The following is a 54,551-nucleotide window of genomic DNA, read 5'->3' as shown; positions in this document are numbered from 1 at the left end:
CCCTTGTTGTACGCCAGCGACGTTCGCCCAGACTACCTCAGACCAACAGCTTGATGCGGCGGCCCTGGGAACGCTGCCCAGTTGTTTCTGGGCAGCGTTTCTCGCAATTAAACTTATTTAAATAATCGTCACGCTGGGGTGCTATACGGTTTTTTCAACTTGGAAGTCGTCGATATGAACGCTCCCTGCGTATCGGGCGATTCGCCCGATGCCGACCGCCCCGGATCTCTGCAACGCCTCGTCCGTGAGGGCAATTGCCCATCGTGGATCACTCCGGAACGACCGGTCGCCATCGAGGTATGCGTTCGTGTCCAGTCGCTGGACCTGAACTCGCACCGTCGAACCTAAGACTTCCAGGGTAACGCGGACCCATTTCGAACTCAACCAGCTCTGGCTAGTGACGGTCCCTAGCGTTGTCGTGAGCCCGTTCTCGACCCGGATCAGTTCAATCTTCAATCCTCGCGTGATCACGGCCGCGTAATAAGATGGCGTTGCCGTTTCCAGGTCTATTCCGCGAGCCATGATGGTGACAGGAACGAGCGAGTCCACAAAGACACTGGCGCTGACGCGGACGTCCGGGCCGAAGTCCTGGTCCACCCATGCCCGAGCGGCTGTATTGCTCTCACCATCCGACTGGAGGGAATAACGCGGACTGAAAGCCCGCGCGTCAGAAACGGTCATGAGATCGTCAGCATGATTGGACCACTGCCGCCATCCTACCGGGAAGATGCCGGTGTCGAAGCCCTCGGTATAGACCGTCTCGAACTCGGAATCTTCGAAGATCGGCGGTTCCACCGTGATGGAGACGATCACCGGGTCGCCGGCGGTGACGGTATCGGTCGGGCGGTAGGTGAACTGGTCGATGCCGCTGAAGTTCGTGTTGGCGACGTAGGTGAAGGAGCCATCGGGATTGAAGTTCAACGTGCCGTTGGTGGGACCTTCGACCAGTTCCGCGACGATCACGACGCCGTCCGGGCCGTGGTCGTTGGCCAACACGCCAGGAGCATCGACGACGAGTGGAGTCCTCCCGCTCGCCGTGTAGAAGTCGGGCAACCCCTGAGGACGGTTGTCGAAGGTGATGCGCACGGTGTTCGTCGTGATCTCGAGCGTCCGAAGGTAGGTCTGATCTCCACGTGTTACTTCGAGAGTGAACGGCCCGCGCGGGTCAATGGTGATGTCTCGCGGGTCCGAGGTCGTCTGTCGTTGAATTTCGTTCACCACCGGGACCGACGCGAGGCGACCTTCCGTGTCCGTGGTTCCTTCAAAGATGAGATTCTGTTCCCGATCGTAGAGCCGGACTTGTCCGTCGGCCACGGCGTCGCCCTCGGGGCCGATCAACTCGAAGTCGACACTGAGTCCGAAGTGGAGATCTTTGGTCTTGATCCCCACATAACGGACGGTATCGGGAGCGCCATCGGCATAGAGGTTGTCCAGGAATCGGAGGTTTCGGGCGGATGTCTTCATCTCGCCCACGTTCAGGCTCGCGAAGGGCATCGACGCACCTTCGGTCAATGTGCGGAATGTGTTGGCGAAGAACGTGATATCCTCATTCACGCCGTCGTAGCTGTCGTTGTCACCGATGTTCAACGCAATGTGGTTGCTCTCGAACGTGTTCCCGGAGAACGTGATGCCCGTACCTGCATCAATCCCGGAGAGCGTCAGACCCCAGGCCTGGCGACTCAGTGAGGGATCCGCCTCGGTGACAATTGCCTTGAAAGTGTTGTTGTTGAAGTGAATGTTCGCGTCAGTCATCTGCCCGTTGCCATTGCTGGCACTGATTCGAGCACCCGTCGCAGCCCAGCTCAAGCCCGGACCGGCCTCGCCGACGAACATGTTGTCGTGGATCGAAATATTGCGGAATTGCGAGGAGTAGTTCCTCATTCGGAAGGCAGTCGCTTCCATGCTGCTCGCGCTGTATTCGAGATTCGGGCGTTCGCGGGCCTCAAGGTGATTATTATAAATCGATCCATTTTGGATCACCCCCGTTCCCCCGGCGCCGTCGAGCAGAATTCCTCGGCCGTTGATCGGAATCACGGTATTCCCGGAGATCTCGAAGTTGCGCAGGCCATTATAGAGCACAATGCCGTAACTGTTCGTTGCAACAGCGTCGTGGCGAATGTCATTGTCGTGGACTATGACTTCCGTGAGCGATCCGCCGGAGATCAGGATTCCCATTTGGAGGGATCCGGTAACCTCATTGTTCTCCACTCGGAGAATGCCACTTGCGGCGGAGAGATTGACCGCAGCATAAGCAGCCTGGCGGTTCGAGACCCGACTCATTGACCCGACAATCGTGGTGTTGCGGACCGTAGTGTTAGTGGACCACTGGCCGTGGATCATGTGGGTATCCAGGCCGCCCGCTCGGAGTTCCACATTGTCCACTGTTGCTCCCGTGGAGCTTCGGAGGTAGAGCGGGATCCCCTGATAGCCAAGCGCTGGGCCCTGTACGATTCGGCCGTTCGTTACCGTGAAGTCGCGAACCTTGGTTCGATTGTTGTTTACATGCGAGGTTTGGAGGTATGACGGAAGGTAATACGTTGAGGGTGTTGCGACGATGCCGGATTCGCGGGCGCGAGAAACCTCCACGAAATCGAGGTCGATCGTGTCCGACTCCCCCTCGGGAGGTTCGGCGGTGATGGCCAGTCGGACGGACATGGCGGTCGGGGGAACGAGGGTGGCCAGCGCGGTGCGTCCTCCATCGGCTCGGGTCCGAGAGCTGGCGAGGACTGACCCCGTCTTCGCGTCGAGGATGGACAAGGTGACGTAAGAACCCCAGCGTCCCTTGATCGAAACCGCGGCGGTATACTCGACTCCGGCCGAGGGTAGATCAAGCACCTCGGAGACGATGGTCTCCGGCGCCTGGATTGCCTCGAACCGGAGCATCGACGTGCCCCACATCCCCTCGCGAGCAGGGGCACGAAGTACTGACGGGGCCTGCGACAGATCCCAGCCGGGGGCGTCAGTCGGCGAACTGCCGTCCTCGAAGCCGGCATTGGGCACATGGATCGGGGCGCTGTTGCCGTAGGTAATCGTGTGGCCGTTGAGATCAAAGGTGATGTTACTGTTCAATACGATGAACGCGGTCCCCTCGACGGTCACGTCGGTTTGCAGTACGTAGGTGGTGTCGGCCTGGTCCAGGTAGTAGGGGCCGTCACCGCGGGCGGCTAGCCAGGCCTGGTCGATGAGGATGGTGTTGGCAGGCAGCGGAGCGTGGACGGTGACGGTGAAGGACTGGCTAGCGGTGGCCTGACCGTCGCTCACGAGGACGGTCATGGAGTGCGTCGCGATCTGGCTGGTGGTGGGGATCCAGGAGAACTGGCCCGTGGCGGGATCGATGGAAGCGCCGTCGGGGGCGTTCTGGAGGCTGTAAGTCAGAATCTGGGCCGGGAGATCGGGGTCGGTGGCAACCGCCTGGAAGCGGAGTTCGGTGTCGGTGGTGGCGCTCTGATTGCTGATCGGGGTGAGGACGGGAGCGGCGTTGACTTCGTTGACGCGAACCGTGATCGTTTCCTGATCGGTGAGCTGGCCATCACTGACCTGGAGGATGACGCTGTAGGACGCGGGGCCCTGGGCTTCGGTCGGGGTCCAGGAGAAGACACCGGTTGAGGGGTCGATGGATGCGCCCTGGGGGGCGTCGCGGAGGCTGAAGGTTAAGCCGTGGGCGGGAACGTCCTGGTCGCTGGCGGTGACGACGAAGGTCAGCTCGGTCAGCTCATCGATCTCCTGGTCACCGACGGGATCCAGGAGCGGTGCCGTGTTCGCGGAAGCAGCGATCGTGGTCGTCGTGGAGACGGTGGTGGATCCCCCGTCCTTGTCGGTCGCCGTCATCGTGATCGTAAAGGTCCCGGCCTCGGCAAAGGTGTGGGAGACGTTCTGGCCGATCGCTTGGGTCCCGTCGCCGAAGAGCCAGCGATAGTCGAAGCCTGCGGACTGATCGATGGGACTGGAATCGGTGGCCGAGGCAGCGAATTGCAGCGGGACAAAGGCTTGGCCTGAGGAGGGACCGGAAAGCGATGCCGCGGGTGCCACGTTATCGACTGTGACCTTCAACGAGTCGGTTGACGTGATGCCGTAGGCGTCAGTCACCCGTACGGTCGCGGTGTAGGTTCCATTGTCCAGGTAAGTATGGGTCGGCGTCAGCGAGCCGGTCTGCGTCGAACCGTCACCGAACTCCCAGACAATCTCGAAAGGACCTGCGCCGGATGCGGTTGCCTCGAAACTGATTGGTTTGCCTTCCATCCCCGTTCTGTCTGCTCCGGCATCGATCAGCAGTGGGGTGACTTCGACCACACTCAGCGCATTGAGTGCGAACGTCGAGTTGACCCCTCCCTGATCAGCCAACCGCATGTTCAACTGGCCGTCTGCGACAATGACGCGAAACGTTGGACTCGCGTATTCACCTTTTGAGGTACGAACGTTGGAGGCGACCTGGTCTCCCTCGATCCAGAGTGAAATCTGGTCACGAGCAGCTTGAGCATCTCCCAGCGTCGGTGTCACATCGTAAACACCAACTGGTACATCAACCATGAAGGTGTGATCGCGGCCCTGGTGGAAATCCCGAAGTAAGTCGTTCGGTTCACCCCGATCAATCGAACCGAGGCCACGCGTTGACTGCCATCCAAATCCGCGTTCTTGATTGTAGGTGTACTTTGGGGTCTTGATGAAGTTTTCGTCGGCGGGAGACGACTCGAGCCCGAAGTCAAAATGCGCCGCGAAGCCCGAACTGCTCAGTAAGGTTTTCGGCTCAAGAGGTTCCAGGTTCAGCATCTTGGCACGACGAACACGAAGGCGGTTAGGGCGGCTCATCGGATGACCTCGCAAGTGGGCGCGGACCGGGATCGGCACTGATCCCAGGTTTGGCTCAGTGTTAGTGGACAGACGTCATAAAGTCGTGTGGTGGGTCGTGTCGGAAAGGCTCGGTCGTCTTCGTGCCGAGTCCCAACGTCTCTCCGGGCCGGTCCACAGCAACGGAACCAGCACAACACGAACGCAACTCACTTCTGGGAGAACCATAGAGCGCGAGGATGGTTAACAAGGTGTTGGAAACGAAAATTCGAGGAAGTTCCAGAAGTGGCTGGCGAACTTCTCGGTCGACGAGGCAAGCGAGGCAAGGTCGTGCGATTCATGAGATGGTCGAATAAAGTCTGTGGTGCAATTCCCTGCAGCCAAACCCCTGCGTGTCGCATAGATAAATGCATTTGAAATGCATTGGATTGGTGTTGCAATCGCAGCTTGATTGGGTGGCGGATTCGCTGAGTGGAGAGCAGGGGTGGTCGAAGAAAAGTCGTCTTTCCAGCGGTGTGGCCGGGGATGTGTGTCCTTCACAAAAAGCGTTGGGACACATTCGCTCACACGAACACTGGGGCGAATGATTACACGATCTGGGGAACGGTTATACGTTGCTCGCTCATTCATGGCAATCGGTCGTAAACCGTGAAACGACCGATGTTGAAAAAAAGAAACGCGATTCATCAGATGATTGCACGTTTGTCGCCTCGCGGTCATTGGTTCATGGGTCAAGCGAGTTCTTAGTGCCGTTCCGGCAAGCACTTCCGTTGCCGGTGTGATCGATGTCGAGCTCGCATCCACTCCGTCTGGCCGATGTAATTCCTTGGGTTAGGAAGGATGTTGGGATTGTAGCCTCAGGAGATTGGTCTGCCGTTTGCGTGGGACTGTGGTGCAGGCCGGGTTAAATTGGATTTAATGCAAATGTTTGCTAATAAATAATTATAATAACCATTTGATTGTTGACTTTAAATTCAGAAGCTTGGCCTTATCTTCATTATTCGTGTCCGCTTGCGGCGCGTCACGGAAGCCGGTACAGGTTCGAAATCGTGTTGTTCCCAGAGGTCGCGTTGGTGCGGACTCGAGGGGATCGGTTCGCCTCCGGTGTCTTCCTCCGTCCCAGATGGGCGTTCAGCTGAAGTGTGAACCCACCGGCTTCGGATCGGTAAAGCTTCCGTGAGAAGGAGTTCTGCCTGGTGCTGCCGCAACCGTCTCGATTGAACTTCACAACGTCCGAGACAGCCATTGTCGAGTCTGCCGAGTACCGTTCGGTATCGACCATTTCAGGCCCCTTCATTGTCAGCTTCGACATCGAGGAGCACGACCGGATTGAGGCCGCTGTTGGGCTGACCCTCGATCCCACGCTCCGGTCCCTCTATGCGCAACGCATGGTCGCAACCACTGAGTGGATTCTGGCAGAGTTGGACCGCCAGGAGATCCGTGCGACCTTCTTCATTCTCGGCACGATTGCCCGATCGAAACCGGACCTCGTTCGGGCCATTCACCGGGCAGGACACGAGGTTGCCAGTCACGGGTGGAACCATCAGCGCCTCCATTCCATGACTCCCGAGACCTTCCAGGACGATCTCCGGATGAGTCTCGATGCGCTCCAAGACGTGACCGGGGAACCCGTGCTTGGCTACCGAGCTCCCACGTTCAGTGTGGTTCGGAAGACGGCCTGGGCGATCGACATCCTGGCGAGTTCCGGACTGCGCTACGATTCGTCGATTTATCCCATTCACCATGATCGGTACGGAGTCCCGAGCGCTCCCCGAACCCCGTTTTTGGCACGTGGTGAACACCACGAGATCCTCGAACTCCCCCCGGCCACCCTGCAAGTCGGTCGCCTCACTCTGCCAATTGGGGGGGGAGGATACTTCCGACTCCTCCCTGGGTCCTGGATGCGTCATGCGATTGATCAGGCGCGTTGCTCGGCGCAAAACCAAGCAGTCATGCTTTATTTTCACCCCTGGGAATTCGATCCGGATCAGCCCCGACTTCCCTTGAAACAGCCCAGCCGGCTGAGAACGTATGTGGGCATCGCCCGAAGCCGCTCCCGGCTGACCGCTTTGCTAAGCGGAAGACGGTTCGAGCGTGCGATCGATATAGCACAAGATGTGTTGACTCGTCGCAACGCACTCGCCTCGTTTTCGCTCGTGGACTGAGATTTTCTTCAGTTCCTGCTTGTCATGACGGACCGGCTCGCAGTAGTTTGAAACCGCAATGACGCTCGAATGCACTCGATGATGGTAGTTGCGGTGGCCTAGGTGTTTGGTGTGGTCGGCTTTACCGCTCCGAATTCTGCATTGCAAAGACGAATCTTCATATGAGACGATTCAACTGGATCTTCTTCCTCGTTCTGCTGACGATTGCCGTCGTTACAGGGCTGGGCGTGTACCTCATCCACGGCCGCCAGGTGCAAAGCCAGGCGAGCGGGCTGCTCGACTATGCCCGGAACGCGGAGTCCGCAGGGGATCTGGACCTCGCCGTCGAACACCTCGAGCGCTTCCTTCAATTCGAGCGCGACGATCCTGAGGCCTGGGCGCTCTATGCCCGGATCGTCGACCGCCGCGATGCCGAGCAGACCAACTCGCGACAGGTCTTCCAGGTCCTGGAACAGGCCCTGCGATTCGTACCCGACGACGAGGAACTCCGCCGCCGATGCGTCGACCTCGCCCTGGAGATGGGCAACTTCGAGGAGGCCCGGCGCCATCTCAATCTGCTGTACGAGGCGGTGAATCCCGACGATCCCGATCAGCAGAGCACCGCCGCGGAACTGGAAGCCCAGCTCGGTCGTTGCGAGGTTGGCCTCGCCCGCTTCCGTGAGGCGGAAACCTGGTTCCGCAAGGCATTAGAACATGATCCGGGTACCGTTGACGCGAGTCTGGAACTGGCAAGAGTCCTGCGGGATCGCCTGGAGCGACCGGCCGATGCCGACGCGGTGATCGCGCAGATGGTCGAGGCGAACCCCGAGTCGGCCCGTGCTCGCCTGCTCCGCTGGCAATATCAGGAGCAGTATGAGCTGGATTCGGACCCTGAGGATGTCACCTTTGCCCTCCAGGCCGCACCCGACGACGACGAGGTTCTGCTCGCCGCAGCCCTGCTGGCCGAACGCAATGAGGACCGCAACACCGCTCGGTCTCACCTGCGGCATGCGATCGAGACCAACCCGGATCAACCGGACCTCTACCTCGCCGCTGCGTCACTGGAAACCCAGGACCAGAAGCCCGAACAGGCCGTGGCAATTCTGGAACAAGGGGTCGAGTCCCTCCCCGACGATCTCGAAATCCGCTTCTTCCTCGTCGATGCCCTGATCAGCCAGCGCGTCCAGGATCAGGATCCTGCTGGGGCGGAATCCCCCTCCGACGACGAACTCAATGCCATGATCCTCGATCTCAAAAAACGAGGCATGGCCGAGGGATTCACCCGCTATCTCGAAGCGCGTGTGCTGTTCCATGACCAGCAGTGGGCCAGGGCGATCCGGCAGATCAATACCGCCCGGCGGCTCCTCGCAGGACTCCCGGACCTGGTCGGGCGACTCGACCTGATGCTGGCCGAGTGTCACGGCCGCCTCGGGGCCGACGACCAGCAGGTCGCTGCCCTCCGGCAGGCCGCCGAACGGGGCACAACGGCCCCGGTCGCTCGTCTGGAACTGGCCCGTCGGCTCGAGAACGACGGCAATCCCGAAGCGGCCTTCCTGCTCCACCTCATGCTCCTGGAGGAACGGCCCGAATCGCAGCTCGACCTCGTCCGCCTCTTGATCCAGCAGAACCTGCAAAAGGCTCCGGCCGAGCGGAACTGGCGCGAAGCCGAAGAACGGCTCGCGCTGGCTGAACGCGTCCTTCCCGAGTCGAAGACCGATGTCGACCTTCTGCGCGTCGACCTGCTGCTCGCTCAGGATCAGGTGACCAGGGCTCAGGAGGTCCTGGCCAGCCTCGTCCGGCGCGATCCCGACGACTGGCGCGTTCCCATCGCTCAGGCTCGGATGGCGGAACGCCAGGGGAACTCTGGCACTGCCCTCAAGCTGCTCGACCAGGCCGAAGCGCAGCACGGCGCCGCCCGCTCGATCGACCTCGAACGGATTGCCAACTGGACTCGCCAGGGCGGTGACGAGGCCAAGGCCTTCCTGACGCAATTCGCCGCACGGGTTCCCGATCGTCCCGCCGAGGATCAACCCGCCTTGCTCGAAGCCCTCGCCGTGGCGTTCCTGCGATTGGGCGAGGTCGAACAATCGCGGTCCCTCTGGAAACAGCTTGCCGAGGCCCAGCCCGACAACATCCGCCTCCGGATGGTCCTGATCGACCTCGCCCTGGCCGCCGCCGAGCCGGACGAGGTCCGCGATCACGTCGACGCCATGCGTCGGATCGAAGGTCCCGACGGCCTCCTCTGGCGCTACGCCGAGGCGATCCTGATGCTCGACCTCGCCTCCCGGGGCGATGCCAACGCCCTCCGGACCGCCCGCGACCGGGCCCGCGAGATCAACGTCCGGTCTCCCGAGTGGTGGGGCAGCTACGCCATCACCGCCCAGATCGCCGAACGCGAAGGCCAGATCGACGCGGCCACCCAGAACTACCTGCTCGCCATCGAGCGCGGCGCCAATCAGCCGACCCTGGCCCGCCGGCTCGTCGGCCTGCTCTACCAGCAGCAGCAGTTCGACACGATCGATCGCGTTGCCGGGATCCTCGAACGCCGCAACGCCGGCCTGGCCGACCTGACGCTCATCGAGGCCATGAACGCCCTGCGGCGCGGCGAGGTGGACCGGGGAATCGCCCTGGCCCGTCGCATCCTCCCGGAGGATTCCACCAACGCCGCCGATCACCTGTTCGTCGGCCGCATGATGGTCTATTCCGGTCGCTACGACGACGCCGAGCCGGTCCTCCGCCGGGCCCTCGAACTCAGCCCGGCCGATCCGACCGCATGGCTCTCGTACGCCGAATGCCAGTTGCGGCGCGGTCAGGACGACCGCGTCCGGGCGATGCTCACCGAGGCCCCTCAGGCCGTCGCGGCCGACCAGCGCGAGCTGACCCTCGCCCGGCTCCAGGATCTCCTGGGCGAGACCGACGAGGCGCGTAAGACCTTCGAGGAGGCGCTCCGCAAGCGGCCCGACGACCTCGGCACCTTGCGGTCGGTCATCGAGTTCACCGTGCGGAATGGCGATTCCGAACGGGCCAACGCCCTGCTGGAACGCGTCCGAGATCCCGGGCTGAAGGCCACCGAGGCCGACCTCGCCTGGGCCAACCGCATGCGGAGCATGATGCTCCTGCAATCCGGCGACCTGGCCCAGGTCGACGAGGCCCTCGAAATCGTCCGGACCAACCTCGAAGAGAACCCCTACAGCTTCGACGACCAGAAGATGCGGGCCATCCTCCTCTCGATGCGGCCCAGCCGCCGGCAGGAATCGATCGACGCCCTCAAGCAGCTCGACCAGAACCGGGCGCTCGAACCCAACGAGCAGTTCCTCCTGGCCATGCTCCACGGCGCCGGGGGAGACTGGCAGGCCAGCCGCTCGGTCCTGACCCGAATTGTCGACAACCCCGTCTCCCGCGACCCTCGGCCCCTCATCTTCTTCATCAGCCTTCTGCTCGATCAGGGAGACCTGGACGAGGCCGGCCGCCGCATCCCGCAGCTCCACACCCTGCTGGGGGAAACGCTCCAGGTCGTCGCCCTCGACGCCCGCCTGCTCAAGGAACGCGGCAACGATCCGGACGCGGCCGCCCTGATCGAACGCTACGCCGAAAGCCACCCCGACGAGATCGGGTCGATCGCCAACCTCTTCGACCAGCTCGACTTCCCCGAGCAGGCCGAGGCCGCCTATCAGGCCTTCATCGACCAGGACCCCGAGGAAAAGACGCGCCGGCTGGCCCTGGTCGCCTTCCTGGCTCAGCAGGGCCGCACCAACGAGGCCCTCTCCCTCTGCGACACCCTGCGGGCCGACGTGCCTCCCGAGGCGCTGGCCGAACTCGCCGTCAGCGCCCTGGCCCTGAACCCCGAGGCCGCCGACGCCCACTACGAACAGGTCGAGCGCTGGCTGCTCGACGCCTTGACCGTTGACCCGGACTCCGGTCCTCTCCTGGTCCAGCTTGCGGTCCTTCGCACGCTCCAGGAGAACTACCCCGAGGCCGAGTCACGCTACCGGGACGCGCTCCGGCGCGATCCCAACAACCTCCAGGCTCTCAACAACCTGGCCTGGTTGATCGGCTTCCGCGATCCCTCCGGATCCGAAGCCCTGGCACTGATCGAGCAGGCGATCGAGCGGGCCGGCTCCGTCCCGGCTTTGCTCGACACCCGCGCCGTCCTGAGGCTCCTCAAAGGTCAGGTCGAGCTGGCCCTGGAGGACCTCCGCATCGCCCTGGCCAACGCTCCGGACATTCCGCAGCTTTCCTTCCATCTGGCCTGGGCCCAGCAGACCGCCGGCAACCTTGAGGAAGCCCGTGAGGCCTTCGAAATGGCCAAACAACAAGGCTTGAAGCAGGAGACCGTCGATTCCCTTGAGCGCGGCGCCTACCACAGACTTGAGAATGATTTAAGCAAATGATGGCATGAGCGGAAGATGTCTGTGGTTTGCTTGAATCGATTTCGGCATTTTCTCGTTGAGAGATGCTCTTTATTGTGGTGCGTCACGCTTCAAATGAGGTCGATATCACTGACCGAGTCTCCCAGGGATCCCTTGAGAGGCTGATTTCCACCTTAGGTTAAGGATCAATAAGATGTCGCGAATGTTCTTGCGCGGCGCGGCCGCGTTGACCTTTCTCTTTCTCGGAAGCTCATTCGCTTCCGCCTTCCCCGTCGTCAATCAAGTGCGAACCACTGCCACTCTGAGCGGCGCGCTGACCGGAACTGTTCAGTATCGACTGACCGACGGAGGGTCTCTGACGACCCGGAACAATACTTACGCGCTGGCGCTTTCTACAAGGACGACCAGTGGCGGTACCAATCAAGATGGGTCGATCAGCTACGGCCAAATCACGCCGTCGACGATCTACCGAACGTACTGCATGGAGATTACGGAGAATCTCAATCAGAACGCGATCACGACCGTCATCGACCGCATTCCACCCGGGACCGCCGATCCGCGTCAGAGTCCGCTTAGTGTGAAAACTCCTAGTGTCGCTGCGATGGAGCGAGCAGCTTGGCTGGTTCGTTACGGTGAGCAATTGGTCGGCGGTACGACGCACGAGAAGCAGGCAGCGGTTCAGCTCGCGATCTGGGAAATCGTTTATGATGCTGGAGCTACTGCCGAGGGAAATATCAACACGATTAACGGCACGAACGCCGGATTCCGTGTCGACTCGGGGTTCACTGCCACGACGCTCAGCAATGTCGAAACACTGCTGAAATTGTCGTGGAATGAAGGTACTGTGCGACGACATGACGGTCTAGGCTTCTACCAAAACGTCACGCTCAACAGTAGTGGTACCGAGACCGTTAGACTCGCCAATGGCCAGAATGTTCTTGCCGCCGTCCCCGAGCCCTCGACCTTCGCCATCGCCGGCCTGAGCGGCCTGGCGATGCTGGGCCTGGGGCTGCGTCGCCGTAAGATGGCCCGAGCCTGAGTGACGTCGAGGCTACGTCGGCGGGAGACTGTTCGGCATGGCCTGTCCACGAGATTCGTGGGGTATCACACGTCAGGCGTTTTTCCCCGGACGAACGCCACCCGGTTGACGCACGATCGTCCGGTTCGTGTCCTCTCGTCCAGGAGGGCAGGAGCCGAGGCGATCGTTGTATTGAGGGAGGTCCTCCGGCGCCGCACTTGGGGATGGAACAGGTTCAAGGGAGCGTCAGGTCCACGGACGAGCTGGATCGGCTGATGGCCAAACTTATCAGGAATCGGCGGCTTGTGTCAGAAAAATGCAAATAATCACGCCATGTTAAAGTTGAGGAAATATCAAAATTTTTTGTTGAATTGGGATGCGATTGGTGATATCACGGAACACGGAATGATCACCAGCTACGGTTCTGAGAGGCTTTGCGAAACAGTCTCCGCATCGGCTGGTCGTTCAGTAGAGTAGCGTGGCGATCCGGCCCTGCTGTTCTGGTGGTCTCCCTCTCCGGTGCGGAACGTCCGGAGGGTGTGCAAGCATCCGGTTGAGAGCCGAATGCACTGGATCATTACGATGTGCCGGCGTTCCGGTAATCGCCTGTTCGCGTGCGAGTGTTCAATTCAAGGAGTCATAGCGATGAGTGCCTTGGTCCAGCAACGACTTCAATCATTCGGAACCCTGCGGCTTGTCGCCGCCATGGGTGTTTTGCTGCTTGCGCCGGGGGTAGCGTCGGCGTATCCGCTTTCCGTGACCCGAACGACGACCGGAACCACTGGAAGTAACACTGAACTGGTGTGGAATCCCGCCGCTGGAGTCTGGAGTGACGGCGGTTTCTCGATCACCACCATGGTCGAGAAGGACGGCACGCAGCTCGTAGGTTCTGACCTGTTCCAAGTCTTCAAGTACACCTACTCGATCACCACCCCCTTGGTGGGCGGCAACCTCAGCCACGTGGTCGTTCAGCTGAGCCAGAACATCTTGGACGATCAGTGGGGGATTTTCGGTGTCAATTTGAATAACTTCACCTTCGATGGTGACTCCCTGAACAACTCGATCAAGACCCATACCGAAGCTCAAGGCAATCCCGGAATGCCCGCAGACCTTTTCGGGATCAAGCTGAACATTGCGGACACCAACCCGGCGTCGTTCAGTTTCCGGAGCCTTCAAACGCCGGTTTGGGGTAATTTCTATGCGAAAGACGGTGGAGGCACGGGAGATGGTGCGGTCTGGGCGCACAATAAAGACTTCCTCTCCACTCCTTCGCCGCTGGACGTCACGGCAGCCAACGTCGATTCGGGCGATTTCGCTGGTTATGTCATCACGGCGGACACTGCCCGAGTTATCGTCCCCGAGCCCTCGACCTTCGCCATCGCTGGCCTGAGCGGCCTGGCCATGCTGGGCTATAGCCTGCGTCGCCGCAAGCTGGCCCGGGCCTGACACCCACCCGTTGGCCGCAGTTGCCCAACCCTGATCCCCTAACGACACGACCCCCGGCGCACCCCACGCCGGGGGTCGTGTTCGTTCGGGCCTCGATCCATCACCGGGGGGCGGAATTCCGACCCGAACGATGAGCCATCTCCCAGCATCTCTTGTCCGAGAGCGAGTTCGGACTCAGGTGGTCGACTGGAAACCTTGCACGACCGAAGACCCGGGAGCGGATGACCATACCGTACCAAGTTGACCCGAGCCCCGCGCGTTTCGGCACTCGACGGATTTCGAGTGACTGCCGATGGGACAATTCCCGATGATCTCGTCGTGGTCTCGTCCAATCGCTCAGGCGAACGCCTGGGACGACGGACACGTGGCCCTCCTCTTTGGCAATCCGACCCGATGTCCTTACGGCCTTTCCCTGAGAAATAGTCAGCGCGAAACGAACCCAAGTCCACGCGCCCTCTGGCATCGTGGGCCTCCCGACCGCGCGGGCCTTATCAGGAATGGCTCTCTTCACCCTCCATTGCCGCCGCGAAACGAACCCAACAGGCGCCGAGACACCGCCGCGAATCGAACCCAAACCCCGGGAACCGAATTCCCCCAATCGAACCCGGTCGATTCGTTGTAACGCGTTGTGACACCAGGAAAATCGCCTGATCGATCCCAGCGCACCGCGGCGCACCCGATGGGCGCACCGCGGCGCACCGAGCCCGCTTTCGCGACTCGACGAACCCCCAGGAGCAACAACCTCATGGCCCGTCCCGCTCGACGCCGTCCTGTCTCGGGGAAGCGCCCCCGAGGGCCCGCCGCCGATCGGCCCGGACCTCCGCAGGCCGGTTCGCCGCCCCCAGCGAACGCCCCCCGATCTCAGCCGACCGGATTGCCACTCCGCAAGAAGCTCCTCTTTTCGGCGATCGTGACCGTCGGCCTCCTGGCTGTTCTGGAACTGGCCCTGGCCGTCCTCGGCATCCGCACGGCGGCCAGCGGGCGTGATCCCTATGCCGGCTTCACGCCCCGGATCCCTCACTTCGAGACGGTGACCGAACCCGATGGCACCCGGATGGTCCGGGTCGCGGAGAATCGGGCCGAGGTGCTCAACCCGGTGAGCTTCCCCGAGACGAAACCGGCGGGCTCGTACCGGATCGTTTGCCTCGGGGGCTCGACGACCTACGGCCGGCCCTTCTTCGATCACACGGCCTTTCCCGGTTGGCTCCGCGCCTTCCTGCCGGCGGCCGATCCGTCCCGCGACTGGGAGGTGATCAACGCCGGCGCCATCAGTTACGCGAGCTACCGCGTCCGGGGCCTGATGGAGGAACTCAGCCGCTTCGAGCCGGACCTGTTCGTCGTCTACATGGGGCACAACGAGTTTCTCGAACGCCGGACCTATGCCGACGTGCTCGCGACGCCCGGCTGGCTCCGCGGGGCAGGGGGGCTCATCCATCAGACCCGCACGGCGACGGTGATCCAGCAAGGGCTTGACCGCGTGGGACTGCTCGGCCCCCCCGATCCGACCCACCGCGCCGCCGGCCTGCAGGACGAGGTGACCCGTATTCCGATCAACGCGGTAGGCCCCGAGGCCTACACCCGTGACCCGGCCTTCCATGCCGAGGTCCTGGCCCACTTCGAGGCCACCTTGCAGGCGATGGTTGACCTGGCCGAATCCCGGGGGGCGGGGCTCATCCTGGTCACCACTCCATCGAACCTCCGCGACTTCGCCCCGATCAAGAGCGAGCACCGCGCCGGGCTCGGCCCCGAGCAGCTCCGCGACTGGCAGACGCACTTCGACGCCGGCACCGCCGCCCTGGCGGCCGGCGATTCCGAGGCGGCGCGCGAGGCCTTTGCCCGGGCCGAGGCGATCGACGACCAGCACGCGGAACTGCTCTACCGATCCGGCCAGGCACTCGATGCGCTGGGCCAGACCGAGGCGGCCCGGGACCGTTTCCTCCGGGCCAGGGAGGAGGACATCTGTTCGCTCCGAGCCCTTTCGGCCACCAACGAGGCGATCCGCCGCGTCGCCGCAGCGCGGGGCGTTCCCCTGGTCGATGCCGAGGCGCTGCTGACCGCGCGATCCCCGGATCAGATTCCCGGCGAGGAGGCGTTCTTCGACCACGTCCACCTGAAGGTTGAGCCCCACCGGCGGCTCGCCCTCGACCTGCTTGAGGCGATGGCGACCGCAGGGGTTGTGCAACCGGTCGAGGACTGGGGCGAGGCGACGATCGCCGCGGTCACCGCCACGGTCGAAGCCGGAATCGACGGCCCACGCTACGCCCGGGAGCTGTACGCCCTCTCGGGGCTCCTCGAGTACCTCGGCCAGCCCGAGCAGGCGCTGAAGCGCGTGCTGGAGGGACTCGACCTCTCGGGCGATGACCCGGAGGGCTGGTCCCTGGCCGGTCGCTACCGGGCCGCGATGGGTCGGCCGGAGGAGGCGGCGGCCTCGTTCCGCCGGGCGCTGGCCCTCGATCCGGCGTCGATTCCCGCGCACGAAGGGCTCGGTGCCTTGCTCCTCGACACCGGGAACCCCGAGGCGGCCCTGGTCCACCTGGAGGCCGTCTGGAAAAGGGCGCCCAATGCCGTGGCCAACCTCAACCGGATCGGGGTGGCGTATTCCCGGCTCGGTCGACTGGTGGAGGCGACCGATTGGTTCGCCCGGGCGATCCAGCTCAACGGGAACGATCCGGCGATCCTGAGCAATCTGGGCCGGGCCGAGGAACTCCTCGGGCGCCGCGAGGCCGCCCGGGAGCATTACCGGACGGCCTTGCGGATCGATCCCAACCATCCCGAAGCCCAGGCCGGGCGGAGGCGGCTCGCCTCCTCCCCCTGACCGGGCGACCCCGCGCGATCGGGTTCAGAACAGGGTGTAGATAAACGGCGCGGCGGCCGAGCCCGAAAGGGCGACCAGTAGCCCGATTGCTGCCAGAACCACCAGGATCGGCAGAAGCCACCACTTCTTGTTGTACCGCAAGAAGGCCAGGAACTCGCCGGTCAGCGTGCCGTGGCCGGCCTCGGCACTCAGGTGTTCAAAGGAGGTCGGGCCGGTCGGCTTCGACGCGTCGCGCGGGGTGCTCATCATCAAGGGTCCATTTTCGAACAGAGGGGATTTCATTCCATCACATCAGAACTGATCGAAATAACGCCGGGGGTCGTCCGTGGCGGGGATCGCGATCCAGTTGGTGTCTCGATCGCCTGGCGGGCGCAGCAACAAGGGATCCCGGCCCAGGAGCCGAAGCCCGAGGCCCACGGGCGTGAAGACGCCGTAGTAGACCACCGCCAGGATCAGTCGGGAAACCGTCCAGCCGATCGGGAACGCCAGGACGCTCCAGGCCACATAGATCGGCCGGACCGATCCCGGCCGGACCAGGCCAGCCAATCCGACCGTGACCGCCAGGCCGGCGAGGACCAGGCCCCTCGTTTGGTGCTCGAGAACCAGCCCATGCCAGGCCGCGAGCCCCCCGAAGACCAGCAACCAGAGTCCGGCAAACTGGCGGAGCATGCGGTCGGCCGGCCGGAACGAAAGGTCGGACCACTGCATGGGCGATCGTCTCGAACAGAGGAACCCGGGCGGGTGGGTTAGTCCAGAGGATACTGGGAAACCAGCGTCGAACGAAAGGCTTCAGGATTCGCATCCTTCAGCTCCGATCGATCGATCACATGATCGCCGAGCACAAGCAGGTCCATCTCGGTGGCCAGGAAGCAGCGGTAGGCGTCCTCCGGGGTGCAGACGATGGGCTCGCCCCGGACGTTGAAGCTGGTGTTGACCAGGATCGGGCAGCCGGTGAGTTGCTCAAAGGCCCGCAGCAGGGCGTGGAAGCGCGGCGCACGCTCGTGGTCGACCGTCTGGACCCGAGCACTGCAATCAACGTGGGTGATCGCTGGCACCTGGGAACGCACCACCCGGACCCGGGCGCGCAGGTCGGGGTCGTGCTCCATGAGGTGCGATTCGTCCGGAGTGAGCGGCACCAGGCGGTCCTTCCGAACCGGGGCGACGACGAGCATGTACGGGCTCTCGCGTCCTCGGGGCAGGTCAAACCACTCCTGCGCGCGCTCTCGGAGGACGGCCGGAGCGAAGGGCCGGAAGCTCTCGCGGTACTTGATCTTCAGGTTCAGGGTCGTCTGCATCTCGGCCGATCGCGGATCGGCCAGAATGCTCCGGGCCCCCAGGGCCCGGGGGCCGAACTCCATGCGGCCCTGAAACCAGCCGACGACCTGGCCCGTGGCCAGGGCCCGTGCGACGGACTCGCAGAGCGACGCCTCGTCCTCGAAGCGGCGGGCCGGGATCTGCTCCCGGGCGATCCACGAGGCAATCTGCTCGGGGGCAAACGACGGACCGAGCAGGCTGCCGTGCTGGGAGTCCGTCGGGTCGGCATCCCGCGGGTTGCCGAGCAGTTGATGCCAGACGAACAGGGCGGCCCCGAGGGCCCCGCCCGCGTCACCGGCGGCCGGCTGGACCCAGAGGTCCTCGAACGGGCCTTCCCGGAGCAACCGGCCGTTGGCAACACAGTTCAGGGCCACCCCGCCGGCCATCACCAGGCGGGTCATCCCGGTCTGGCGCTGCAACCGATCGGCGATCCGGAGCAACACCTCCTCGGTCACGGCCTGGATGCTCGCCGCCAGGTCCATGTGCCTTGGCTCAATCTGGGACTCCGGCCGGCGGGGAGGCCCCCCGAAGCGGCGGTGGAAGCGCCGGCCGGTCATCGTCAGGCCGTGCGGATAGGTGAAATAGTCCATGTTCAGCCGGAAGCTGCCGTCGGGCTTCAGGTCGATCAGCTCCCGGAGGATCAATTCCCGGTAGATCGGCCGGCCGTAGGGGGCCAGGCCCATCAGCTTGTACTCGCCGCTGTTGACCCGGAAGCCGCAGTAGGCGGTGAAGGCCGAGTAGAGCAGGCCCAGCGAGTGCGGAAACCGCAGCTCCTCGGTCAGCGCGATCTGGTGGCCTCGACCGACGCCGAGCGTCGTCGTGCTCCACTCGCCGACGCCGTCAACCGTCAGGATCGCCGCCTCGGCAAAGGGGCTCGGGAAGAAGGCGCTGGCGGCGTGCGACTCGTGGTGCGTGGCGAAGACGAGCCGAGCGCGGGGCATCCCCCCCAGCCCGCGGCGGATCGTCGGGCGCAGGTGCAGCTTCTGCTTGAGCCAGATCGGCATGGCTTGGGAGAAGCTCGCCAGTCCCCTCGGCGCAGTGGCGAGGTAGGTCTCCAGCAGTCGGTCGAACTTCAGCAGCGGCTTCTCGTAGAAGGCCACATAGTCGAGGTCCTCCGCCGCGATCCCCGCCGCGTCAAGACACGACTGAATCGCCTGCGCGGGAAACTGCGCATCGTGCTTGACCCGGGAAAAGCGCTCCTCCTGGGCCGCGGCGACAATGGTCCCATCGACCACCAGTGCCGCGGCGCTATCGTGATAGAAGGCGGAGATGCCCAGAATCCGAGCCATCAGATGCCCAAACCAACACCGTGACGCGCGGGCGGATCACACCACAACCGACCGCCAGCCGGGTCTGATCGTACCGCCCCGTTGTTTCCGATCGCCAGCACAATTCTCAACTTCCCAGGTGATGCGTTGGCCAGAGCCGGCTCACGACACGCGCTCGCCACCTTCGGTCGCGGCGATGTCGCGGCACGCAGATCCCTCGAACGGCCGTCGGCGACCGCTGGAGGAGACGACCGCAGCGGATCGAGACGCTCCCGCCCGCGGTGAACGGTCTGTGTGTGCGGAAGGAGGGCTCCGGCGCGTCCCCGCCTGACGCTGGGGAATTGCCCCCGCGTCCCCCTGGTGAGCCTCAGGAGGTGTGATCCGCGGCGGTCGCGCACAGGCTGGCCGCCCCCTGGCGCCATGAGACGAACAGCCCCGACACAGGCACCGCTCGCTGATGGCGAAAAAAAACGCGGAACTCCGGCCACGGCAGCCGCCGTGGCCGGAGTGCATCAGGTTCTGAGACAAAATTGGACCGGGCTGCGGACCCCTGTTCAGACGATCGCGTCGGTCTTGAGCTCGTCGATCAGCCGCGAGGCCTGGGCCACGCTGAGCTCCTCAACCCGGTCGACCTGGAACTCCTGGCGGAGGATCGTGCCCAGGTCGGCCCCGTGGCGGCGGGCGATCGCGCGGATCGCCTTGACCTGCCGCTCCGAGGCCGGGCGATCGGGGCGAGACGCCGTGGTGGGCCGGACGGGGGCGGCAGCGGTGACCATCCCGTTTTGCGTCGAACCGTGATCCGCGAGAACGACGTCCGGGCGATCGGGCGCGGGCGTCCGCAGCGGCGCCGCCGATTCCTCCGGACCGGCCTGGCGGGCCAGCTCCTCGGCCACCGCCGCGCGGCAGGCGGCGAAGGCCACACGGATCTGGTCCCGGAGGGCCTCGGGATCCCGCTCGATGAGGGCGGCGTCGAGCTCGACGTCGAGGGCACAGCTCGCGCCGAGCGAACTGTAGCCCGGCTGCCCCAACTTGCGGGCGCAGCCGACACGCAGGGTCAGCGGCATGACCAGTCCTCCGGGGCCAGGGGCCGCAGGACCGGGGTCGTGACGCCGCTCGCGGCGTCACGGTGGGCGGGCCGTGCGGGCCGACCGCGCGGCGATCGGGGGTTGCCCGGGCCCGCGTGCCGGCGGCCGCAACGGTGCCCCTGGCGGGCCAGGCTCCCGGCCAGGCGGGCGCAGGCCTGCCAAAGCAGGGTGCGACCGCATCGCAAGAGAAGTTGAAGCAATGTCATGGCAAAAATCCTTTCACACAATGCGAGTGGCGGCTGAACCCCAGGGGCGGCAACGGACCTTGGGGGGCCGCATGCGGAGCACGCGGGAACGCTCCCGCGCGCCGGACAGAAACGCCGCGACGGCGGGTCCCGTCCGTGCCGAGAAGAAAACACACCAGGAAACCTTCATAAGGTTGCGTGCGTGTTCCTCCGCAGTCACGACGCCCCGCCGGCCTCCGGGAGAGGATCGGGGGCCGCGTCCAGGCCGCCGCCGCGATCGCCCAGGAGCACCCGGGCGAGCCAGGCCTCCTCGGCCGCCAGGGCGGCGCTGCGGGTGGCGAAGGGCCCGAGCACGGGGCCACCGACGAGGGACAGGTCGGCGAACCAGCGGCCGGCCAGGTCCGGGTCGACCACGCCGGCCCGGACGATCCGCGGCGCACCGAGGGCCGCCAGGTCGATCGCCTCGGCGTAGCGGCCACGGACCCGACCGCCAGGGGCGATGAAGAGATCCATCGCGTTAGCCCTCCGAGGACGAGGACGGGGACGGGGATGGGGACGGCCCCCGCAGCACCCTGCGGCGGGGCCGCTCGACGACGAGCGTCTGCAGTTCATCCCGGACCCGGCCGAGCCGCTCGGCCACGTGCTGACGCAGCGCGCCCTGGTCGCGCAGATCCTGAGGGCCGATGCCCCGGACGATCCGCTGGGCCTCGGTCACGAGCGCGTCGAGTTGCTCATGCGAGCGCACGTCGAGCTGACGGAAGCGCTCGAAGAACTCCGAGAGATTCCCCACGGTACTGTCGCGGAAGACCCGCGGCGTGCCGTCGGCCTCGGTGCCGAGCCGCTCGGTGAGGTGGCCGACCAGCCGCGCGAACTCGGCGAGAAACGCCTCCTCGGCCAGCCGGACCGCCTCGTCGAACCGCCGGCGGACGCGCCGCTGCTCCTCGCGGTAGAGTCCGGGGCTGAGCGCGAGCAGGTAGCCGGGCGGCTCGACGTTGGGAAAATCGACGGTGAAGTCGAACAACCCGATGAGCCGCTCGGGATAGTCGTTCGGGTCGAACAGATCGCCCAGCCGTCGCGCCGCTCCCTCGCGCAGCTCGGCGTAGTGCCGATCCAACTCGGTCACGGCGTCGGCCAGCTCGACGCGGAAATCGGTCATCAACGCCAGGAACGCCTCGACCTGGTCGCGACGGAGCAATCGGACGCCGGGCTCGGGGAAGGGCAGGCTCATGCCCCGCCAGGACTCGACGATCTTGGTGCGCACGGCCGAGACGGCGCGGAAGGATTGGTCCTTCGTGTCGAAGAGCTTCTTGCCGGCCGAGACGAAGGGGGCATCGGCCTCGAAGGTGGCCGCGGCCCGGGCCTTCTGATCGGCATTGAGGCTCTTGTTAACACCGAACCAGGTGAACGACAGGCGGACCGGGGCCATCTCGCTCCGCAGGCGACGGACGGCCTCGTCATGGTTCCCCGAGGGCCCGACGACGGTCGGGGAGGCCGGGGCGTGAGATTCAATCAGTGCAGACATCGCGATTCCTCTCCAAACGAGAACGAAAACGGAAACAAAAACGGGGCGGCCGACCCGGACCTCCCGGATCGCCGCCCCGCAGGAATGGGGTGAAATCCCTGCGCACACGCGCAGGGACATGATCTCCGGAGGGATCCCCCGGTCGATCGTGTGAATCGGCCGATCAGTTGGCCGAGGGGCCGTCGCGGCCCACCCGCCGGCCGGTACGGCCGGACGTCATGCCGGGCTCCTCCCCCCCGGGCCGGTGGTACAGCCCGGGGGCCTCGCCGCTCAGGCAGCGGCCCGAGGCCCAGGTGCGTAGGCGTTCGACCGCCTCGGCAGCCGTGGCCGCCACCGGCACGATCTGACGCGCCGCCTCGACGAGCGAGAGGTCTAGGAGACGGGCCAGCCGGCAGCAGGCCCGGATCTCGGTCCCCGTCCAGGAACGATCCATCGGCCGCCGCTGAGCGGGGTCCAGCCCGTACTGGCTAATGTACAAGTCCCAGATCGCCGATTTCTCCCGAGTGGATGGTAAATCCAGGAAAAATACGGCATCCCACCGCTCAGCCCGCGCGAACTCGGGCGGGAGAGATGAGATGTCATTACACGTTGCGATCACGAACACGTCGCTCGTGCGGTCGCTCAGCCAGCTGAGCAGGCTGCCGAAGAGCCGGCTCGACACACCGCCGTCACTCCGACCGCCCGACTGCACGCCGGAGAGGGCCTTGTCGATCTCGTCCACAAAGACCAGCGAGGGGGCCATCGCATCGGCGATCGCCAGCGCCTGGCGCGTCCGGGTCTCAGTCTCGCCCACCAGCGAACCCATGAGCGCCCCGACCTCCATCACGAGCGTCGGCCGGCCCACTTCCTGTCCCAGCGGTGAGGTAGGCCGCCGGCGAGGTATCCTTGCGGACCCTTTTCCGACGGCCCCCTCCCGAACCCAACGTGCGGCTTTCACCGCATTGGGCTCTCCGGTATCTACTGGAGCCCCGATCCGTCGATCCTGCCGCGGTGGATGTTCACGTGGCAGGCCCGGCAGAGGACCAGGGTCTTTCGGGATCGGGTGATCATCAATCGCACCCAGGGGACCTGGTTTGCCTTGGACTTCTTCGCGAGGTCGGCGATCTTGCGGACGTGGTGGACTTCGCAGTCCCTCCCCGACCCGCAGAGTTCGCAAACGTCCCTCAGGAGCCGTTCGAGCAACTCAGTCCGAGTGTTGTACACCCTGACCGGGGTGTCATCGAGGATCACCGATTCCCTCCGACGCAAGGAGAGCCCGCCGAAGGTCGCGACGAGATCGTCGCGTCCGGGGCGGGGCACCCTCACCTGGTAGGCCCTGACAGGCCCGTCGGGGGTCATGACGTCCCGCTTGATTTCCCTCGCGACCTTGCGGCAGGAGGACCTGCGCTTGGCCGCGAGCGTCTTGAGCAGGGATGTCGTCATGACCCACTTGAGCTTCGAGACCTTCCAGGAGACGTCGTGAGCCATGAGGTAGTAGTTCGCGAAGCCCCTGTACACCGACTGGTACCAGCTGACGATCGAGTACTCGCTGTTACCCATCTGGTCCAGGCGCTTGCGGATCTTGCCACCGATCATGAACTCCCGGCACTTGGCGTCGACCTTCGACGCAGGGACCCCCAGCCAGACCTGCCCGTTGATGCAGCGCCTGGTGAAGTCGGTCGCCCCTCCCCGCGCACGGGTCGGTGTGACCTTGTCATCGTCGTGCATGATCCCGATCTCGTACCCCAGGAACAGGGCCTTCTCGGTGCGGGCATGCGTGATGAGGGTCTTCTCGGGAGACAGTTCCAGCCCGAGGGCGTCCCGAAGGAACTCCCCGAGCCGGTCCTTGATCTCCGTCGCCTCCGCCTTTGGTCCGGTGAAACCGAGGATGAAGTCGTCGGCGTAGCGGACGTAATGGAGCCTGCGAAAGTGCGGGTCGTCCGGCATCAGGGAGGGCAGCGATCTCTGGCGAGATCTCAGCCGAGCCCATGATTCCGCGTCGCCCGCGGCCTTCGCCTTCGCCATCTGCCTGACCACGGCCTTGTATTCCGGGTTGCCCCGGCGACCCGTCCCGCGGTTGTACCGGGGATAGAGGGTCTCCTCCACGAAGGCGTCGAGCTTGTCGAGGTAGATGTTCGCGAGGAGCGGGCTGAGGATCCCCCCCTGGGGCGTCCCCGAGAGGGTCTCGTTCAGGCGCCAATCCTCGAGGTATCCGGCCTTGAGCATGCGCGACACCAGCTGAATGAACCGTTCGTCGTCGATGGACTCTCGCAGGATGCCCAACAGGACATCGTGGTCGATGTTGTCGAAGCAGCCCTTGATGTCCCCCTCGATGAACCACGAGCAGCCCCGGAAGCGTTTGGCGCACGCCGTCAGGGCCGTGTGGCATCCCCGATCGGGGCGGAAGCCGTGCGAGCTGTCCCGGAATCTCGCCTCGAAGTACGGCTCCAAGATGGAGCGCATGACCTCCTGGACGATCTTGTCGGTCCAGCCCGGCAGGCCGAGCGGTCGGAGCTTGCCATTCCGCTTGGGAATGTAGATCCGCTTCGCCGGTCTCCAGTCGAAGCTCCCGTCCTTGAGGGACGTGATGATCGCCCGGAAGAGTTCCAGCGAAGTGCCGTCGGCGGTCCCGCCATCGACGCCCGGAGTCATGGCCCCCCGGTTACGGTAGATCTTGCCGTAGGCCTGGAGGTAGTACTCCGGTTCATACAGCTCGCGGTAGACCCGCTCCAGCTTGAGACCGCGCGACGCGCGGTCCGCGAGGATCGCTCGCTTCTTCAGGATCCTGTGCATCTCGCACCTCCCGGTGGTTCGCGGTCCTCAGTTGATACCTGCCTCCCTTCGCCATGGAGTGCCCATTACGGCACCGCCGACTACTACGGAGGCTCCGTCTCCCTAGGGCTCTCGCCCCGTAGGAGATCCCGAATTCCGGTCAGATAGCACGTCATAGCCCCCGTTAGGTCCCCCACTCATCCCGTCCCCGCTCATTGCGGTCTCCAGACACCGTGACTTCACCCCCGACCGCGAGCACATCGGGGGTGCGGCGTCTGCTCCCGGTATCAGTTGCATTTCCGGGCGTCCGTTCTCAGACGATGGGGATTGGGGTTCAAGCAATCCAGCCTTGACCATGGGGGGCGGGTCTCGCGGCGCGGCGTCCCCTCGCAACTGGGTCCGGCCGCCGCTTTAATGCCATGCTGCTTTAGCTTCTCCCTTTCGGGTTCGGCTGACGGGCCGCCGTTGGTCTCGGCGGTGCACCTTGAAGGCATTGACCCCAGGACGTCAGTCAAGTCCTGATCTCCTATGGAGATGATGCTATCAGCCGTTAGACGGCGCACACCGCGCAAACGCGCTCTTACCCGTGCCGGGCACCCCGAGGAGGAGCACCCCCCGGGGACGGACTCCGGCCGGGCGATCGGGCCGCAGGGCGCGAGCGCAGAAGGACTTCAGGGCGTCGAGGCCGCCGAGGCCGGCGAACCCCTCGCCGCCCCGATGCAAACGCATCAGGCCCGATCGGGTGAGGGCTTGCGCTTTCAGCTCCCAGAGCGTTTCGGGCCGCACCCGGCCGTGGCGCACAAGCGACAAGGCGACCGCCCCCTCGGCCTCCAGCCGGGTCAGCCCGGCGGCGGCGTCGAGCACGGCGTCCCGCTCGGGGCCCTCGGGCGGCAGCTCGCCCGGCTCGGTGGCGATCGAGCGGGCGATCCCCTCCAGCTGGTCGCGGTCCGGCAGGGCGTGCTCAAGAACCACGAATCCCCGTTCCAGCTCCGGCGGTAATGCCACCGATGGTGCCAGGATGACGATCGTGGTGCGATCGCGCTTGCCCCGCGCCAGCGCCGCATCGAGCGCCTGGATCAGCTCGGCCGAGCCGAGCAGGCGGTGCAAATTGCGCAGGACGAGGAGGGCCGCCCCGTCTCCCTCGCCGGGCGCAAGTCGGGAGAGGGCCCGCAGGGCGGCCATCGGGTCGGCCCCGTCGGTGATCGCCGCCTCGGGGGCATTGGAATCGGCCCCGGTGCCGTGGACGACCAGGCCACGTTCGAGGTCCCATTCGGCCAGGCACCAGATGCGGTCGCGGCAAAGTTCCTGCAACTCGGCCACAGCATCGTCGTGCTCGTGCGAGACGATCCAGAGGCCGGGAAAGGCGGCGCGGACCAGCTCCGCGACGCGTTCGGAAAGCGTCATAACGTCACTCCTAAGGATGTGGAAGGTGGAGATTTCAGATCGGAGGAAACGACGGGTCGGATCGAGCCCGACCGGGGGACGGACGGCGAACGCCGCCATGCCCTCGACGGGCACGGTGTACGGTCCCCTCGGGATCACGTCCCGGCGATCATTGCAAGTGGCGCAACTGCTGCTCGGTCGTCGCCTGGTGATAGAACTCCGCTGTCAACCGCTCGCCGGTCGAGCGGCCCAGGGCCTCCTCCAGAAACCGGCTCGCCGCGCGGCAGGAGGCGCCGGTGAAGCCCTTCGTTGCGACCCGGGTGTTGCCCTGCGGGTCGACCGTGATCTCGATCACGGGACCGCCCGAAGCACTGGGGAGGCTCATGCACGCCTCCCGACCGCGACGGTCAGTTTGATCGTCCCATCGGCCAGGGTCTGTTCCCGCACCGGATGCCCACGGCGATGGGCCTCGATCCGGGCCTTCTCGACGGCATAGCTCTGCTGGAAGCGGCCCAGCTCGGCCGGGTCGCCCCAACGACCTTCATAATGATCGTAGCGGAGCGTACCCCGCGCGGTGTCCAGCACCAGCGGGTAACGCCAGCCGGGCAGGCGGACGAGCAGCCCCTCGGCCTCGCCGGCGAAGAGGCGGGCGATGCCCCGTTCGGGCGCAGGCAGGCCCAGCCGGCGGCAGGCGGCGGCGACGGCCTGCGTGTCGCGAATCTGGGTTTCAAGGGTCACGATGTGGCTCATGAGACGTTCTTACTCCCGAAGGGATATGGAATCGAGCAACGTCGCCGGAGAGAGCGCGTTGCCGGGCGGGCGAAATGCCGTCGACCAAGCGGTTATGGCACGTGTTGTAACTCCGTTTATCCATGAATGTTCGATGAACGATTTCAAGTAATTAAACCAATAAAATAATAGGAATATTGATCCGTTTTTCGTCGGCGTCGAAGAGGACTCCGGCCGGGGCCGCCGTGACCATGCCTCGGCAAACCTGAGGGTCATCCGACGATGCACGCGGGGCCCACGGAACCGTGAGACACATCTCCGCTGGGGCATCGAAACCCAGCGCCTGAACGGTGCCGCCAGCGATGAGGATCGAGCAAAAGCCTTCGTGGAACCATGAGATCCGATGCGGTTTCCCTGGCCTGGACGCGGCCCCAGAAATGGCGAGAACCACGCGGATGGGCGGAGACTCAGATCTTCACGAGGCACCAGGGTCGTCCGCGAGACAGTCCCCTCCGCTTCCGCTGCACCCTCGTGGAGACCGGACGGGAGCCGCTCGCCGTCCATCGACGAGGGCTCGACCAAAGGGTAATTTGAGAACACCAGGCGTCACGTCTCTCGATCGCCCGGCGCGACGTTCTTCCACCGACCAGCACAGGCACATGATCAATGTTCGTAGATGCACGTTCGGTGCCGAATGGGACCATCATCGAGACCGAGGTTTGCATCGTGGGCGGGGGCGCCGCGGGCATCACGCTGGCGCGCGAGTTTGCCAACTGCAGCTTCCGCGTGGTCCTGCTGGAAAGCGGTGGAACCGAGCGGGAGCAGGCCACGCAGGCGCTCTATGCCGGCAGCGATGTCGGGCGGCCTTACGAACTCTTCCGGGAGTCGCGGCTTCGTTATTTTGGCGGTACCACCAACCATTGGGGACGCGTGTGGTGCGACTTGCCGAGCCCGCTTGATTTCGAGACGCGAGAGGGCGTTCCGTATTCCGGTTGGCCATTCGCGCTATCCCACCTCAAACCGTGGTATCAGCGTGCACAAGCGGTCTTCAAGCTTGGTCCTTCTGGTTATGAACTGTCCGAATGGGGCATTGCACCGGGCGAGATTCCCGAGCCGTTCCGCGGCCCGCATTTCGTTTGCCGAGTCCTGCAGCAGGCCCCGGCGACCCGATTTGGCCGTGAATATACGCCCGAATTGCAGAAGGCGGAGAATCTGAGCGTTTACCTGCACGCCAATGGGCTGCGTTTTGACAGTAGCGAGAACGGCGGAGCCGTGCGACAGGTCAACGTCGGTGTCCTTCCCGAGGGACGCTTTACCGTTCGGGCACGCATCTACGTCCTGGCATCCGGCGGAATTGAAAATGCGCGTTTGCTTTTGCTCTCAGAACGTCCATCCGGGATTGGCCTGGGAAACGAACACGATCTCGTCGGTCGGTTCTTCCAGCTCCACCTGGAATATTCGGGCGGGTTTCTCGACCTCAAGGATCCCTCGACGGATTTGACGTTCCAGACGGGCGAACAGGGCGCCAAGTACACGTGGCTCGATCGCACGCGACGCTTCGTCTCCTATCTCAGCCTTTCCGACGAAACGAAGCGCCAACTCAACTTGCCGGCGTTTCGGGTGCGGTTTCAGTACCCCAGGCCCCCCGAGGTCGATGCCCTGGTGCGGCTCACCGGATTGCTCCCGGAGCTGCATCTTCGACCCGATCAACGGACCGCAATCCTGCAAGATCTGGGTTCCGTGATCAGGAAATTTCCCGGCATCGCGTCATATGTCGCTCGCCGGATGTTCTATGGTCGCAATAAGCCCCCCGTGCCTCTGGCATCGATTCCGCTGAATTGCACGTCCGAGCAGTTGCCGAATCCGGAGAGCCGCATTCGACTGGGCAGCGACCTCGACGCGTTTGGCTTGCGGAAGGTCGTCGTCGATTGGCAACTGACGGCAGAAGACAAACGCGGGATGGCCACGGGGCACCGGTTGTTGGGAGCGGAGCTTGTCCGTACCGGATTCGGCCGACTCCGATCGACCGTTCCCGAAGGTGATCACGAATGGCCCAGGGACATGCGCGGCGACCAGCACCACATGGGGACGACCCGCATGCATCGGGACCCGAGGCGGGGCGTCGTCGACGCGCATTGCCGTGTCCACGGGGTCGCGAACCTCTTCGTGGCGGGTAGCTCCGTCTTCCCCACCGGGGGGACCTTCAATCCGACCCTGACGATCGTTGCACTCGCGTTGCGTTTGGCGGATGATATCAAGGAGCACTTCCGGTGAACCACGTGGGGAAGGCGCCTCTCGCGGTTCTCGGTTCGCCCGGGAAGGCACGCCCCTCCCTGCGGGCCGGGAAGTCACTCCGACGCGACCTCGAACTGCTCTGAGAGGTGCGCCATGTTCCCTACCGCCGCCCTCGATCCTGTTCCCGCTGTCCGATCGACCGAGCAGTTCCGGGTGTTGATCGTCGCCGAGCACGCCTCGATGTCCCAGGGAGGCGAGTCCTGCCTGCCCATCCACTGGTTCCGGGGGTTGTTGAGGGAAGACGTCGACGTTCGTCTCCTGGTGCACGCCCGCAATCAGCCCGAGCTCGATGCCTTGCTCGGTGCGCATGCGTCGCGCCTTTCCTACGTGCGGGACACCCTGCCGCAGAAGATCCTCTGGAGGCTGGGCGCGTTCCTGCCCGAGCAGATCAGGAACTTCACGATCGAATGGTTCTTGCACCTGTTCACTCAGTTCGCGCAGCGGCGCGCGGCGCGGCGAATGATCGAGCAATTCGGCATCAACATCGTTCATGAGCCGACCCCCGTGTCGCCGCGATTGCCCAGCATGATCCATGGCCTGGGCATCCCGGTGGTGATCGGACCCATGAACGGCAACATGACCTACCCACCGGGATTGGCCTCCCCATCGTTCCTGGAACGGGTCTTCGTGCCGTTGGCTCGCGGTGTGTCAGACCTGGCCAACACCCTCATCCCAGGCAAGCGCCGGGCCGCGCTCCTGCTGGTTGCCAACGAGCGGTCCCGCCGGGCCTTGCCCCGCGGTTGCAGCGGTCGGGTCGCGATCCTCTGCGAGAACGGCGTGGATCCGGATGTCTGGCGGCGGCCCGACGATCTCCCGGCCCGATCGGGCGAGGTGCTCCGCCTGGGATTCCTGGGACGGCTGGTGCACTGGAAAGGGGCGGACGTGGTGCTGGACGTCTTCGACGAGGTCCGCGCGCGAACGCCGTCGGCGGAACTCTGGATCATCGGCGATGGGCCGGAGCGCGGGCGGCTGCAACGGCAGGTGGAGGCGCTCGGCCTGTCGCATGCCGTGACGTTCCATGGATGGGTCGATCCCAAGGAATCGTCCCGGCTGCTGTCGCAGTGTGATGTCTTCCTGTATCCCAGCATGCGGGATTGCGGCGGGGCGGTCGTGCTCGAGGCGATGGCGCTCGGGTTGCCGGTCGTGGCCCTGAACTGGGGAGGGGTCGGCGAATACCTCGCGCCCGGGTGCGGCGTCGCGGTCGAGCCGGCACCGCGTCCGCAGTTGATCGCCGAGCTGGTTCAGGCAGTCCAGGGCCTGACTCCCGAAACGCGGCGCCGGCTGGGAGCCGCCGCGCAGCGCGAGATTGCCGAGAAGTACACGTGGCCGGCGAAGGTCCGCCAGGTCCTGAAACTGTATGCGACGGCCTGTGATGATGCCAGCAGCCTGGCGCGGAAGGTCGAAGCGAAAGCATGAGGATCCATGCCCAGAATCATTGCAATCAACCTCGCTGCCTCCTCCCTGCCCTACGCATCGCTTTGCATCGGCAGCCTAGCCGAGAACCTCGGTGGAGATGAGTCCATCCACCTGCTCACCGACACCCCGCGCGATGTGCAGCAGCTCTGCCAGGCGTTTGCCGCTCGGCGGAGGATCAAGGTCCTGCTTGCGGATCCCCTCTGGGAGGATCCCAGCAATCCGATGCGCCGGTACGCGGGGTTGGAACAACTCCGCCGGGGTCATCCGTGCTGGCGCAAGCTGACGGACCCGATGTTGCTGGCCGGGGATGGCGATGAGGTCGTGGTGGTCGATCCCGACGTGTATTTCCCGCGGTCGTTCGAGTTCGAGACCGTCGGGGATGGGACGCTCCGGCTGATGTGGCAGAAGCCCAACTGCCTCCTGCCGTTCTCGGTGGTGCAGAGCGCATTCGACCACGGCGTCGCGCTGGCCGACCACACGGACATCGGCATCGCACAGTACCGATCGCCGCTGGATCTGGACTGGCTCGACCGGCTTGTGAGGTCGCTGGGCGATTTGCCTCGGGTCATGCACGTGGAGTCGATCGTGTGGGCGGCCCTGGCCATGCGCATGGGGGGCGGCTATCTGAATCCCCGGCGGTGGTCCTGCTGGGCCAACACCCAGTGGAAACGCGTGCTTCAGAAAGCCGGCACCTCGCCGCGAGGGATGCTCAACGCCGAGGACCTTCGCACGTGCCTGGCGTTTCATGCCGGGGGGACTGCCAAGCGATGGCTGGCCGACCCAGGCGCCGGGGCGCTGCTCGAGCAACTGGCCGGCGCTCCGGGCGGCAAACCCGCTGAGGATGCGCCAGTCCTCCCGTTCGTGCCGTTCACGCCGCGAAAGTTCCGGTGGCTGCGCACGCGTGCCAAGATCCTTCAATCGATGGGATACTACAAGATCATGGGAGGCCGGCCGCCAGGATGATCGTCGGAACGGGGCCGTGCAGGTCGCTCGGACATTGGTGTGGTGTATTCGCGGGCCCATGCCGGGATTCCAGATCGCGCGTCCCCGGCACGCCAGGGGGCCCCAAGACGCGGCGCATCGGAGTGATCGGCGAGTGAATTGGGCGAGCTCGGCGGAAACACGACGGAATCAATGGGAAAAAGCATGTTAAATCAGCGATTTTGGGCGACGGGCCCCTTCAATCGGCTCTGCAAGGCCGTGGCGCTCGTCTTGCTGATGGCCGGTGCGATCCGGGGCGTGTCCACCAAGCCCGTCACCGTCGATTTCACCCAGTATTACATGGCGGGCTTGATCGCTCGTCATGGGCACTGGGATGCGCTCTACCCGATCCCCAAGCCCGGGGCCGAGAAACATCCCGGTTACTCGGACTCCTCGATCATGCGTCCCAGGTACAGAGAGCTTCTGCAAGCGGAGGGCGTCCACGATTACAATCGCTTCGTCCAGGCCCCCCCCGTGGCGCTCCTCTTGCTCCCCCTCGGCTTCTTCGATTACCAGACGGCCAATGACCTGTGGGTCTTCCTGAATGCGATTTGCCTCTGGCTGGTCGCACTCCAGGCTGCCCGCATCCTTCGCCTCCTGGGCGGCCGGTCGCGTCTCGAGGGGCTACTCGTTGTGCTCATCGCCTGCTCCCCGATGTGCCAATTTGCCATACGCATCGGCAATATCTCGCCCATCGTCGGCTTGTGTGTCGGGTCGGCGGCGATGGGCCTGGTGACCGAGGATCGCCTCCGGAGTTCCCTGGGCATGGTCGTGGGCGCGTTCGCCAAGTTCGTCACCCTCGTCTTCGTGCCCCTCTATGTGCTGGCACGAAGGTGGCGGGTGCTGATCACGTCATCGCTGTTGTCCCTCCTGCTCTGCCTCGCGACGCTCGCGGTTGCCGGGGAAGGGCCCTTCGTGACCTTCGCCCGGGAGATGATGCCGACCTTCGGTCGGCCGAATGACGGGTGGGGTAGCATCACGGCAAGCAGTTTCCTCTCCAGGCTGTACGGCTCCGCTCCGATCCCGAAGCAGGCCGAGCGGGTTGTCCGGGCGGTGGAACTGGTCTTGATCATCCTCGGGGCGATCGGCTTGCTGCGGAGCCGCAGGGAATTGCCCGAGGACCCGGTCAAGCTCCTGGCGGCCTCGCTGGCGATGGTCGGCGGCTTCTTGATCTTCAGCCCCCTGGCCTGGGGCCACCACCTCGTCTACCTCGTCCCCTTCTGGGGCTACCTCGTCTGGGAGGCCAAACAGTCGCCATGGTCGCGGTGGGCCATCGTCATGGCCCTGTCCCTCCAATGGGCCACGCGCGAGGCCATCGAGCGCAAGGATGTCTTCAACTTGACGGAAAAGCTTGAGAGGAACGCCTTCCTGGGTACTTATGAGCTTTGGGGCACGCTCTTCGTCGTGACGTTCGCGATGGCACGTCTCTATGGGCCCAGCCGCCCCAAGTACATGCCCCAGGCGGTGAACGCGGCTCCTCAAGGCCGGCTCCCTGACGGGCCGTCACCCCGGAGCGTTGACGCGAAGGAACCTGGTGCACCGCCGATGTCGCGGCCGCAAGAATTGTAATATCTTAATAATAAAATTTCGTGAAAATCCGCAACTTGTGATCTTGATTATCTTGAAGATTAAAATGTGAGTGTTCGGCGATGAATAGAGTTGCCGTCCCGCCATCGGGCTCGTCGGACCTCCGACGCATTGTTCGACTCGGCCAGTGGGATTGCGGCGCGATCCACGCCACGCCGGCGTTGTCGTTACGCGAGGCATCGAGCCGAGCCCGGCGGTCGGGCAGGTCGACACGATGGCCGTGTTGGGACATTGGTGGATTGGTGGAGGCCCCGGGGCGAGGGCACCGAGGAACCCCGGGCGGCAACGCTCCTGTCACAACCCTTGGGAACCCGCCGTTGAAGACGAACAGGGTGAGAACCGATCCGGATTTCCGGTCCGAGGGATTGGGTCCTCGGTGGCGGGGAGGCGGGGCCGCCTTCTATACTCCAATCGTGTGTGCGGACATCTCCCGGTTGTGGAACTGTGATCCATGTCGAACGTTCATCGTGACGCCTTGCTTGAGCAGATCCGGCAAGGCTCGGCCCGGGTGGGGATCATTGGTCTGGGATATGTGGGCCTGCCGCTGGCGCAGGCCTGCGCGACCCGGGGCTTTCCGGTGCTGGGGTTTGATACCGACCCGCGCAAGGTGCAGCTCCTGCGCGATGGGCAGAGCTACATCGGCCACATCGGCCCCGAGGCGGTCCGGGCGATGAGCGCGGCGGGCTTCGAGCCCACGAGCGACCTGGGCCGGCTGGGCGAGGCTGACATCGTGCTCATCTGCGTGCCCACCCCCCTGGGCGAGACCCGGGAGCCGGACCTTTCGTTTGTCACGAACACCGCGCGGGCCATTGCCAGGACCTTGCGGCCGGGGCAGCTCGTCGTGCTCGAGAGCACGACCTATCCCGGCACAACCCGCGACGAGGTCCAGCCGATCCTGGAGTCCGGCGGCCTTCGGGCCGGCGCGGACTTCTTCCTGGCCTTCAGCCCCGAGCGCGAAGACCCGGGCAACCCGGATTTCTCCGCCCCGACCATCCCCAAGGTCGTCGGCGGGCTCGACCCGATCAGCACCGAGCTGGCCGCGGCCTTCTACGCGCAGATCGTCGTCAAGGTCGTCGCGGTCTCCTCGGCCGAGGTGGCCGAGGCGTGCAAGATCCTCGAGAACACCTATCGTGCCGTCAACATCGCCCTGGTCAACGAGCTGAAGATCCTCTACGACCGCATGGGCATTGACGTCTGGGAGGTGATCGACGCGGCGAAGACCAAGCCGTTCGGCTTCCAGGCCTTCTATCCTGGGCCCGGGCTGGGGGGACACTGCATCCCCATCGACCCGTTTTACCTCAGCTGGGTGGCCCGCCGCTTTGGGATGAGCACGCGGTTCATCGAACTGGCGGGTGAGATCAACACGTCGATGCCCGAGTTCGTCGTGCACAAGGTGGCCGACGCCCTGAACGACCGGGGCAAGCCGGTCAAGGGGAGCCGGATCGCCCTGCTCGGGATGGCCTACAAGAAGGACGTCGACGACCCGCGCGAGTCGCCGGGCTTTGAGCTGATGGAACTCCTGCTCGCGCGCGGAGCCGACGTGAGCTATCACGATCCCCACATTCCCGTCCTGCCCTCGATGCGGAAGTACCCCAACCTGCGCATGGAGAGCCAGCCCTTAACCCCCGAGTACCTCGCGTCCCGCGACTGCGTCCTGATCGTCACCGATCACTCGGCCTTCGACTGGCCCTGGATCGTCGCCCATGCCCCCCTGGTGATCGATACGCGGAACGCCACCCGAGGCGTCACCGAACATCGGGACCGAATTGTCAAGGCGTGAGAACATTTTCGGCGGCCGAGGCCGTCGGAGTCGTTCCGGGCCGCTCACCCAGGCCCCCCGACGGTCGGATGACGCCGCCAGGCGCCTTCGGGTAGGATGGAGGCACGATGGTCAACGCGCCGCCCTTGCCTTCGCGGTCCTCGGAGGCGGATTCATGTCCGTGCGATCGCTTGTTCCCGCGGGATGCGTGCTGCTGCTAGTTTGCCTTCTGAGGCCGGGCGTGCCCGCGTGGGGGGACGAGGCGGAGGGAGACCGGCTGTTCGCGCTGCACGTTCGGCCGCTGCTGGCCGCGAAGTGCTTCGCCTGCCACGGCGACGACCCGGAGACGATTCAGGGAGGCCTGGACCTGACCCGCCGGCAGGGAATGCTCGACGGCGGTGACCTTCACGGGCCGGCGATCGAGCCGGGCGACGCGGAGGCCAGCCCGCTCTTCTGGGCCGTCACCCGCGCCGAGCCCGGCCTGGAGATGCCCCCCAAGGAGACCGACGCCCTGACCGAGTCGCAAATCGGGTTCATCCGGGCCTGGATCGACGCCGGGGCCCCCTGGCCGGACGACCCCCGGATCGCCGCGATCGTCGCCGCCGAGGCCGAGGGGGTGGTGGTCCCGACCCGCGGCGGGCTCTCCGAGGACTGGACCGCTCGCCGCTACGCCCCCGAGGATCTCTGGGCCTATCGCCCCGTGAGGCGCCCCGAGGTCCCCGAGTCCCGTACGGCGGCGACCCCGATCGACGCTTTTCTCGACGCCAGGCTCGACGCCGCCGGGCTCGCGCCCGCCCCCCGGGCCAGTCGCCGCGCATTGATCCGGCGGGCGTCGTTCGATTTGCTTGGTCTGCCCCCGGCCCCGGAACGGATCGACGCCTTCGTGAACGATCCCCGGGGGGACCGGGAGGCGTTTGCGGCCCTGGTCGACGAACTGCTCGCCTCTCCGCACTACGGCGAGCGCTGGGGCCGCCACTGGCTCGACGTGGCCCGCTACGCCGACACCGCCGGGTTCGCCAACGACTACGAGCGGCCGAACGCCTGGCGCTACCGGGACTACGTCGTCCGGGCATTCAACGACGACAAACCCTTCGATCAGTTCGTCCGGGAGCAAGTCGCCGGTGATGAGCTGGATGAGGACGATCCCGAGGCCCTCATCGCCACCGGCTTCCTGAGGATGGGCCCCTGGGAACAGACGGGGATGAGCGTGGCGAAGGTCACGCGCCAGCAGTTCCTCGACGACGTGACCGACCTCGTCGGGCAGGCCTTCCTCGCCCACCCGCTCCAGTGCGCCCGCTGCCACGACCACAAGTTCGACCCGATCCCGACCCGCGACTACTACGCCATCCAGGCCGTCTTCGCCACCACCCAGTTCGCCGACCGGGAGGCCCCGTTTCTCCCCGAGGAGAACACCCAGGCCGGCGTCGACGGCCGACGCTACCTCGACGAACGCATCGCCCGGTACGAGGCGATCCTCCGCGATTTGCAGGCGAAGGCCGAGGCCGCCGCCCGCTCCTGGTACGCCGAGCGCGGGCTCGATGATGCCCCCCGAACCGTCAAGTTCCAGCAAGGCGTGCCCGCCGACCAGGTCGTCCCGAAGAATTACGGCCTGACGGCCGAGGACCTCGGCCTGGAGCGGATCGCCCGCAAATCGCTGGAACGGCACCGTTGGGAGCGAGATCGCTCTCGCCCGGTCGCCTTCTCGGTCTACTCGGGCGCCACCCGGTCGCTGCGGAACGTCTCGGCGCCGATTGCCCTGCCCGATGACCCCCTGCACGGCGGCACGGTCGAGCGGACGGCCATCCTGGCCGGGGGGGACGTCTTCGCGCCCACCGAACCAGTCACGCCGGGTGTGTTGAGTTGCGTCCCCGTGATCGAGGACTCGACCTCCGCGCCGCCGTCGGCCGAGATTCCCGACACGGTCGCCGGCCGCCGCCGGGCCTTCGCCGACTGGCTGGTCCGCCCGGAGAACCCGCTCACCGCTCGGGTGATGGTCAACCGCATCTGGCAGGGGCACTTCGGCCGGGGGATCGTCGCCTCGGCGAACAACTTCGGCACCCAGGGGGAAACGCCGACCCACCCGGAGCTGCTCGACTGGCTCGCCGCCGAGTTCGTCCGGTCCGGCTGGTCGATCAAGGCGATGCATCGGCTCATCATGACCAGTGACGTCTATGCCCGATCAGCACGCCACCCCGATCCCGACAGCTTGGCCGCGCAGGACCCGAAGGGCCTGCTCCTCGCCCGCTTCCACCCGAGGCGCCTGACGGCCGAGGAGATCCGAGACGCGATGCTCGCTGCCTCCGGCGAGCTGAACCCGGCGCTCGGCGGTGTCCCCGTCCGGCCCGACATGAACCGGGAGGCGGCGCTCCAGCCCCGGCAGGTGATGGGCACCTATGCCCCGGCGTACCAGCCGTCGCCCCGTCCCGAGGATCGTAACCGACGGACCCTCTACGCCATGGTCGTTCGCGGCCAGCGCGACCCCTTCCTCACCGTCTTCAACCAGCCGAGCCCCGAGGAACCCTGTGAACGCCGGTCCTCGTCCACCGTCCCTACTCAGGCGCTGACGCTGTTCAATAGTGCCGAGTCGTTCGATCGGGCGCTGGCGACTGCGGCCCGGGTCCAGGGGGAGACGAACCGCCGTGAGGACGCTGTCCGGCGGGCCTTCCTCCTGATCACTGGCGCCGAACCCGACGCCGAGGCGCTCCGGGCCTGCCTCGACCACTGGCAGGCCATGACCGAACGGCATCGCGTGGTTGCGATCACACCGAAGGCGCTGCCGACGACCGTCTCCCGACGGGCCGTCGACGAGAACACGGGGGAACCGTTCACCTTCACCGAGGAGTTGGAGTCGGTCCGCGACTACGTGCCCGATCTGCAACCCTCCGACGTGGACCCCGAGACCCGGGCCCTGGCCGACGTCTGCCTCGTGCTGCTCAACGCCAACGCCTTTTTGTACGTCGAATAAGCCAGGCCGCCCTTGCTTGCCGACCGAGGACCGCACGATGCCCCGCCAACGCCGCCCCTTCGCGATCGCCCCGACCCGTCGCGACGTGCTCTTCGGCCTCGGCGCGGGCCTGGGCAGCGTTGCGCTCTCCGCGATGCTGGCCGGTGACCGCGCCCGGGCCAGCGCGTCTGCGGCCCCCGACGCTCCGCTGGCCGTGAAGCCCCCCCATCACGCGCCGAGGGCGAAGGCCTGCATCGTGCTCTTGATGGAGGGGGGGCCGAGCCACATCGACACGTTCGACCCCAAGCCGAAGCTGCACGACCTGCACCTTGCGGAGTTCGTCCGATCCGGCGAGGAGCAGTCGGCCATGTCCTCCGGGACGCGGTACTACGTCGAGAGCCCCTTCGCATTCCGTAAGGCCGGCGCCTGCGGTGCCGACATGGCGACCGACTGGGAGCACCTGGCCGGCGTGGCCGACGAGATCTGCTTCTACCGGGGGCTCCAGGCCGAGTCGGTCAACCATCCGACGGCGCTTTCTCACATCAACACGGGCAACCGGTTCGGCGGCGACCCGGCCGTCGGCTCGTGGGTGACCTACGGGCTGGGCAGCGAGAACCAGGACCTGCCCGGGTTCGTCGTCCTGCCGCAGCTGTCTGACCCCCAGGGCGGCCCGGCCCACTGGGGCAACGGCTTCCTGCCCGCCGCCTACCAGGGGACCCCGCTCCGGGCCGAAGGGTCGCCGATCCTCGACCTGAGCCCTCCCGAAGGAATCACCCCCGAGCACCAGCGGGCGAACCTCGATTTGCTCGCCGCGCTCAACCAGTCCCACCTGGAGCAGGCCTTTCCCGCCGACCGCGACGAACTCGCCGCCCGGGTCGCCAGCTACGAGCTGGCCTTCCGGATGCAGGCGACGGTGCCCGATCTGCTCGATCTTGCGGGCGAGGATCCGAAAACGCTCGACCTCTACGGCGTCGGCCGGCCCGAGACCGACGACTTCGGCCGGAAGTGCCTGATGGCCCGCCGCCTGGTGGAGCGCGGCGTGCGGTTCGTCCAGCTGTACCACGGCACCTGGGACAGCCACGACGACATCGCCCGGGCCCACCGAAGCCTGATCCGAGGCGTTGATCGGCCCATCGCCGCCCTCGTCACCGATCTGAAACGGCGCGGCCTGCTCGACGAGACGCTCCTGCTCTGGTGCGGCGAGTTCGGCCGCAGCCCCGACAACGGTGTGCGGGGCGGCGTCGCCTACGGCCGCGACCACAACGCCCGGGCGATGCCCGTCTGGCTCGCCGGCGGCGGGGTGAAGGCCGGCGCCACCGTCGGCGCCACCGACGAGCTGGGGGCCGAGGCCGTGGCCTGCGTCCACCCGATCCGCGACCTCCACGTCACCTTGCTGCACCTGCTCGGACTCGACGACAACGCCCTGACCTACGCCCACGCCGGGCGCTTCAAGCAGCTCTCGCAGTTCGGCGGTGCGGTCATCCGGGACGTGATCGCCTGATCCCCGGATCAAACGATTGCCTCGACAGGGGGAGCCCCTGCGTTCTGATCAGGTGCCTGCCTCTGTTGCGGCGCGGCTCGGCCACGTTCCAATGGGAACGCCCTTTCATCTCGACGGAACGTGCCAGTTCGCCGCGTTCGGGCGTAAAATGGGGGGCTTTGGGATTGCTGGAGAAGTTCTCCGCCAGGTGATCCCCCCGGTTGCAGGGGAGCAATTGCAGTCAGCCCGACGCGCACCACGCCGCAAGGACGCGGTCGGCCCCCGCCCAGACGATTGGGAACATCCCATCACTTCGCCGGAAAATCCCAGGGTTTCGGGGCGTGGCCGGGGGCAAACGGGCGTCCGTGACCTCCGCCTGGAAGCTGCGCGGGACAATTTCCGGGACAAATGCGTGTCATCCGGGCACCTGCGGGGGGCGATTTTCTGTCCAGGCCCGCCGAGCGGGCGAGGCACGCCCTCGGGCGAGGCCGGCGCGGAGGCGGGCGGTCCGCAGGATCGGGACAAGGGAGGCGCGGGCGAACCGGGTGGGCGAAGGGGATCGGGCGGTCTAAAACCAGCAGCAAAGGCCCCGCACGCAAGAGGGCCAGGACCGCAGGAGTGCCTCCATCATGGCGGATCGGGTGAGTGTCTGGATTCTGGCCGATCAACTGAGGACCGATCACCCGGCGCTGCGGACGGCGATCGAGCAGGGGGGGCAAGGGCAGGTCCGGGTGGTGCTGGTCGAGAGCCAGGCGTGGGAGCGGCGATTGCCGTTTCATCGCAAGCGGCAGGTGTTGCATCGGAGCGCCGGCCGGCACGTCGCGGAGGGCTTGAAGGAGCAGGGGGTTGCGGTCGAGGTCATCGCCGCGAAGACCAGCAAGGACGGGCTGGCCCGGCACCTGAAGCGGCATCGGTCGGCGCGACTGCTCACGATGGCCGCGGCCGATCATGGGCCAAGGGCCTGGCAACTCGGCACGATGGCCGAGGATCTGGGGATCGAGGTCGAGGTCCTGCCGAACTCGATGTTCCTCGTCGGCCGGTATAACCCGATCCCCGATCCCGAGCCGGGCCGCCGCTATGTGATGGAGACCTTCTACCGAGGCATGCGGAAGCACTTCGGGCTCCTGATCGAACCCGACGGCAAGCCGACCTCGGGCCGGTGGAACCTCGACGCCGAAAACCGCAAGCGCTTGCCGAAACGGATGGCCATTCCTCCGGTCCCCCGGTTCGAGCCGGACGCGATCACCCGATCAGTGATGAAGGAGGTGGAGGACGAGGGCTTTGGCGTGGGATCGGTCGAGGGGTTTGCCTTGCCGGTCACGCACGACGAGGCCCAGGCGGCGTTCGACGACTTCCTCCGGCATCGCCTGGAGTCGTTCGGCCCGTATGAAGATGCCATGAGCCGCACTGAGGGGGTCCTGTTCCACTCGTTGCTCTCGCCGCAGATGAACCTTGGCCTGCTCGATCCACTGGCGATGGCCCAGGCGGTTGAGGCCGAGTACCGCGCCGGTCGCGTCCCGTTGAACTCGGCCGAGGGTTTCATCCGCCAGGTCATCGGCTGGCGCGAATTCATGCTCTGGCAATACCATCGCCAGATGCCCGCGCTGCGTCAGGCCAATTCCTGGAAGGCCGAGCGTCCGCTCCCCCGGTTCTTCTGGGACGGCCAGACCGAACTGGCCTGTTTGCACGCCGTGATCGGCCGGTTGATCGATTCCGGCTACACGCACCACATCGAGCGTCTGATGATCCTCTGCAACTTCGCCACTCTGGCGGGGATCAACCCCGAGGCCGTGGCCGACTGGTTCCTCACCTTCTACGTCGATTCGCACGACTGGGTCGTCCTGCCGAACGTCATCGGCATGGGTCTGAACGCTGATGACGGCCTGACGGCCACCAAGCCGTACATCGCCTCGGCCTCGTACATCAACCGCATGAGCGACTTCTGCGGCGATTGCTCATACCGCCCCGATCGCCGGCTCGGTCCCGAGGCCTGCCCGTTCAACGCCCTTTACTGGAACTTCCTCATCGCGCACGAAGCCACGCTTCGGGCGAACCCTCGGCTCGGCCCGGCCGTGCTCGGCTTGAAGCGCGTGGACGACGCGGAACGCGATCGCATCCAGGCTCAGGCGAGCGAATTCCTGGGATCGCTTGAGCCGTACGCCTCCGATCACGGTGAAGCGGCCCGTTGATCCGGTCGACTCGGAGCCGTCACGAGTCGTTGGACTCCGGCGGCACGGCCTCGACCTGCCACGGTTCCAGCTCGACCGAAACCCCCTTGCCCAGCATCCGGACGATGGCGATGAAGTGGTCGCGGTTGCCTCGTTTCTCCACCTTGCCGATCATCCCGGCCAGCTTCCCGCTCGTGATCCGGACCCAGCTGCCGATCGGAAACTGCGGTTCGGGAACGACCGGCAAACCTGAGGAGAGCATCCGATGGACCTGGCGCAGGTCCTCGTGCAACTCCTGTTGATCCTTGACCTTCAGGACCGAGACCAGCCGGTCGCCGCGGAAGACCTGGAGCCGCTGGTGCTCGTCTCCCCAGAAGAAGAGGTAACTGGGGAACAAGGGGACGACCGACCGGATCTTCCGGCCGGCGGGGGTTCGACTCTCGTTGACCACCTGCGGAAGATAATGAGCCAGTTGATGCTTTTGAAAGTCCCGGGCGATCGCTTTTTCCTGCCTGGGTTTGGTGTGCAGGCACCACCAGCGCGGCGTGTCGGGGTCGTCTTCCTCCTCGGAAGACGGTTCCGAGGCCGACGGAGGCATCGGCCGATCGAGCAGGTCGGGGGGAAAGAGCTGCGGTTCTGCGGGCAGGATCGGCATGACTGGGGATCGTCTCCGTCGAGCTCAACAACACGCCACGGGACCCGCCACACCCCTGAAAGGTTGGCCCGGGTCCCGGGCACCGGAACGGATCAGCCGGCGAGGGCAGGGTTCGCACCTCGTCCTGGCACCGTTCGGGATCGGACGAACCTCGTCAAAATTCTAACGAGTTCCCACCACGGCTTCGAGACGGCCTCCTCACACGCCCCGGAACGCTGACGACAACCGACCCGTTGAGACTGCCGGGCGACGGATCGCACGGTGAAATCGAACGAGCAGGGGCACTGGGAACCGATCGACCTGCGGGCGATCCATGATGGACATGCTCGCCTCCGTCGGATCGTTCCGGCTCGGCATGATCCGCCTCGACGAGCCCGCCAAGTCCGCCTCGCGGTCCGCTCCATGCGATCACTGCCGGGCCCAGTTGGCCATGTCGTCGATGTTCCGTTCCACGATCTGTCGCGCCACCACGGCGGCCCCGGTGGTGAGCGAGAACCACTGAAACCGGTTCAAGTCGTCGCGTCTTGGCCAGCTATGAAAGGCATAGCCGACGACTCCCGGGGCCGCCAGCCAGACGCCGACGTTTGCCTCGCTCCGAGCGCCGAAGCTCGGGTCAAGGGCCGCGGTGTCCTCGGGCAAGAGGAACCAGTAGGCCACGCGGTAGCCCCGGATCGTTCCGGCATCCACCAGTTCTAGCTCATGTTGGACCTGGGTGATGCCCGGCACGTTGATCCGCTGGGTGAACACCACCCGGTCCGGAGGATCCTCGGCCGGGGCGGACCGCGACTCATTGACGAGGACGTGCGCAAGGCGCCCCTCGTACCCGTCGACCTCCATGACCCGTCGGATCAAGGCGTCTGGGTCCACGCCCGGCACCCCTTTGATGCCCAGGGCTGCCTGGGTCGGAGCTCCTGGCACGGTCCAGTGATAAAACTGCGACTCGGCCACGCCCGAGCCAGCCGGAGGCATGCGCGCCAGGACCTCATCCAGCAAGGTGATCACCTCCGCGGGAGCGTCGTCGAGGCTCGACCGTGCTGGTGCTCGCTCTGCCGCATCGCCGATTGGCCGCTGGGGCCGGGGCGGTGGCTGAGGATCGCCCGACGCCCACGGTCCGGTCCATTGCCAGGAACCGGGAACCAGCGTCAAGACGACCAGAAGGGCCAGTCCCAGGAGCCGTCGATTCGGAGTGCCCGAAATCGCCACGAGATCTACCTCTTGGCCGCCAGGCCACGAATCCGTTGATCGGCGAGGCGGGTTCGAAGGTCGGGCGCGCACAGCCGTGTGCGGCGGGTTCACAAGGAGTTGTCGCAACGATGGGTCCGCATCATCAAGATAGCAGATTCAATGCCAGGTGTGGGGGTGTCGTGCGCTTTTTGGTGCGTGCTGGTCCGGTTGTATCGGTGGGCCGATCGCCGACCCGACCCGACCGGCCCACCGATCACCGGGTGATCATTCCCCCATCGAGGGCCGGTTTACCTCGCCTAGGGTCGGGCGGAGCCGGAACCGCTCAACGGCCAGGGCGAACAGGCAAGGAATCACGATCAAGGTCAGGAAGGTGGCCACGATCAGGCCGAAGACCATCAGCCAGGCCATCCCCTCCCAGAGCGGACCGCCATCGAGGGCCAGCGGAATCAGGCCGCCGACGGTTGTCGCCGTCGTGAGGAAGATTGGCATGAGGCGCCGTCGTCCAGCCTCGATGAGGGCTGCGCGGAACGCCTCGACCGACAGCCCGCCAATCGGCCCGTCGCCGGTCGCCTGTTCGGCCCGCTCCCGCACGACGATCTCGGCAAACTCCATGAAAATGATCCCCGCGTTCAGCACGATGCCGAACAACGCCAGGATGCCCAGTTGTGGCATGAAGCCCAGCGCGTTGTCCGTCACCCAGAGCCCGAAGAGCGCGCCGATCATCGCCAGGGGCAAGGTGCCGATGATGATCATCGCCTTCGAGACGCTGTCGAACTGCGCGATCAAAAGCAACACGATCGCCACGAACGACAGGCCGAACGAGTTGAGCATCATCGCCTGTGCCTCGATCGACTCCTCCAGGGCGCCGCCGACCTCCACCCGAAACCCGATCGGCAGGTCGGCCCGAAGCTGCTCCATCGCTTTCGAATCAAAGATCTCCTGCGTCAGATCGTTCCCCGAAACCCCCGGGACGACCCGAGCACGCACCTCGATGGTCCGGTTCAGGTCGCGGCGGTCGATGCTCGCCGGTTCCCAGGTCGCCGCCACCTCGGCCACCGCCGAGAGCGGCACCTTGCCCGATCCCCCTTCGACAAACGCCCGGTCGATCCCGGCCAGGGATTGCCGGCCTTCGGGCCTCAGGCGGAAGGCGACCGGAACCTGATGGTCCCCCTCGCGGAAGGTCGTCAGCGGTCGGCCCGAGTAGTAGGCGTCGAGCGTCTCGGCCACCTGAGCATGAGCCACCCCGGAGCGTCGGGCGCGGTCGTCGTCCACGTCCACCCGAAGCTGATAGCCTTCGACCCCCCACGAGTCCCGCACGGCCCAGGTCTCGGGCCTGGCCTCGACGATCGCCTTGACCCGATCAATCGTTGCTCGCAAACGGTCCATGTCCGCGAAGCCGTCGCCGCTGACCCGCAAGACGACCGGATCGGCCGGCGGACCGAGGGACAGCTCGATCGGAACCACCCGGGCGCCGACGATCGGGGCGAGGCCCAGCCCGTCGTGACCGTGCTCGGCGGCCCTCCGCAGGTCCTCGACATAGTCGTGCGTCAGGCGGCCATCGGTCGTCCGGACGAGGATCTCGGCGTAATACGCCTTGGTCGGCTCGGGCTCCCACGACAGATACCATCGCGAGCCGCCACCGCCGATGAGGGTCCGAAAGCCGTCCAGCCGCTCGACCGTCTCCCCGTCCGAGCCCTCGATCGGACTCAACCGCCGGATCAATTCCTCGACCTCCCCGGCGATTTGCGCCGTCTGCTCGATCGTGGCCGATTCCGGGAGCCAGACCTGCACGGCGAACTGGTCGCGTTCGGCGATCGGGAAGAACTCGGCGGCCACCGGCAACCGGCTCGCCAGCACCAGCAAGCCGAGCACCCCCGCTAACGTCGCCCCTTTGAACCGCAGGGCGAGCCGGGCAACAGCTTCATACGATCGGACGAACAGCCCCGGCCCCTGCGATCCTCCGCGACGCCCGAAGATCCGAACGGCGAGCCAGGGAATCGGCGCCGAGGGCCTCGTCGGGTCGCTCGGTACCCGGATAAAGGCCGCCGCCAGGATCACGCAAAGGGTCATCGCCAGGACCCAGCTGACCCCGAGCATCACCGAGAGCGTGACCGGTAGGCCGTAGATAAATTCACGATTGGCCCCTTCGATGGCGATGAGCATCGGCACGAAGGCGGCGATCGTCGTCAAGGTGCCGTTGAGCATCGGCACGGCCAGCAACTGCGCCCCGCGGACCGCTGCCTCGTTCGGAGCCATCCCGGCCTCTTGATTCGATCGGGCCTGGTCGCAGACCTGCACCGCGTTGTCCACCAACAGGCCCAGCGCAATGATCATCGACGCCAGGGACATCTGCTCCAGTTGCACCTCGAACAGGGTGATGATCCCCAAGGACGCCAGCACCACGAACGGAATGTTCGCCGCCATCACCGCCGCCGTCCGGAACCCGACGACCAGATACACCACCGCCACCACGATCACGATCGCGCTGATGATGTTGACGATCACCCCTTGAATCCGCCCTCGAACGCTTACCGACTGGTCCGAGACGATCGAAACCCCGATGTCGGGCGGCAGGAGGCCCGACACCTCGGTCAGCTCCCGGACCTTCGCTCGGCTCGCGTCGCAGAGGTCGAGAATGTTCGCCCCCGACTTCATCGTCACGGCCACAATGACCGCCGGGGTCGATCGCTCGGGATCGCCGTACCGGCAGAGCAAGGTCGGCGGATCGACATAACCCCGGCGCACCTCCAAACCGAGGTCCCGCAGGGTCAGGTTTCGGGTCGTTCCCTCCGATCCGGGCAGGTCGATGGCCATCGTCTCGATCTCCCGGACGGCGTCGAACGCGCCGCCGGGCTTGACGAAGAAGCGGCCGTCATCGGTGTCGATCGTCCCGCCGGGGGCCTCGATGTTCCGCTCCCGGAGCAAGCTGGCCAGTTGCGTTGAGGTCAGGCCGAGCCGAGACCAGGTGCCGGCGTCCGTCTCGATGAAGATCGTTTCCTGTTGCACGCCGAAGCGATCGACCGTCGCCACCCCCGGCAGCAACCGCAGGGCGTCTCGGACCTGCTCGGAGAACAGGTCGAGCTGCCTCGGCGCGTAGGCCAGCTCCGGCGCAATCGTCTCGGCTCCAGGCATCGGCACCTGATGGACCGCAAACAGAATCACACTCGTATCACCGAACTGGTCGTTCACGACGGCCCGAATCCCCGGTTCGGGCATCGGAACCTCGGCCACCCGGGCGCGGACCTTGTCCCAGAGGTCGTCGATCCGGTCGCCGGGAATCCGCTCCTCGATCTCGACAAAGATCGTTGAGCGGCCGTTGGTGGTCGTCGATCGAATCAGATGAACTTCTTCGAGGCTGTCGATCGCCTCCTCCAGGGGGTCGGTAATCAACTCCTCGACCGTCTCGGCCGGGGCTCCGGGCCAGGTCGTCGAGACGACGCAGACCTTGATCGTGAACTCGGGGTCCTCGCGCCTTGGCATCGTCAGGAAGCTGACGACCCCCCAGACGACGGTCATCAAGACGACCACCACCACGATCGTCGGTCGACGGATGGCAAACTCGGGAAGCCCGTTCAGGGTCATCGCACGCCCCCTGAACGCCCTTGGATCTCCAGGATCGCGTCGCCGTCGGTCAGGTAATGGACCCCATCGATAATCAGGCGATCCCCTTCGGCCAGCCGTCCCGGCTCGACCGGCTCGACCCGGTGCAGGGTCGACGGTCCCAGGAACGTCGCGCCCCGATCCGGCAAGAAGACCTCGACCTGCCGGGCAGTCGGTTGATCCGGGTGCTCCTCATCGACCACAAACGCGAAGGTCCGGCCCGACTCGCGCCGCAAGGCCTTCATGGGCACGTAGAAGCCGGTCGGGTTCGCCTCGCCGCCGAGATCGACCCGCACCACGTCCCCCGGTCGGAGCAGCCAGCGATCCTGTTCGAGCAGGACCGTCTCACCGTCCCAGGAACCGCGGTCCCCGTCCGTCACCGTCAGGTCCACCACGACCAGATCGCGCTCGGGGTCGAACGCCTGGCCCTCGACGATCTCAATCGGCACGAAGGTCCAGGCCCCGAGAAACGGCACCCGATCGCTCCCAGTGGCGATCCGGAGCTTCTCGACCCGGAGGATCCCTGCATCGCCGATCGACGACTCCCCCAGCCGTCGGTTTGTCACCCGCCAGAGGAACGGGCCGTCCTCGTCCCGGCCGATCGACGCCTCATCGGCGAACAGCCCGGTCTGTCCCCCCACCACTGAGCCGACGTTCAAGGGCACCACGGCCGAGGCCCGGGCGATGGGCCCGCCCGTCAGGTCGTCCGGCACTTGGGGCCGTTCGATCGGGTTGCGCACCAGGAGGGTCACGGTAAACGTCCTCGTCTTCGGGTCGGCCACGGCCGAGGTGCGGTAGACGACCCCATCGAGCGATCGGGGCCGCCCCTTGCCATCCTCGACCAGGACCGAGAGCGTGTCCCAGCGGCGAAACCGCCTCGAATCCTCGGCCGAGACCTCGAACTCGACGGCCACCGGGTCCATCATCTGCACCGTGGCGATCGGGTCGCCTGCCTGCACGAAGGCCCCGGGCGTGACATGCGACTCGGCCACCTGACCTCGAAACGGGCTGAACAGGACCACGTCGGCCAGGTCGCGCTCGGCACGGGCCAGCCGCTGCTCGGCCTGCATCCTTTGCGCTTCGAGCGATCGCAGCTCAGCCTCCCGAGCCGCCAGCTCCCCCTCGGCCGCCGCCAGGTTGGCCGCGGCGGTCGCCAGGGTCGTTTCCGCCTGGTCGAGCGCCGACCGCGTGCCGGCCGATCGCTCCGTTAAGCGTCGGGCCCGCTCCAGCTCGATCCGGGCGAGCTGCTCCTCGGCCCTCGCCGCGTCGATCCGGGCCGGCAGCCGTTGCTCCAGGTCCACCCGAACCGCCTCGATCTGCCGACGAGCCACCTCGACCGCCGCCCGATCCGCCTCGACGGCGATCCGAAACCGCTCATCCTCCAGGCGGGCCAGGGGAGTTCCGAGCGTCGGTTCCCCCCCTTCCGAATCCACCTTCGGCTCAACCCGCTCGTTCGGCTCGATCACCTGGCTCACCCGCCCGCCGACCTCAAACGCCAGTTGTTCGGTCTTCCACGAAACCACCGCGGCCGTCACCACCGATGGCACGCTGGGGCTCGATTCTCCCAGAACCATCGTGGACACCGGCCTCGGCGGCTTCGCTCCCTCGACTGACGCCGGAGCCTCCGAACACCCTGCGATCGCCAGCAAGACCAGTAATCCCCCCATGGGGATCGCTCCGCGATCGGGTACAATCATGATGCGAGCGGTCATCCGTTTCACCCGCTGTTCGAAAGGAGGGCGGATCGTGTGTACTGCTCGGTGTAGTTTACTTTTCTCTCCTCGAAAGTAAACCCTGGAGTGTAGAAATTGTCGGAAGGCGTTTCCCTCCCGCCGGCTGCTTCTGGTCGCCTGACGGATCGCAAGCGCGCAGCGATTCTCGACGCGGCGGTCGAGGAGTTTGCGACGAGTGGCTTCGACACCACGAGCATGGACCGGATTGCCGAACGGGCCGGGGTGAGCAAGCGGACCGTCTACAACCATTTTCAGAGCAAGGACGCGCTGTTCGAGGCGATCGTTCAGGAGTTGATCGCCCAGACCGAGGCCCTGCCGGAGTTCCCTTACGAGGCGGATCGGGACCTGGCCGAGCAACTGGTCAGCTACTGCCTCAAGGTGGGGGAGCTGATCACCTCCGAGAGTTTCCAGGGGCTCGTCCGTGTCTCGCTCTCCCGATTCCTGCGGACCCCGCAACTGGCCCGCGACACGATCGGCGATGAGAAGCGGTTCATGGCCCGCCTGATTCGCTGGATCGAGCAGGCCACGGCCGACGGCCGCTTGAAACCGAACGATCCCGAGTTTTCCGCCAACCAGCTCTGCGCCCTGGTGGAAGGCTTCATGCTCTGGCCCCCCATCTTCGGGCTCGGGCCGAACCCGGAGCCGGACGAGCGCCGACGGATCATCACGTCCGCCGTTTCCCTGTTCCTCGATCATTACCGGGCCTGAGCCGAGCTCCCCTCCGAATCGCCTCGGGCGGTTCTCCCAGGCCCTCGGAACTGTGACCTAGGATTCCTGAGTGGATGCTGGCTCCCGGTCGAGGGGGGAGGTCGACGACGACCTCGGGGCGTCCTCAGTGCGCTCCGATGCGGGAGTTGCCGGTTCCCACGGGAATCCCGCGAAGGTCGCGGGGTCCTTTGCTCGGCTGGACTCGATCGAGGGTGGGCTTCGCGGCCGACCAGTTGCTCATGGAAGCCTCTCGCAATCGCCTGGAATCGAGTACGACGTTGCTGGTGCCTCGCGAGTTGCAAGGCCCCCGATCGTCGCCGACATCGTCGCCTCCCGCTCCCCGGCGGAAGTCCTGGGGACGGCTCCTCCGCTGGCTCATCGGCGGGGCGATCCTGGCCGAGGGGGTCTGGCTCCTGGCGCCATTGGTTCTCTACCGAACGAGTGTCCGGGCCTCGGTGACCGCTCCGCTGACGACCGTCCGGATACATCAGCAAGGGGTGGTGGAGGGCTTGCCCCCGGAAGTCGGGACCGAGGTGAGCCGGGGGCAGCACCTCTTCGACGTGTCGGCCGCTTCCCCTGACCGTCGCCCTCTGGATCGAATCGAAGGAGAGGCCGAGGCGATCCGACGATCCATCGCCGCCCTGGAAACCCAGATCGCCGACCTCGACGCCATCAAAGCCACCTTGAATCAGCACTTCCTCGACTACCAGGAGGCCCGGATCGCCCGGGCCCGAAAGCAGGCCGACGAGCAGGAGGCGATCATCCAGGCGGCCGAGTCGCGCCTCAAGGAGGCCGAGTACGAGTTTCAGGTGCACGGCCGGGCCTCGATCCGGGCCGCCTCGTCCGACATCGAACGCACCCGGGCCGAGTATGCCGTGGCCGTCGCCCGCAACGAGCTGGAGGAAGCCCGGCAAACCGCCGCTCGCCTTGACGTTCAGCTCGAGGCCGCCCAGCGCGGCTATTTCGTCGGCGACGCCGACGGCGGCCAGGACCGGGTTGCCTCCCTGCAGCGCTGCGACGAGATCGAGATCCAGCAGGCCGGGCTTCGGGCCCACCTGGAGGAACTGCAGGGCAAACTCCTGGAGCTCGACACCCGGCTCGCCAGCGAACAGCGGCACCTGGAGCAGAACCGGGTCGCCATCAAGGCTCCCAGGAGCGGCGTCGTCTGGTCCTCGACGCTCGATGCCGGCAGCGAGGTCGCTCCCGGCACCACTGCCCTGGAGATCGTCGACCCCGGCCACCTGAGCATCGAGGCCATCTTCAAGGAGGCCGACGCCGCCCGGATTCGCCCCGGAGCGCCGGTCAAGGCCCGCCTGATCGGCTCGTCCCAGATCCTCTCCGGCCGCGTCTTCCACGTTGCCGACCCCACCGCGGTCGACCCGGAAACGGTCGGCGAACCCAGCCGCGATGCGGTCCCGATCGGCATGTTCCGGGCCATCATCGCCCTCGACGACCAGCCCTCGGGCGCCGATCCGGCCAATCGCTATCTGATCGGCAGCTCGGCCGTGGTCTGGACCCCTCGCTGATCGTTTTCCCCGTGCGATCCGACCGACCAAGGGCCTCCTCTCATGACCCCTGTGAGCGGCAGTGAATGGGCGACGGCCCTCCTGGTAACCGGCCTTTGCCTGGCCGTCCTTCCCTCGCTGCCTCGCCAGCGGACCTGGGCTCGCGTGCTGGTGCTGAGCCTGGCCCTGGGCATCACCCTGCGCTATCTCGACTGGCGGTTCACCCAGACCGTCCGGCCGACCGATCCGACCACCTGGGCCGGTCTCTGGATCTGGCTCGTCTTCGTGTTCGAGCTGGCCGCGTTGCTCAACTGCGCCGTCACGTACTTGATGCTCACCCGGACCAGCGACCATTCCTCAGAGGCCGACGCCCACGAGCGCCGCCTGAGGCGGCTCCCTCCTTCGGAATTACCGCGCGTCGATGTCTTTCTCTGCACCTACAACGAGGGGATCGAGGTGGTTGAGGGGCCGATTCTCGCGGCCAAGGGGATGGACTACCCGTACTTCACCGTCTGGGTCCTCGACGACGGCCGCCGCCCGTGGCTCCGAGACTTCTGCGAGGCCCAGGGGGTCGAGTATCTCACCCGCCCCGACAACCGCCACGCCAAGGCCGGCAACATCAACCACGCCCTCTCCCAGACCGATGCCGAGCTGTTCGTCGTCCTCGATGCCGACTTCGCGCCCCGACGCGACTTTCTCATGCGGACCGTCGGCTTCTTCGACGATCCGACCATCGCCATCGTTCAGCTGCCGCACCACTTCCTCAACGCCGACATCTTCGAGATGAACCTCGGCCTCGGCGACCAGGCTCCCAACGAGCAGCGTCTCTTCTTCGACATCGTCCAGCCGAGCCGAGACGGCTGGAACTGCGGTTTCTGCTGCGGATCGGCCAGCATCCAGCGCCGATCGGCTCTGATGGCGATCGGCGGCATCCCGACCGAGTCGGTCACCGAAGATATCCTCTCCTCGCTCATGCTCTTGCGCAGAGGCTTCATCACGCGATATCTCAATGAGCCCCTCGCGTTCGGGCTGTCTCCCGAGAGCGTTAAGGGGATGTTCGTCCAGCGGCAGCGCTGGTGCCGCGGTGGCTTGCAGCTTCTCTTTCTGAAGGACGGCGTCCTCGGGCCAGGGCTGAGCCTGATTCAGCGCCTTTTCTTCTTCCCGATCGACTGGCTCGTGCAGACGCCGGTACGACTGTTCGCCGTCTTCATCCCGATCGTCTACCTCTGGACGGGGCTTGCCCCCCTGGCCCATGCGAACCTTGAGGACCTGATCCGCTATCAGGTTCCCGTGCTCATCGCCTTGATGGCCCCGATGATCTGGATCTCGGCCGGGCGCTATCTTCCGTTGCTCTCGACCGGGTTTTCGCTCCTGCTCAGCTTCCGTCTGGTGCCGACGATCCTCTCGACCCTGATCAAGCCCTTCGGCGCGCCCTTCCGGGTCACTCCCAAGGGGAGCGGAGCAGGGCAGGGGGCCGACCAGTTCGCCCGGGGCAGCGCGCTGACGCTCCTGCTGCTGACCATGCTCGGCCTCTTAGTCAACAGTTGGCCCGAAACCCGGGTGATCGTCGATCCCGAGCACCGCGCGGCCGCCTCGGTCTTCTCGGCGGTCAACGCCGGGGCTCTCATCCTGGCCATCCTCGCCGGTCGCGACCGCGGCCGTTTTCGAGCGGCCGAGCGCTACCGGACCCGCGCTTCGGTCCTCTGCGAAGGAGATGACGGCTCCTGGTGCCTTGCCTCGCTCCACAACGTCTCGGCCACCGGAGCCGGTCTGTTCTGGCCCTCAGATCAGGCTGTTCCTCGATCCCTGTTCCTGCACCTGGCCGGTGGCGGCACCCTCCGCGCCACCGTCGTCCGCACCCGAGGCGAAACCCTCGGCCTCCGCTTCGACCTGGCCGACGACCGCGAGCGCGACAGCCTCTTGCAGTGGATCTATTCCATCGGCCTCGACGCCCAGCGCACTCCCCTGTCCGTCCCCCAGATGACCCGCCGCCTCCTCGCCCGATGCCTCGGCTAACGCGGTCCTCGCCCGCTCCCACCCGCTCCCCCGTTCGTCCTCGGGGGAGCGGGAACCTGACACGATTCACGCACGCCGAGCCGGCGGGCACCGTTCGCTCCCGGAACGGGACTCCTCTCGGAAACGCTCGCCCATCACTCCTCCTCCGCCTTCCAGACTGTCCCGTCGGTGAAGCCGACCTCCCGCGCGCGGAACGTGGCCGAGGCCGCCTGCTCGGGCACGAAGAACCCGGACTGCGTCATCTCCCGCTCGTCTTGCTGCTGGACCAGGTGGGGCTCGTAGGTGAAATTCAAGGGCGGCGCATGGCCGACGGCCTTCCCGGAGGCATCGAAAAAGGTGACCTCCAGGACCAGTCGTCGCACATCCTTGTTCGCATGATTGACGATCCGGAGCGTGTACGCCGGCCCCGAGTTCCGGAACGGCGACGGCTGCTGCTCCTGCTCCTTCTCCAGGAACGCGACCAGCTCGGCCGACACCGGAGCCTCCTCGCCGGCGAACTCCAACGCCGCGATGGCCTCGGGCATCCGGCCGAACTCCTTTAAGGGGATCTGCTCCAGGCGGACGTCGGTGACCAGTGGCTCGACCTCCTTGGCGAATTTCAGGTCCATTGCGACGGGTTCACCACGGATGCTGAGAAACGCGGAGTATTCCTTTTCGTCCCCGCCTCCTCCTCCAATCTCCATCTCGACAGGATCGCCGCCCCGGTCCCGCCCGAGCAAAAACACATAACGGTGCCATTTCATGTCGGGATCGCTCTCGTCTAATCGCTCGAGTTCGAGCGTCGCTTGATGGGGCATCTCGCCCCGAAGCGACACCCTCAGCCCCTCCTCCTCGCGAACCGCGCCGGGCTCGATCGGATCGAAACTCATCCTCACGATCTCGGTCGGAACCGGAATCTCGACCTGGCCAACCACCTCGGTGATCGCGGAGACACTGCGGAGCAGGCCGACCAGGGGAACATCCAGCGTCACATCCACCACCCCCTCGGGAAGCTCCGAGGCGCCGAGTGTCACCGGGAATCGGTCATCAGGAAGCAGTTCCTGGTTCCCAGGACCGGAAATGCTTCGAATCGCGATCGGCTCATGGAACGGATCGGCCGCCATCATCGCGGTGATCGCCGGGGGCAGCCCCACGCCAAGCACGCGGAGGCCGAGCGTCCCCGTCCCGCTCGGCTGCTGCTCCACGCCGGTCACTTCAATGAGAAACGGCCCGGCGAAGGCCACCGGCCAGGGGCGAGGGCCGGCAACCGGTGTCACGGCATCCCCCTCGAAGGAGCCCAGGAACCCCTCGGCCGGGTCGCTTCCATAGGTTGCAGACAACCCGACCGCCTCGCAGACGCGCTCGATCGCCTCCAGCCGGGTCAGGCCCTCGGCGGTCAGGGTCACGGGCTGATCGAGGGCCTCGGCCGGGGCCTTCGAGCGGTCCAGCTCCAGGCCGATCGGCGCGGCCAGCTCGGCGATCACCGCGCCTGCCGGTCGACCGTCCAGGGCCAGGTCCACGGTGAACGACTGGCGAAATGCCTCAAGATCAACCGCCTCGATCGCCTCGAAGGTCGCGGCGGCCCGGGCGGCATCAGCAGCAGCGTCGTCCTCGCCCTCGGCAAAGGGGTCGAACCCCTCCATCGCGTCTTCCAGCTCGGAGAACATCGCCCCCAGCTCCCCGAAGATGGCCATCGGGTTCTCAAAGTCCATGGTCATCTCGGGG

General features: G+C 65.7%; 33 protein-coding genes (1 of these 33 only partly in view). 16 read left to right on the top strand and 17 right to left on the bottom strand.

What is annotated here, in order from left to right; all coding sequences use genetic code 11:
- Positions 1-141: 141 nt before the first annotated feature.
- Positions 142-4,806: a PKD domain-containing protein gene (locus tag GA615_RS23410; RefSeq protein ID WP_152053757.1), complete on the bottom strand. Its 4,665-nt coding sequence runs from the start codon at positions 4,804-4,806 to the stop codon at positions 142-144.
- Positions 4,807-5,981: 1,175 nt separating this feature from the next.
- On the opposite strand from GA615_RS23410, the gene GA615_RS23405 reads away from it, so the two are divergent.
- The 5 genes from GA615_RS23405 (at position 5,982) to GA615_RS23385 (ending at position 16,578) form a co-directional block, all read left to right on the top strand.
- Positions 5,982-6,950, top strand: coding sequence for an XrtA system polysaccharide deacetylase (locus GA615_RS23405; RefSeq protein ID WP_235905638.1), 969 nt, complete (start codon positions 5,982-5,984; stop codon positions 6,948-6,950).
- A 161-nt stretch (positions 6,951-7,111) separates the two neighbouring features.
- Positions 7,112-11,320 carry a tetratricopeptide repeat protein gene (locus GA615_RS23400; protein WP_152053756.1) on the top strand — a complete coding sequence of 1,403 codons (4,209 nt, stop codon included), beginning with the start codon at positions 7,112-7,114 and terminating at the stop codon, positions 11,318-11,320.
- A gap of 172 nt (positions 11,321-11,492) precedes the next feature.
- Positions 11,493-12,338 carry a Cys-Gln thioester bond-forming surface protein gene (locus GA615_RS23395; RefSeq protein WP_152053755.1) on the top strand — a complete coding sequence of 282 codons (846 nt, stop codon included), beginning with the start codon at positions 11,493-11,495 and terminating at the stop codon, positions 12,336-12,338.
- Positions 12,339-12,962: 624 nt separating this feature from the next.
- Complete coding sequence (locus tag GA615_RS23390; RefSeq protein WP_161602508.1) at positions 12,963-13,763, top strand: PEP-CTERM sorting domain-containing protein; 801 nt, start codon at positions 12,963-12,965, stop codon at positions 13,761-13,763.
- A gap of 745 nt (positions 13,764-14,508) precedes the next feature.
- Positions 14,509-16,578: a tetratricopeptide repeat protein gene (locus GA615_RS23385; protein ID WP_161602507.1), complete on the top strand. Its 2,070-nt coding sequence runs from the start codon at positions 14,509-14,511 to the stop codon at positions 16,576-16,578.
- Between the two features lie 24 nt (positions 16,579-16,602).
- Here the strand turns inward: GA615_RS23385 and GA615_RS23380 are convergent, their stop codons facing one another.
- The 11 genes from GA615_RS23380 to GA615_RS23325 form a co-directional block, all read right to left on the bottom strand.
- Positions 16,603-16,827, bottom strand: coding sequence for a DUF5989 family protein (locus tag GA615_RS23380; protein WP_152053752.1), 225 nt, complete (start codon positions 16,825-16,827; stop codon positions 16,603-16,605).
- A gap of 42 nt (positions 16,828-16,869) precedes the next feature.
- Positions 16,870-17,286: an SxtJ family membrane protein gene (locus GA615_RS23375; protein WP_152053751.1), complete on the bottom strand. Its 417-nt coding sequence runs from the start codon at positions 17,284-17,286 to the stop codon at positions 16,870-16,872.
- Between the two features lie 38 nt (positions 17,287-17,324).
- A complete protein-coding gene (locus tag GA615_RS23370; protein ID WP_152053750.1) occupies positions 17,325-19,181 on the bottom strand; it encodes a carbamoyltransferase family protein in 1,857 nt (618 codons plus the stop codon).
- Positions 19,182-19,714: 533 nt separating this feature from the next.
- A complete protein-coding gene (locus tag GA615_RS23365; RefSeq protein ID WP_152053749.1) occupies positions 19,715-20,224 on the bottom strand; it encodes a phage protein GemA/Gp16 family protein in 510 nt (169 codons plus the stop codon).
- A gap of 422 nt (positions 20,225-20,646) precedes the next feature.
- Positions 20,647-20,943 carry a hypothetical protein gene (locus tag GA615_RS23355; RefSeq protein ID WP_201750293.1) on the bottom strand — a complete coding sequence of 99 codons (297 nt, stop codon included), beginning with the start codon at positions 20,941-20,943 and terminating at the stop codon, positions 20,647-20,649.
- Between the two features lie 4 nt (positions 20,944-20,947).
- Positions 20,948-21,952, bottom strand: a complete 1,005-nt coding sequence (locus GA615_RS23350; protein ID WP_152053747.1) for a hypothetical protein — start codon at positions 21,950-21,952, stop codon at positions 20,948-20,950.
- Positions 21,953-22,115: 163 nt separating this feature from the next.
- A complete protein-coding gene (locus tag GA615_RS23345; RefSeq protein WP_261343964.1) occupies positions 22,116-22,796 on the bottom strand; it encodes an AAA family ATPase in 681 nt (226 codons plus the stop codon).
- A gap of 113 nt (positions 22,797-22,909) precedes the next feature.
- Positions 22,910-24,724, bottom strand: coding sequence for a reverse transcriptase/maturase family protein (locus tag GA615_RS23340; RefSeq protein ID WP_152053746.1), 1,815 nt, complete (start codon positions 24,722-24,724; stop codon positions 22,910-22,912).
- Between the two features lie 522 nt (positions 24,725-25,246).
- Positions 25,247-26,107, bottom strand: coding sequence for a hypothetical protein (locus GA615_RS23335; protein ID WP_152053745.1), 861 nt, complete (start codon positions 26,105-26,107; stop codon positions 25,247-25,249).
- A gap of 148 nt (positions 26,108-26,255) precedes the next feature.
- Positions 26,256-26,471, bottom strand: coding sequence for a DUF2997 domain-containing protein (locus tag GA615_RS23330; RefSeq protein ID WP_152053744.1), 216 nt, complete (start codon positions 26,469-26,471; stop codon positions 26,256-26,258).
- Positions 26,468-26,836, bottom strand: coding sequence for a DUF1257 domain-containing protein (locus GA615_RS23325; RefSeq protein WP_152053743.1), 369 nt, complete (start codon positions 26,834-26,836; stop codon positions 26,468-26,470). The genes GA615_RS23330 and GA615_RS23325 overlap by 4 nt, the downstream gene beginning before the upstream one ends.
- Before the next feature lie 705 nt (positions 26,837-27,541).
- Between GA615_RS23325 and GA615_RS23320 the strand changes: the two genes are divergently transcribed.
- The 8 genes from GA615_RS23320 (at position 27,542) to GA615_RS23285 (ending at position 41,466) form a co-directional block, all read left to right on the top strand.
- Positions 27,542-29,089 carry a GMC oxidoreductase gene (locus GA615_RS23320; protein WP_161602506.1) on the top strand — a complete coding sequence of 516 codons (1,548 nt, stop codon included), beginning with the start codon at positions 27,542-27,544 and terminating at the stop codon, positions 29,087-29,089.
- Positions 29,090-29,263: 174 nt separating this feature from the next.
- A complete protein-coding gene (locus GA615_RS23315; RefSeq protein WP_161602505.1) occupies positions 29,264-30,526 on the top strand; it encodes a glycosyltransferase family 4 protein in 1,263 nt (420 codons plus the stop codon).
- A 6-nt stretch (positions 30,527-30,532) separates the two neighbouring features.
- Positions 30,533-31,489, top strand: a complete 957-nt coding sequence (locus tag GA615_RS23310; RefSeq protein ID WP_152053740.1) for a hypothetical protein — start codon at positions 30,533-30,535, stop codon at positions 31,487-31,489.
- 183 nt (positions 31,490-31,672) lie between these two features.
- On the top strand, positions 31,673-33,076 hold the full coding sequence (locus tag GA615_RS23305) for a glycosyltransferase family 87 protein (RefSeq protein ID WP_161602504.1): 1,404 nt from the start codon (positions 31,673-31,675) through the stop codon (positions 33,074-33,076).
- Positions 33,077-33,545: 469 nt separating this feature from the next.
- Entirely contained in the window at positions 33,546-34,874 is a 1,329-nt protein-coding gene (locus GA615_RS23300) for a nucleotide sugar dehydrogenase (protein WP_152053738.1), read from the top strand.
- Positions 34,875-35,028: 154 nt separating this feature from the next.
- Positions 35,029-37,818, top strand: coding sequence for a PSD1 and planctomycete cytochrome C domain-containing protein (locus GA615_RS23295; RefSeq protein WP_152053737.1), 2,790 nt, complete (start codon positions 35,029-35,031; stop codon positions 37,816-37,818).
- 37 nt (positions 37,819-37,855) lie between these two features.
- Positions 37,856-39,298: a DUF1501 domain-containing protein gene (locus tag GA615_RS23290; RefSeq protein ID WP_152053736.1), complete on the top strand. Its 1,443-nt coding sequence runs from the start codon at positions 37,856-37,858 to the stop codon at positions 39,296-39,298.
- A gap of 608 nt (positions 39,299-39,906) precedes the next feature.
- Complete coding sequence (locus GA615_RS23285; RefSeq protein ID WP_152053735.1) at positions 39,907-41,466, top strand: cryptochrome/photolyase family protein; 1,560 nt, start codon at positions 39,907-39,909, stop codon at positions 41,464-41,466.
- A 19-nt stretch (positions 41,467-41,485) separates the two neighbouring features.
- Here the strand turns inward: GA615_RS23285 and nusG are convergent, their stop codons facing one another.
- The 4 genes from nusG to GA615_RS23265 form a co-directional block, all read right to left on the bottom strand.
- Positions 41,486-42,100 carry a transcription termination/antitermination protein NusG gene (gene nusG, locus GA615_RS23280; RefSeq protein ID WP_152053734.1) on the bottom strand — a complete coding sequence of 205 codons (615 nt, stop codon included), beginning with the start codon at positions 42,098-42,100 and terminating at the stop codon, positions 41,486-41,488.
- A 408-nt stretch (positions 42,101-42,508) separates the two neighbouring features.
- Positions 42,509-43,303, bottom strand: coding sequence for a hypothetical protein (locus GA615_RS23275; protein WP_152053733.1), 795 nt, complete (start codon positions 43,301-43,303; stop codon positions 42,509-42,511).
- A gap of 246 nt (positions 43,304-43,549) precedes the next feature.
- Positions 43,550-46,867 carry an efflux RND transporter permease subunit gene (locus tag GA615_RS23270; protein WP_201750291.1) on the bottom strand — a complete coding sequence of 1,106 codons (3,318 nt, stop codon included), beginning with the start codon at positions 46,865-46,867 and terminating at the stop codon, positions 43,550-43,552.
- Entirely contained in the window at positions 46,864-48,582 is a 1,719-nt protein-coding gene (locus GA615_RS23265) for an efflux RND transporter periplasmic adaptor subunit (protein ID WP_161602503.1), read from the bottom strand. The genes GA615_RS23270 and GA615_RS23265 overlap by 4 nt, the downstream gene beginning before the upstream one ends.
- A gap of 111 nt (positions 48,583-48,693) precedes the next feature.
- Here GA615_RS23265 and GA615_RS23260 point away from each other — a divergent pair, with 111 nt between their 5' ends.
- The 3 genes from GA615_RS23260 (at position 48,694) to GA615_RS23250 (ending at position 52,847) form a co-directional block, all read left to right on the top strand.
- Positions 48,694-49,326 carry a TetR/AcrR family transcriptional regulator gene (locus GA615_RS23260; RefSeq protein ID WP_201750290.1) on the top strand — a complete coding sequence of 211 codons (633 nt, stop codon included), beginning with the start codon at positions 48,694-48,696 and terminating at the stop codon, positions 49,324-49,326.
- 239 nt (positions 49,327-49,565) lie between these two features.
- Entirely contained in the window at positions 49,566-50,852 is a 1,287-nt protein-coding gene (locus GA615_RS23255) for an HlyD family secretion protein (protein ID WP_161602502.1), read from the top strand.
- A gap of 42 nt (positions 50,853-50,894) precedes the next feature.
- Positions 50,895-52,847: a glycosyltransferase gene (locus GA615_RS23250; protein ID WP_152053730.1), complete on the top strand. Its 1,953-nt coding sequence runs from the start codon at positions 50,895-50,897 to the stop codon at positions 52,845-52,847.
- Between the two features lie 134 nt (positions 52,848-52,981).
- On the opposite strand, the gene GA615_RS23245 is transcribed toward GA615_RS23250, so the two are convergent.
- Positions 52,982-54,551, bottom strand: the 3' portion of a protein-coding gene (locus GA615_RS23245; RefSeq protein WP_152053729.1) for a hypothetical protein. The gene runs 608 nt beyond the window's last position; only the last 1,570 of its 2,178 coding nucleotides appear in the window; its start codon lies beyond the right edge, outside the window; it ends in the stop codon at positions 52,982-52,984.

The sequence above is a fragment of the Tautonia marina genome, assembly GCF_009177065.1.
In the GTDB taxonomy this organism is placed as follows: Bacteria; Planctomycetota; Planctomycetia; order Isosphaerales; family Isosphaeraceae; genus Tautonia; species Tautonia marina.
This window is presented reverse-complemented; position numbering and strand designations above follow the sequence as displayed.

Bases quoted from the DNA above. Each gene is read 5' to 3' on its own strand.
- GA615_RS23410 (WP_152053757.1), bottom strand. From the start codon at position 4,806: ATGAGCCGCCCTAACCGCCTTCGTGTTCGTCGTGCCAAGATGCTGAAC.
- GA615_RS23400 (WP_152053756.1), top strand. From the start codon at position 7,112: ATGAGACGATTCAACTGGATCTTCTTCCTCGTTCTGCTGACGATTGCC.
- GA615_RS23395 (WP_152053755.1), top strand. From the start codon at position 11,493: ATGTCGCGAATGTTCTTGCGCGGCGCGGCCGCGTTGACCTTTCTCTTT.
- GA615_RS23390 (WP_161602508.1), top strand. From the start codon at position 12,963: ATGAGTGCCTTGGTCCAGCAACGACTTCAATCATTCGGAACCCTGCGG.
- GA615_RS23385 (WP_161602507.1), top strand. From the start codon at position 14,509: ATGGCCCGTCCCGCTCGACGCCGTCCTGTCTCGGGGAAGCGCCCCCGA.
- GA615_RS23380 (WP_152053752.1), bottom strand. From the start codon at position 16,827: ATGATGAGCACCCCGCGCGACGCGTCGAAGCCGACCGGCCCGACCTCC.
- GA615_RS23375 (WP_152053751.1), bottom strand. From the start codon at position 17,286: ATGCAGTGGTCCGACCTTTCGTTCCGGCCGGCCGACCGCATGCTCCGC.
- GA615_RS23370 (WP_152053750.1), bottom strand. From the start codon at position 19,181: ATGGCTCGGATTCTGGGCATCTCCGCCTTCTATCACGATAGCGCCGCG.
- GA615_RS23365 (WP_152053749.1), bottom strand. From the start codon at position 20,224: ATGCCGCTGACCCTGCGTGTCGGCTGCGCCCGCAAGTTGGGGCAGCCG.
- GA615_RS23355 (WP_201750293.1), bottom strand. From the start codon at position 20,943: ATGGATCTCTTCATCGCCCCTGGCGGTCGGGTCCGTGGCCGCTACGCC.
- GA615_RS23350 (WP_152053747.1), bottom strand. From the start codon at position 21,952: ATGTCTGCACTGATTGAATCTCACGCCCCGGCCTCCCCGACCGTCGTC.
- GA615_RS23340 (WP_152053746.1), bottom strand. From the start codon at position 24,724: ATGCACAGGATCCTGAAGAAGCGAGCGATCCTCGCGGACCGCGCGTCG.
- GA615_RS23335 (WP_152053745.1), bottom strand. From the start codon at position 26,107: ATGACGCTTTCCGAACGCGTCGCGGAGCTGGTCCGCGCCGCCTTTCCC.
- GA615_RS23330 (WP_152053744.1), bottom strand. From the start codon at position 26,471: ATGAGCCTCCCCAGTGCTTCGGGCGGTCCCGTGATCGAGATCACGGTC.
- GA615_RS23325 (WP_152053743.1), bottom strand. From the start codon at position 26,836: ATGAGCCACATCGTGACCCTTGAAACCCAGATTCGCGACACGCAGGCC.
- GA615_RS23310 (WP_152053740.1), top strand. From the start codon at position 30,533: ATGCCCAGAATCATTGCAATCAACCTCGCTGCCTCCTCCCTGCCCTAC.
- GA615_RS23305 (WP_161602504.1), top strand. From the start codon at position 31,673: ATGTTAAATCAGCGATTTTGGGCGACGGGCCCCTTCAATCGGCTCTGC.
- GA615_RS23300 (WP_152053738.1), top strand. From the start codon at position 33,546: ATGTCGAACGTTCATCGTGACGCCTTGCTTGAGCAGATCCGGCAAGGC.
- GA615_RS23295 (WP_152053737.1), top strand. From the start codon at position 35,029: ATGTCCGTGCGATCGCTTGTTCCCGCGGGATGCGTGCTGCTGCTAGTT.
- GA615_RS23290 (WP_152053736.1), top strand. From the start codon at position 37,856: ATGCCCCGCCAACGCCGCCCCTTCGCGATCGCCCCGACCCGTCGCGAC.
- GA615_RS23285 (WP_152053735.1), top strand. From the start codon at position 39,907: ATGGCGGATCGGGTGAGTGTCTGGATTCTGGCCGATCAACTGAGGACC.
- nusG (WP_152053734.1), bottom strand. From the start codon at position 42,100: ATGCCGATCCTGCCCGCAGAACCGCAGCTCTTTCCCCCCGACCTGCTC.
- GA615_RS23270 (WP_201750291.1), bottom strand. From the start codon at position 46,867: ATGACCCTGAACGGGCTTCCCGAGTTTGCCATCCGTCGACCGACGATC.
- GA615_RS23265 (WP_161602503.1), bottom strand. From the start codon at position 48,582: ATGATTGTACCCGATCGCGGAGCGATCCCCATGGGGGGATTACTGGTC.
- GA615_RS23255 (WP_161602502.1), top strand. From the start codon at position 49,566: ATGGAAGCCTCTCGCAATCGCCTGGAATCGAGTACGACGTTGCTGGTG.
- GA615_RS23250 (WP_152053730.1), top strand. From the start codon at position 50,895: ATGACCCCTGTGAGCGGCAGTGAATGGGCGACGGCCCTCCTGGTAACC.